This is a genomic window from Acinetobacter sp. WU_MDCI_Abxe161 (assembly GCF_025514355.1).
Lineage (GTDB): Bacteria > Pseudomonadota > Gammaproteobacteria > Pseudomonadales > Moraxellaceae > Acinetobacter > Acinetobacter pittii_E.
Map to the genome: position 1 here is coordinate 346,029 of NZ_JAHPTU010000001.1, position 57,671 is coordinate 403,699.

General features: G+C 38.1%; 44 protein-coding genes, 4 tRNA genes and 1 pseudogene (2 of these 49 cut by a window edge). 19 read left to right on the top strand and 30 right to left on the bottom strand.

Annotated features, from left to right (window positions below):
* On the top strand, window positions 1-825 hold the 3' portion of the coding sequence (locus KTI78_RS01655) for a glycerate kinase (RefSeq protein WP_262444996.1). 333 nt of this gene lie to the left of the window's left edge; only the last 825 of its 1,158 coding nucleotides appear in the window; its start codon lies beyond the left edge, outside the window; the stop codon is at window positions 823-825.
* On the opposite strand, the gene KTI78_RS01660 is transcribed toward KTI78_RS01655, so the two are convergent.
* On the bottom strand, window positions 822-1,388 hold the full coding sequence (locus KTI78_RS01660) for a TetR/AcrR family transcriptional regulator (protein ID WP_262444997.1): 567 nt from the start codon (window positions 1,386-1,388) through the stop codon (window positions 822-824). The two genes, KTI78_RS01655 and KTI78_RS01660, sit on opposite strands and share 4 nt — an antisense overlap.
* A 122-nt stretch (window positions 1,389-1,510) precedes the next feature.
* Between KTI78_RS01660 and KTI78_RS01665 the strand changes: the two genes are divergently transcribed.
* On the top strand, window positions 1,511-2,296 hold the full coding sequence (locus KTI78_RS01665) for an SDR family NAD(P)-dependent oxidoreductase (protein WP_262444998.1): 786 nt from the start codon (window positions 1,511-1,513) through the stop codon (window positions 2,294-2,296).
* 32 nt (window positions 2,297-2,328) lie between these two features.
* Window positions 2,329-2,934, top strand: a complete 606-nt coding sequence (locus KTI78_RS01670) for a nitroreductase family protein (protein WP_262444999.1) — start codon at window positions 2,329-2,331, stop codon at window positions 2,932-2,934.
* A gap of 103 nt (window positions 2,935-3,037) precedes the next feature.
* Here the strand turns inward: KTI78_RS01670 and KTI78_RS01675 are convergent, their stop codons facing one another.
* The 5 genes from KTI78_RS01675 to leuE all read right to left on the bottom strand — a co-directional run bounded on the left by KTI78_RS01675 (window position 3,038) and on the right by leuE (window position 7,152).
* Entirely contained in the window at window positions 3,038-3,727 is a 690-nt protein-coding gene (locus tag KTI78_RS01675; RefSeq protein ID WP_262445000.1) for a hypothetical protein, read from the bottom strand.
* A 138-nt stretch (window positions 3,728-3,865) separates the two neighbouring features.
* Window positions 3,866-4,045 (bottom strand): hypothetical protein, encoded by a 180-nt coding sequence (locus KTI78_RS01680; RefSeq protein WP_025470249.1) that lies wholly within the window; start codon window positions 4,043-4,045, stop codon window positions 3,866-3,868.
* 340 nt (window positions 4,046-4,385) lie between these two features.
* Window positions 4,386-4,610, bottom strand: a complete 225-nt coding sequence (locus tag KTI78_RS01685; RefSeq protein ID WP_262445001.1) for a hypothetical protein — start codon at window positions 4,608-4,610, stop codon at window positions 4,386-4,388.
* 688 nt (window positions 4,611-5,298) lie between these two features.
* A complete protein-coding gene (locus KTI78_RS01690) occupies window positions 5,299-5,859 on the bottom strand; it encodes a TetR/AcrR family transcriptional regulator (RefSeq protein ID WP_016140208.1) in 561 nt (186 codons plus the stop codon).
* A 648-nt stretch (window positions 5,860-6,507) separates the two neighbouring features.
* Window positions 6,508-7,152: a leucine efflux protein LeuE gene (gene leuE / locus KTI78_RS01695; protein WP_262445002.1), complete on the bottom strand. Its 645-nt coding sequence runs from the start codon at window positions 7,150-7,152 to the stop codon at window positions 6,508-6,510.
* A 200-nt stretch (window positions 7,153-7,352) separates the two neighbouring features.
* On the opposite strand from leuE, the gene KTI78_RS17640 reads away from it, so the two are divergent.
* Window positions 7,353-7,655: a hypothetical protein gene (locus tag KTI78_RS17640; RefSeq protein WP_316249977.1), complete on the top strand. Its 303-nt coding sequence runs from the start codon at window positions 7,353-7,355 to the stop codon at window positions 7,653-7,655.
* Window positions 7,656-7,814: 159 nt separating this feature from the next.
* Here the strand turns inward: KTI78_RS17640 and KTI78_RS01700 are convergent, their stop codons facing one another.
* From KTI78_RS01700 to greB, 3 genes are all read right to left on the bottom strand, one after another.
* Window positions 7,815-8,735 (bottom strand): aminoglycoside phosphotransferase family protein, encoded by a 921-nt coding sequence (locus tag KTI78_RS01700; protein WP_262445003.1) that lies wholly within the window; start codon window positions 8,733-8,735, stop codon window positions 7,815-7,817.
* Window positions 8,736-8,837: 102 nt separating this feature from the next.
* Window positions 8,838-8,927: transfer RNA gene (locus KTI78_RS01705), tRNA-Ser, on the bottom strand.
* Window positions 8,928-9,016: 89 nt separating this feature from the next.
* Entirely contained in the window at window positions 9,017-9,511 is a 495-nt protein-coding gene (greB, locus tag KTI78_RS01710) for a transcription elongation factor GreB (RefSeq protein ID WP_081172935.1), read from the bottom strand.
* A gap of 372 nt (window positions 9,512-9,883) precedes the next feature.
* Here greB and KTI78_RS01715 point away from each other — a divergent pair, with 372 nt between their 5' ends.
* The gene (locus KTI78_RS01715; protein ID WP_174756382.1) at window positions 9,884-10,996 is read left to right on the top strand and encodes a transglycosylase SLT domain-containing protein; all 1,113 of its coding nucleotides are present in this window, start codon (window positions 9,884-9,886) and stop codon (window positions 10,994-10,996) included.
* A 91-nt stretch (window positions 10,997-11,087) separates the two neighbouring features.
* On the opposite strand, the gene KTI78_RS01720 is transcribed toward KTI78_RS01715, so the two are convergent.
* Both KTI78_RS01720 and ttcA read right to left on the bottom strand, forming a co-directional pair.
* Complete coding sequence (locus KTI78_RS01720) at window positions 11,088-11,471, bottom strand: SCP2 sterol-binding domain-containing protein (RefSeq protein ID WP_016140203.1); 384 nt, start codon at window positions 11,469-11,471, stop codon at window positions 11,088-11,090.
* A gap of 204 nt (window positions 11,472-11,675) precedes the next feature.
* A complete protein-coding gene (gene ttcA / locus KTI78_RS01725; RefSeq protein ID WP_016146199.1) occupies window positions 11,676-12,581 on the bottom strand; it encodes a tRNA 2-thiocytidine(32) synthetase TtcA in 906 nt (301 codons plus the stop codon).
* A gap of 505 nt (window positions 12,582-13,086) precedes the next feature.
* Between ttcA and KTI78_RS01730 the strand changes: the two genes are divergently transcribed.
* Together KTI78_RS01730 and htpX are read left to right on the top strand one after the other, a co-directional pair.
* The gene (locus KTI78_RS01730) at window positions 13,087-13,947 is read left to right on the top strand and encodes a lytic transglycosylase domain-containing protein (protein WP_262445004.1); all 861 of its coding nucleotides are present in this window, start codon (window positions 13,087-13,089) and stop codon (window positions 13,945-13,947) included.
* A 258-nt stretch (window positions 13,948-14,205) separates the two neighbouring features.
* On the top strand, window positions 14,206-15,111 hold the full coding sequence (gene htpX, locus KTI78_RS01735; RefSeq protein ID WP_002118851.1) for a protease HtpX: 906 nt from the start codon (window positions 14,206-14,208) through the stop codon (window positions 15,109-15,111).
* Between the two features lie 48 nt (window positions 15,112-15,159).
* Here htpX and KTI78_RS01740 read toward each other — a convergent pair whose 3' ends face one another.
* Together KTI78_RS01740 and KTI78_RS01745 are read right to left on the bottom strand one after the other, a co-directional pair.
* Window positions 15,160-15,735, bottom strand: a complete 576-nt coding sequence (locus tag KTI78_RS01740; protein ID WP_262445005.1) for a DUF4112 domain-containing protein — start codon at window positions 15,733-15,735, stop codon at window positions 15,160-15,162.
* A gap of 70 nt (window positions 15,736-15,805) precedes the next feature.
* Window positions 15,806-18,901 (bottom strand): multidrug efflux RND transporter permease subunit, encoded by a 3,096-nt coding sequence (locus KTI78_RS01745; protein WP_262445006.1) that lies wholly within the window; start codon window positions 18,899-18,901, stop codon window positions 15,806-15,808.
* 263 nt (window positions 18,902-19,164) lie between these two features.
* On the opposite strand from KTI78_RS01745, the gene KTI78_RS01750 reads away from it, so the two are divergent.
* Window positions 19,165-20,307: a glycerophosphodiester phosphodiesterase gene (locus KTI78_RS01750; protein WP_262445007.1), complete on the top strand. Its 1,143-nt coding sequence runs from the start codon at window positions 19,165-19,167 to the stop codon at window positions 20,305-20,307.
* Window positions 20,308-20,352: 45 nt separating this feature from the next.
* On the opposite strand, the gene KTI78_RS01755 is transcribed toward KTI78_RS01750, so the two are convergent.
* Window positions 20,353-21,315, bottom strand: a complete 963-nt coding sequence (locus KTI78_RS01755; RefSeq protein WP_262445008.1) for an MBL fold metallo-hydrolase — start codon at window positions 21,313-21,315, stop codon at window positions 20,353-20,355.
* Between the two features lie 106 nt (window positions 21,316-21,421).
* Between KTI78_RS01755 and KTI78_RS01760 the strand changes: the two genes are divergently transcribed.
* Entirely contained in the window at window positions 21,422-21,796 is a 375-nt protein-coding gene (locus KTI78_RS01760) for a diacylglycerol kinase (protein ID WP_002118962.1), read from the top strand.
* Between the two features lie 177 nt (window positions 21,797-21,973).
* On the opposite strand, the gene groL is transcribed toward KTI78_RS01760, so the two are convergent.
* The 5 genes from groL to KTI78_RS01785 all read right to left on the bottom strand — a co-directional run bounded on the left by groL (window position 21,974) and on the right by KTI78_RS01785 (window position 35,704).
* Window positions 21,974-23,608: a chaperonin GroEL gene (gene groL / locus KTI78_RS01765; RefSeq protein WP_016140195.1), complete on the bottom strand. Its 1,635-nt coding sequence runs from the start codon at window positions 23,606-23,608 to the stop codon at window positions 21,974-21,976.
* A 58-nt stretch (window positions 23,609-23,666) separates the two neighbouring features.
* A complete protein-coding gene (groES, locus tag KTI78_RS01770) occupies window positions 23,667-23,957 on the bottom strand; it encodes a co-chaperone GroES (protein ID WP_002120604.1) in 291 nt (96 codons plus the stop codon).
* Between the two features lie 240 nt (window positions 23,958-24,197).
* Window positions 24,198-33,722 (bottom strand): biofilm-associated Ig-like repeat protein Blp1, encoded by a 9,525-nt coding sequence (gene blp1, locus KTI78_RS01775; protein ID WP_262445009.1) that lies wholly within the window; start codon window positions 33,720-33,722, stop codon window positions 24,198-24,200.
* A 304-nt stretch (window positions 33,723-34,026) separates the two neighbouring features.
* Entirely contained in the window at window positions 34,027-34,785 is a 759-nt protein-coding gene (locus tag KTI78_RS01780) for a metallophosphoesterase family protein (RefSeq protein ID WP_262445010.1), read from the bottom strand.
* Entirely contained in the window at window positions 34,766-35,704 is a 939-nt protein-coding gene (locus tag KTI78_RS01785) for a diacylglycerol/lipid kinase family protein (protein WP_224991550.1), read from the bottom strand. The genes KTI78_RS01780 and KTI78_RS01785 overlap by 20 nt, the downstream gene beginning before the upstream one ends.
* Window positions 35,705-36,095: 391 nt before the next feature.
* Here KTI78_RS01785 and KTI78_RS01790 point away from each other — a divergent pair, with 391 nt between their 5' ends.
* The gene (locus KTI78_RS01790) at window positions 36,096-37,928 is read left to right on the top strand and encodes a phosphoenolpyruvate carboxykinase (GTP) (RefSeq protein WP_031949122.1); all 1,833 of its coding nucleotides are present in this window, start codon (window positions 36,096-36,098) and stop codon (window positions 37,926-37,928) included.
* Window positions 37,929-37,969: 41 nt separating this feature from the next.
* On the opposite strand, the gene glpD is transcribed toward KTI78_RS01790, so the two are convergent.
* Both glpD and glpK read right to left on the bottom strand, forming a co-directional pair.
* Window positions 37,970-39,487: a glycerol-3-phosphate dehydrogenase gene (gene glpD / locus KTI78_RS01795; RefSeq protein WP_262445011.1), complete on the bottom strand. Its 1,518-nt coding sequence runs from the start codon at window positions 39,485-39,487 to the stop codon at window positions 37,970-37,972.
* A gap of 154 nt (window positions 39,488-39,641) precedes the next feature.
* Window positions 39,642-41,150, bottom strand: a complete 1,509-nt coding sequence (glpK, locus tag KTI78_RS01800; RefSeq protein ID WP_031949124.1) for a glycerol kinase GlpK — start codon at window positions 41,148-41,150, stop codon at window positions 39,642-39,644.
* Between the two features lie 371 nt (window positions 41,151-41,521).
* On the opposite strand from glpK, the gene KTI78_RS01805 reads away from it, so the two are divergent.
* Together KTI78_RS01805 and KTI78_RS01810 are read left to right on the top strand one after the other, a co-directional pair.
* Window positions 41,522-42,853: an MFS transporter gene (locus KTI78_RS01805; RefSeq protein WP_080649424.1), complete on the top strand. Its 1,332-nt coding sequence runs from the start codon at window positions 41,522-41,524 to the stop codon at window positions 42,851-42,853.
* 116 nt (window positions 42,854-42,969) lie between these two features.
* Window positions 42,970-43,392 carry a hypothetical protein gene (locus KTI78_RS01810; protein ID WP_125697390.1) on the top strand — a complete coding sequence of 141 codons (423 nt, stop codon included), beginning with the start codon at window positions 42,970-42,972 and terminating at the stop codon, window positions 43,390-43,392.
* Between the two features lie 23 nt (window positions 43,393-43,415).
* Here the strand turns inward: KTI78_RS01810 and KTI78_RS01815 are convergent, their stop codons facing one another.
* Both KTI78_RS01815 and folD read right to left on the bottom strand, forming a co-directional pair.
* Entirely contained in the window at window positions 43,416-44,084 is a 669-nt protein-coding gene (locus KTI78_RS01815) for a class I SAM-dependent methyltransferase (protein WP_025470246.1), read from the bottom strand.
* A 256-nt stretch (window positions 44,085-44,340) separates the two neighbouring features.
* Entirely contained in the window at window positions 44,341-45,189 is an 849-nt protein-coding gene (gene folD, locus KTI78_RS01820) for a bifunctional methylenetetrahydrofolate dehydrogenase/methenyltetrahydrofolate cyclohydrolase FolD (protein ID WP_262445012.1), read from the bottom strand.
* A 152-nt stretch (window positions 45,190-45,341) separates the two neighbouring features.
* Between folD and KTI78_RS01825 the strand changes: the two genes are divergently transcribed.
* Window positions 45,342-45,415, top strand: a tRNA-Cys gene (locus KTI78_RS01825).
* 11 nt (window positions 45,416-45,426) lie between these two features.
* Window positions 45,427-45,512: transfer RNA gene (locus KTI78_RS01830), tRNA-Leu, on the top strand.
* A 100-nt stretch (window positions 45,513-45,612) separates the two neighbouring features.
* Here KTI78_RS01830 and KTI78_RS01835 read toward each other — a convergent pair.
* Entirely contained in the window at window positions 45,613-47,376 is a 1,764-nt protein-coding gene (locus KTI78_RS01835) for an alkaline phosphatase D family protein (protein WP_262445013.1), read from the bottom strand.
* Window positions 47,377-47,572: 196 nt separating this feature from the next.
* Here KTI78_RS01835 and KTI78_RS01840 point away from each other — a divergent pair.
* Window positions 47,573-47,658, top strand: a tRNA-Leu gene (locus tag KTI78_RS01840).
* 338 nt (window positions 47,659-47,996) lie between these two features.
* Here KTI78_RS01840 and KTI78_RS01845 read toward each other — a convergent pair.
* From KTI78_RS01845 to rlmE, 4 genes are all read right to left on the bottom strand, one after another.
* Window positions 47,997-48,311, bottom strand: a complete 315-nt coding sequence (locus tag KTI78_RS01845) for a DUF5713 family protein (protein ID WP_016140183.1) — start codon at window positions 48,309-48,311, stop codon at window positions 47,997-47,999.
* Window positions 48,312-48,444: 133 nt separating this feature from the next.
* A complete protein-coding gene (gene folP / locus KTI78_RS01850; RefSeq protein WP_262445014.1) occupies window positions 48,445-49,296 on the bottom strand; it encodes a dihydropteroate synthase in 852 nt (283 codons plus the stop codon).
* Window positions 49,297-49,429: 133 nt separating this feature from the next.
* On the bottom strand, window positions 49,430-51,325 hold the full coding sequence (gene ftsH / locus KTI78_RS01855; protein WP_005803954.1) for an ATP-dependent zinc metalloprotease FtsH: 1,896 nt from the start codon (window positions 51,323-51,325) through the stop codon (window positions 49,430-49,432).
* A 133-nt stretch (window positions 51,326-51,458) separates the two neighbouring features.
* Complete coding sequence (gene rlmE / locus KTI78_RS01860) at window positions 51,459-52,109, bottom strand: 23S rRNA (uridine(2552)-2'-O)-methyltransferase RlmE (RefSeq protein ID WP_000235573.1); 651 nt, start codon at window positions 52,107-52,109, stop codon at window positions 51,459-51,461.
* Window positions 52,110-52,308: 199 nt separating this feature from the next.
* Between rlmE and yhbY the strand changes: the two genes are divergently transcribed.
* Together yhbY and KTI78_RS01870 are read left to right on the top strand one after the other, a co-directional pair.
* Window positions 52,309-52,632 carry a ribosome assembly RNA-binding protein YhbY gene (yhbY, locus tag KTI78_RS01865; RefSeq protein WP_002115576.1) on the top strand — a complete coding sequence of 108 codons (324 nt, stop codon included), beginning with the start codon at window positions 52,309-52,311 and terminating at the stop codon, window positions 52,630-52,632.
* A 16-nt stretch (window positions 52,633-52,648) separates the two neighbouring features.
* A complete protein-coding gene (locus KTI78_RS01870; protein WP_262445015.1) occupies window positions 52,649-53,185 on the top strand; it encodes a DOMON-like domain-containing protein in 537 nt (178 codons plus the stop codon).
* Window positions 53,186-53,243: 58 nt separating this feature from the next.
* Here KTI78_RS01870 and KTI78_RS01875 read toward each other — a convergent pair whose 3' ends face one another.
* Together KTI78_RS01875 and KTI78_RS01880 are read right to left on the bottom strand one after the other, a co-directional pair.
* Entirely contained in the window at window positions 53,244-53,831 is a 588-nt protein-coding gene (locus tag KTI78_RS01875) for a hypothetical protein (RefSeq protein WP_016140180.1), read from the bottom strand.
* 29 nt (window positions 53,832-53,860) lie between these two features.
* A pseudogene (locus KTI78_RS01880) lies at window positions 53,861-54,007 on the bottom strand (hypothetical protein); the annotation flags it as partial.
* A 136-nt stretch (window positions 54,008-54,143) separates the two neighbouring features.
* On the opposite strand from KTI78_RS01880, the gene carA reads away from it, so the two are divergent.
* Window positions 54,144-55,283 (top strand): glutamine-hydrolyzing carbamoyl-phosphate synthase small subunit, encoded by a 1,140-nt coding sequence (gene carA / locus KTI78_RS01885; RefSeq protein WP_016140179.1) that lies wholly within the window; start codon window positions 54,144-54,146, stop codon window positions 55,281-55,283.
* A 14-nt stretch (window positions 55,284-55,297) separates the two neighbouring features.
* On the top strand, window positions 55,298-57,671 hold the 5' portion of the coding sequence (gene carB / locus KTI78_RS01890) for a carbamoyl-phosphate synthase large subunit (RefSeq protein ID WP_016140178.1). It continues 857 nt past the right edge of the window; only the first 2,374 of its 3,231 coding nucleotides appear in the window; the start codon lies at window positions 55,298-55,300; its stop codon lies beyond the right edge, outside the window.

Genomic DNA, 57,671 nt, shown 5'->3' on the forward strand with positions numbered 1-57,671 from the left:
TTTGGAACGGGCCAGCTCATTTTGGATGCTTTAGATGCAGGTGCAAAAGACATCATTCTAACTGTGGGCGGTAGCGCCACCAATGATGGTGGCACAGGATTGCTCAGTGCTTTAGGTGCAGTTTTGCTCGATGCTAACCAAAACGTTTTGCCTGCTGGCGGTCTTGCCCTTAGTCATCTTTCAAAAGTTGATTTAACACATTTCGACTCACGTATTCAGCACACACAGTTTTTACTGGCTGCCGATGTAACTAATCCACTTTGCGGCGCAAACGGCGCATCACATATTTTTGGTCCACAAAAAGGTGCTTCTCCTGCTCAAGTCCATTTACTCGATGAAGCGCTTTCTCATTTTGCCGATGTCTCTGCACACCTTTTGGGTTACGACAAACGAGATGAAGCGGGTTCTGGTGCTGCTGGTGGTCTAGGTTTTGCAGCCAAAAGTTATTTAAATGCGGATTTTAAAGCTGGAGTTGAAGTTGTCGCCGAACTTAACCAACTGGCCCATAAAATTTCAAATGCAGATTGGGTCATTACAGGTGAAGGTAAATTTGACCAACAGACCTTAAGTGGCAAAACAGTGTTTGGGGTGAGTCAAATTGCCAAAGCTCACGGCGTTCCTGTTATTGTCATTGCAGGAACATTAGGTGAAGGCTACCAAGCGCTTTATGAGCACGGCGTTACGGCTGCTTTTTCACTGGCCAATGGTCCAATTACATTAGAACACGCCTGCCAACATGCAGCCGAACTGATATATGAGCGAACAGTAGATATTGCGAGACTAGTTCAATTTAGCCAAACAAGTTTAAAAAATAAAAAAGCTTAATCAGCTAACTTTAACAGGCTCTCTCTGCAACTTTCTAATATTTCATCGCTAAGCGTAGACTGATCGGGGCATGCGCGAGATAAAGCAATTGCTCCTACAGACTGGGCAAGAATATTAATGGCTTGCTTTCTTAACTCTGCCGTTTCTAAAGAAGCTTGTTTTGCTCGTTCATTCATAATGAACTGAATAAGCTGCTCGACGCCCTGTTCAAATTCGACTTTCACTTCATCTGGCTGTCTTGCGGCATCACAAGATAGTGCTGTTAAAGTGCAACCCTGATCTCGATTGTCTCGATGAGTACGAGATACGTACATTTCAATAAATTGAGTTAAGTTTAGACCTTCTATTCTTTTTAAAACCTGCTCAAGACCATATTTGGCGGTAATGGAAACAAGGTCTGTTTTCGAGCTGAAATGTTTATAAAACCCACCGTGGGTAAAGCCTGCGCTAGACATTAACTCGGCAATGCCGACGCCGTCATAGCCTTTGCTACGAAACAGTTGAGTCGCCTTTTCAACAATTTTATCTCGGTTTTCTTTTACCTGAGTTTTACTGACTTTCATGATGGCGCACCCACTTTTATTCACCCTGTTCATTATAATTATACATTGATTATGATTGACATCAAAACCTGTATATTTTAGATTATAATCATCATCTAAAAATTAAAGCGTAGAGATATCACATGTCAGCTCAATCAAAAGTACTTATTACAGGCGCTTCGTCAGGAATTGGTTCTGTTTATGCAGATCGATTTGCTCAACGTGGCTATCACTTAATCTTGGTTGCACGGGACACAAACCGCTTAGATAGGATTTCAAAAGATCTTCAAGAAAAATACGGTGTACAGGTCGAGTTCATTCAAGCCGATTTATCAAAAGATCAAGACATTAGTAAAATTGAAGATGTACTCAAAAACGATGCTGATATTGAAATTTTAATCAACAATGCAGGAATTGCCCTTAGTGGAAACTTTTTAACTCAAGATCGTCATGAGATTGAAAAACTTCTGACTTTAAATATGACTGCAGTTGTTCGGTTATCTCATGCAATTTCCCAGCAACTTATACGCAAAGGTAAAGGCGCTATTATCAATTTAGGTTCTGTGCTTGGACTAGCGCCTGAATTTGGTTCTACCATTTACGGTGCAAGTAAATCTTTCATCCAATATTTTAGCCAAGGTTTATATTTAGAATTAAAAGATTATGGCGTGCATGTGCAAGCCGTATTGCCTTCTGCCACTAAAACCGAAATTTGGGAACGTTCAGGTATAGATTTAAGCCAAATACCGCCATTAATGGAGGTCAATGATTTGGTAGATGCAGCTCTGATTGGTTTTGACCGTAAAGAAACAATTACAATTCCTGTGCTGAAAGACGAAAATCAATGGAATAATTTTGAAAAATTACGTATTACATTACTACCAAACTTTTCTTCGGCTGATGTAGCTCAACGTTATAAAATTAACTAGTATCGCTACCCCCTCTTAAGTAGGAAAATCTTATGAATGTTATTGATGCCATCCGTAACCGTCGCGCAGTTAAACGCTTCGACCCTGCTTTTCAAATCTCTGATGATGACAAGAAGCAATTATTACAAGAAGTTTTAGCAAATGCCCCAAGCGCTTTTAACTTACAACACTGGCGTCCAGTCATCATTGAAGATGCTGAGTTAAGACAAAAAATCCGTACCATTGCTTGGGACCAACCACAAGTTACAGAGTCATCATTACTGATTGCACTATGCGCAAAAGTAAGTACATGGGAAGCTGATGCTAAACGTGTATGGGATGGAGCGACTCCGGAAGTTCAAAATATTATGGTTGGCGCGATTGACCAATATTACCGTGACCGTCCACAAACCCAACGTGATGAAGTTATGCGTAGTGCGGGTATCTTTGCTCAAACCTTAATGCTGCTTGCTCAAGAGCATGGTTTAGATAGCTGCCCTATGGATGGTTTTGACTTTGATGCGATGGCGAAACTGATTAACTTACCTGAAGATCACGTGGTGTGTTTAATGATTGCAGTTGGTAAGTCAGCTTCTCAGCCTTACCCACGTGTGGGCAAACTTCCTTACGATGATGTAATTACTAAAAATACATTCTAAGTTATTAAAGTTTTAGGCTTTCAACTATTTTTAACTTTTAATATACATAGTTGAAAGCTTTGCCATTAACCCACTTAAAATCGTTTATAAATATGCTTCTAAACTATTTTTTAGAAAGTTTCTCTGCACCTAATTGAATCGGTAAAGTAATAATATCCAAGCCGAGTGCTAGTGGAGACAGTAGCTTTTTCTTTAAAGCATTACTTTTATTTTCTTCGGTAGTTAAACGCTGTTCTTGAAGTACAATTGGGATAGAACCCGCTAACGATAACTGGCTCTTCTGTTTTGTGCCTTCATAAATAGAACCTTGTATACCAATATTTCTACTTAAATATATTCCTTTCTCTTGGTTCTTCACCTGTATAGATTCTTCTAGAAAACCCAACGCAAGCAGCTCTTGCTTCTTCGTATTACTCAATTGACTCACAGGCACTGGATGATAAAAATGCATGTGCCCATAAAAAACATTTTCATCATAAATATCTAGCTCAAGCGGTAATTTATTAAGTAGAACACGATCTTGGTTAGGTAACTTTTGCATAATTTTTAATAAGTCAGTTCCACCTTCGGTAAGTAGATAATTAAATTTCTCACCGATAAGTAGAGCACCAGACGATTGTTGGTTTTTAGATTTTGTCTCGCCTACTCCAATAATATTGTCTTCTTGTAATACCTTACTAGTAAATTTCTGCTCGTAGCTTGGATATTTAGACTCCAATGATAACGATGCACAAGCGGTAAGATGAATTGTAGTAATGAGAAAAATTAGTTTTAAGCAATTTGAAATAGACACGCTCTTATCACTTGAGTACAAAGAAAAGGCCAAAAAGTCTACCCTATCTAAGAATGTAAGTAAAAGCCGCTGAAAATTAGCCATTATGAGGACATTGCGTAATAGCTAATATTCTTAACTCGCCTAAGCAAACTCAATTTAACGAGCTTTCGATTTAATACATTTTTCTTTAAGCTCATCTAAAGCTGATGGCACCATTGGGGCAGTCATCATGCTTCTATAATTCATGCATTCACTGGTCTCTTGCGGTGAGTTTTTACCAGTCATTGCGCAACCAGTAAAAAGACCACAAATGAGTAGAAAAGGTAAATATTTCATACTTGTATTACACTTCACAATATTTTGTTTGTACTATAACTATTGGAGCGTATAAGATCATTAGTGATTGTTTAAATTCTGTCATTTCAAATCAAGTATTAAAGCTTTCTATACATAACCATAACTTAATTAAAATATAGTAAATACAATGCACTATGTTAAAAGCATAAAAATAAAAAAAGCTCATTTCCTATTTAGAAATGAACTTTGTGAAATTCACAAAACCTGAAATTCTAAGCATTTGGGTGCCTAGCAATATCAACCTACATTAATCTTGATTGAAATACAATTTATAAGACTGTAGAGTTTTTTATCATTGGTTGTAAGTCAAAAACTATTTTTAACATTCGCCTATCAGGTAATAATCTCTTTTGGCAATAATGACCTTCATTACTGAAGCATAACAATCACGCTCAAATAATTGTTTATCGAGTGGGTTATAAACAAAATTACCGTGCTCATCACTATAGTATTTAGTCGCTTTCCCTCTCTCGTTAAACCGATACTCGATTAATTTAATTTTTTGACCAGTATTGGGGTCATACGCAATAAATTTCATTTTCATTACAAGTTCTCGATATAAGTGTATAGAGTTATTTTTTAATTTCTAATAAAGCACTTAATAGAGAATTAGGGATTTCTAGCTTTAGAGTTAATACATGCTTCTTGTAATGCATAAAGTGCGGCAGGTTCTAACAAATCTACCATCATGCTTCTAAAACGTAGACATTCATTTGTCTCATGATTTTTTTGTGATTTCAATGTGGTACAACTCGTTGAAAAAACACAAAATATAAAAATTAAAGGAAGAAATTTCATAAATACCCCGAGTTAAAATAAAAACATAAAAAGCCCGTCAATAGTGATTATTGGACGGGCTTGATTTAATGCAATAAGTGCAGCTCTTTCACAAAATTTAACTTATTTTGCGCTATTGAAACCTACTAAACCACCCACTAATAAACCAATGATTGCAGACAAAATAATGTGCTTTTTATTCATAAATAAGTTCCCAAAAAAATCAAAAAATCAATACATAAATTTAAGTTTTTTAATATATAACTTTTAAGAATGATTAAAAATTTTAGTTTTGTTCCCCTTTTTTATGAATCTTTGTCACTTTAAGTAATTATCTATTGTCCTTATTGAGTAGTTGCCGTTATAAGCGGCCAATCAATAATTACGGTCAGTTTTAGAATAAAAAAGCCCATCTTTTGATAAGCTTTAAAAAAACCAATCTAGAAATATCTTCTCTACATCGACATAGTCTGCTTTAAAAAATAATCTAACAACCGCTCTCGATCATCGACTTTATTTTCACTTAAAAGCTGAACCATAGCCCCATCAATCACAAACAAAAACATGTGAGCATCTTCAAGTGTAGCCGTAAGTTTTACCGTTAAAAGCAATTTATAAATTTCATTAATAAACCAATTTCGATAGTCAATTACGACTTTATAGGCTGCAGGATAAAGCTTTTCAATTTCAAAAATTGCCTTAAATGGCAAATGATAAAGACCTTCTAAATTGGCATGCAGAAAGTAAATTTTTTTGAGTTTATCAAACACCATAAGTTCACGATATGAATAGATAATTGAAAGCACTTCTTGTTTAAGGCCATCTTTTTGAAAGGTTAAACTCATTTCAATAAGTCGTGCTTTTGAGTGAAAGTAATTATAAAAAGTCGCTTTAGGCACTTTTGCTGATTCGATAATTCGATCTACCCCGACCTTATGGAAGCCATATTTATTAAAAAGATATCGGGAAGTATGAAGCACGCTTAAAGCACGAAATGGGAGATCTACATATGGCATAGTTTTACCGTTATAAAATAAATTTTTGTTGTATATAAAAGAGATATAAAAACCTTTGCTTTTTTTGGGAGAAAAAAGGCATAGCAAAGCCTATAAAGACTGTGCTTGGCACATCTCAAGTTTTATTGTTGCTAAGTTTTAATCGTGACGATTTAAAGCCTGAAAAGCCAATTGGCAATCAAACCGCTTTAACGTTTAAGTTGTGTCGATATAGACTCTGGCAAAGGCTGCCAAGAAATAATGGATGTGCAAAGCCAACTCCTTTTTATTTTGGGAGTTCCGCCAGACATTTATAGAATTATGGTGGCAGAACGAGAAAGGGTTCGCAGACTAGTAATAACTCAAACTAGCACACCCGAAGGTGTCCCTCTCCCGTCCTACCGCTACGGGAAAGGGACGAGTAGCTACCACACAAGACTATTCCTCAGAAGGAATGACTCTGATGCGGGAGTTATTATGCGGTCTGCGACGACCGACTGGCAATGTAGGCCAGCAGGCAAAGGATAGTGCTCTGCCCTTTAGCAGTCAAGCACACAAAATGACATTTGTTTTAAATTAGATCATTAAAAAGTAAGGATAAATAATGAGTTGGTTATTGTTAAATTGGGGTTTATAAAGGGAAAATAAATACAGCCGTGTTCTTTGTGATTATGATGTGGTATTTGCAAGTCGAGCTGCAAACCCAATGAAAAATATACCTACCAACGTATTTCCGATAGCGGATAATCTGCGGTTACCTTTAAGACGACTAATCAAATATGCACCACAGAAAACTAGAAATCCAAAATATAAGAGAGTAATTACGAACATCACAGCAGCAAGAAAAATGAACGCTACCCAAGAATGCTCAGCGTGGACGTTAATGAACTGTGCAAAGAAGGAAATATAGAATAACAATGTTTTGGGGTTCAATAGAGTGACCAACATACCTCGCCCTATAATACCCCGACCATCAGCTTCAATCTGTCTTTCTTTGCTCACTTCAACCTTAGGCTTAAAAATGGCACGTATTGTCTGTATACCCAAGTAAAAAAGATATGCGGCACCTGCATATTTGATAGCGTTGAACAAGGCTGGCGTTGAACTTATTACCGCAGCAATTCCGCACCATGCTAATAGAACCAGAATCATGTCACTCAAGAGAATGGAAAATATTGCAGCAAAGCCCCGTTTAATACCACCACTAATACTTGTTTTAATAACAAACATTGTTTCTGGACCAGGTATCAAAACAATCAGTGTCGTACCAAGTAGGTACGTCCAAAAATTTACTACCCCAAACTCAGCAAACATATACTCTCCTACTTGTAAGTATTAACATAATCATTCTAACGGAATCTTTTTTTATGAAAACACATCGGGGGAAAGTTATTATTCTTTTCTTTCTTTTTAGATCAAAACAATTCAGATTATGGTTAATTATAATTTCCCATATTTCATGTTTTTTTCAGAAAACACCCAAATCAAATTATTCTTTAAATTAGGGTTTTTAAATGTTAAATACACTTTTAGTTAGTATTATATTGGGAATATTCACTTGTCTAGTCTCAATTTTTCTTACAGAAAAAATAACAAATTTATTTTTTAATAAAAAAGAATTTTCTAAAAACTACATCATGTTTTCAAAAGTCTTCTATATTTTTTTGTTTATGAGTTTTTCAATTCTATTCTCCATTATCATAGGAAAAGGTTACCCTCTTTATTTTGAAGAAAGCTTAAGACATGTTTTTATAAAAGGGTATTTCTCGGCCTATTTTATAACTTTTTACATGTTTGCTTTTCGGAAAGGTACTTAATATGTATAAATTTTTCAGATAAATAGAATATACATTAGGGGCTGTAGAGAGTTATTTGGTAATTTTCTTCTAAAATCAAAATAATATGCATTCTAAAAAAATAAAAATATTTATCAAGAATCAGCAATATTTATGAATAAAACTAAAAATTTACTAAAACTACATCTGCAACTCTTCTAAGACTATTTTTAATGCTTTAATTGCTGACGCTCTAAAGACAGTATTACCTTCAATATGCGCATTTTTATCTGTCCATGCTATTGCTGCAAGGCATTGAATCCCGACATAAGTTAGAAACTCCCTTTGAGGTACTACTTCCCCATAAGTCATTTCCCAACCTTGTAGAAAAGCATGTCTTAACTCTAAATCAGAGAAATCCATATCCAACCAAACGATCTTTGCTAAATCATAAACAGCATCACCAATACGAGCCGCTTCATAATCTAAAATACCAGAGATTTTATTACAGCTAGTTGCAAGAAGGTTTCGACCAATATAATCACAATGCAAAAGACTAAATTGGGTTGGTTCCCGCAAGTCTTTGCAATATAAAAGCAACTCACTCAACTCATAACTAAATTCTTGATAGTCAGCTTTAGTGGGATCAATACGTGACATCCATTTTGTTGTCATTAATTTTAGATGTTCATTCCATAAAGTTGGATCTTTTGAAGAGTCATCTCGTCCTTTCCAGAATTTCATCTCAAATAAACGCGAAGAACTAATCGCTCGATGAAAACTTCCTAGAGATGCGCCTGCCTCTTTTAGTAAGGATAATTTTTCTGTTCTCGAACAATTTTTTAAAATGTTATTTACTGGCTGCCCTTCTAAAGCACTCATTACAACAACAAAATAATTTTCCCATTCAAATTGATTTAATAGTTTTGGGGCCAATGAAAACGCTCTAAGCCCATCCAATATTTCACAATATCTTTCATGATCTACTTTACGTGTATAGATTTTTACAAAAACATATCCTTGAGTAGTTTGTGCTTTGTATACAGTAGCTCCATCTCTATGGGTAACTAAACTCAATGTCTTTGCTTGAATTCTGCTGAGTAAACCATCTAAATTTTTCATAAGTTTTTATTAAATATAAAAGTCATAATTCATATTTATTATGCGCTAAAGAATATAGATAAAAAAAAGCCCTCGTCATTAACAAGGGCTTTTTAAGAATTTTGGCGGAAGCGGTGAGATTCGAACTCACGGAGGACTCACACCCTCGTCGGTTTTCAAGACCGGTGCATTAAACCGCTCTGCCACGCTTCCAACGAGCGCTATAATATAAACAAAAACACAAGTTGGCAAATCTTTTATTTAATTTTTAATTCAACCGCTCAAAATAAAAACAAATCTGTTTAATTTTCTGGGTTTTCTGTCTTTTCATAGCGAATTGTATTGATATACCACAACTTTTTCCCAGATGGCGTGTGCACTTCGATCTCATCATCGACTTCTTTACCGAGTAATGCGCGCGCCATTGGCGATTCAATTGAGATATGTTGCGGATGATGATCATAAATTTCATCGATTCCTACAATACGTAAAGTTTTTTGCTCGCCTTCTTCATTTTCAATCTGTACCCAAGCGCCAAAGTAAACCTTGCCGTCTTGCTCTGGTGAGTAATCAACAATTTTTAATTCTTCTAAGCGTTTTCCTAAATAGCGTACACGTCGATCAATTTTTCTAAGGAGCTGCTTATTGTATTGATAATCCGCATTTTCACTGCGGTCACCCAAGCTTGCAGCCCAGTTTACTTTTTTGGTGATTTCAGGTCGTTCTTCATGCCAAAGTTGTTTTAATTCAGCAACTAATTTGTCATGCCCTGACCGTGTGATTAAGTTAGATTTCATGATTAAAAACCACTGTTCAACAACATATCGCTTACAAGATGTAGCATTTTATACCCTATTTTCTCACATCAGAAGTGTATAAATTTTCTTCCTTAAGAAATTCATGTGTTTATGATGTTATATCGAAGATTTAATTGTACAAAATTTGACATTACTTTTTTTCAATATTATGATGCGCGCAGATTAAATGTTGAGCATTTTTTAACCCACTCGAAAACTATGTAGATTTTCTACACAGTTTGTTTTTTTCATTTCATGTCATTTTGAATGACGTCATGACTGCCCACCCCTTATTGAATTTATCAACTTTTAGAAGTTATGGCAGCTTATTGTCTGGCTTTTAGGGCATAAATTATCTGTAGCGGAGACAACATGCACAGTAATTCAAGTTCTGGGTCGAGGCTTTGCCTTAACTCTTTATTTTCTTCTCTCCCGTTAAAAGCGCTTGCACTCAGTACTATACTACTCCCATTTCATAGTCTTAATGCAGGTAAAACCCTACAGTACAATACTGTAGTTAACACAAACACTTTAACTGTTGTTGCGGTAGAAAGCCCGACGACCGTTTTTAAAGAAGATCAGTTTTTACATGGTTTTGGTTATGACCTAGCACGTAACTATGCACAGAACCTAAATGTAAAGCTGGACTTTAAAATCGTGGCAGACAATGCCACCGCACTTAGATGGGTCCAGCAAGGTAAAGCAAACTTTGCAATGACTACAGCAGGTTTAAGCACAATCGAAAACAAAGGTTTGATGTCGTTTTCCGCAAGTTGTGGTGATATAGCAAATTTGCAAAAAAATGGCTTAAACCCAGAGTTAAGTTGGGTATTTAAACAGGCTGATGACCCACTCACCCAGACTGCCAGTGGCTTTGTATGCCAGAGTAAGCAAAATGGTGTGACCCAGCAGCTTGCTTCTTTTTATAATCGCAATGTGGTGAAACCAGAAGCATGGTCAACCATTCAACGTGACTTAAGCACACGTTTACCGATTTACAAAGCGAGCTTTAAGCAAAGTGCAGCGAAGTATGATCTAGATTGGCATTTACTTGCCGCAATTGGTTATCAAGAATCGTATTTAAAGCCTGAATCTGTTTCTCCCACAGGTGTGCGTGGCTTAATGATGCTAACCAATAGCACTGCTCGAGCAATGGGTGTAAACAATCGTAGTGATCCAACTCAGAGCATTCAAGGTGGAGCGAAGTATTACGATTTAATGTTAAGTGAATTTGATAATATTCCATTCCCTGATCGGAACTGGTACGCGCTTGTGGCCTACAACATGGGACCGGGTGCGGTAAGTCAGATTCAGAAGCGTTTGCAAGCACAAGGGAAAGACCCTAATCAGTGGGTTAATCTCTACGATTATTTGCAAAGTAACAAAATGCGAAATGGTCGATATAAGCAAGCGGTTCAATATGTCACTCGTATTCGTGCTTATCTTGAACATATTAAAACGGCGCAAACACGAATCAATATCTAATTTTTATTATTTAAAAGTTGATAAATTCATTGTTTGTATAAATAAAAAGCTTACCTCTTTGGGTAAGCTTTTTATATGAATTCTTTTAAGTTTAAGCAGTATGTTCTAATACTTTCTTAAACAAATCTTTTTGTTCTTGGCTTGGCTTAGCTGTTTGTAGAGCCATCAATTGAGACATATCGCCTTGAACTTTAATTTTACCAGTCATGAATGCCTGCATAGCAGCAGCCATATCAAACTCTAGGAATACTTTACGTAAAGTTTCAGCATCCATATTTAAAGTTGTTTTGGCATTTGAAGACAAACCTTTTTGGATTTTACCCCCATCTAAAGCTAATTCGGTATTTCCAGCAGCATCTGTAACTACTAAATTAATTGCCAAATTCGCAAGAGCGGGTGGCAAATTAAGATCACCTGCTTCAGCAGTTAATTTTTCGACAGTCGCAAACCAATCTTCAGTTAAAAATGCAGGCATGATTCTTCCTCAAATTTATTTGTTCAATTTCTCTAGTTGCCTATCCAGACAACATCATGTGAAGCAATTCTGCTTGTGGGTTGTTATAGCATGTAATTTAAATTTTGGGCTATGACTTTTTGTACGGAACATTCATTTTTTAGTATTTTGATACATTAAAGGCACTTGATTATAAAGTGCCTTTAACATTCTTTATGCTAGCGTTTATTCAGCAGCAAAGCTTAAGTTCACTACATCTAAACGTTTCTTAAGCTCTTCTGGATCTTTAATATCCAACTCACGCTGAGAGTCTAGAGCTTCAAAATCGAACAGCTCACGATCCGCTAACTGAGATGGAGATACGTTCTGTAACGCACCGAAAATGCTGTGTAAGCGCTTCGGATATTGTTTATCCCATTCACGTAGCATTTCATTAAGCATGGCACGCTGTAGGTTTTCCTGCGAACCACAAAGGTTACATGGAATGATTGGGAACTGACGTAACTCGGCATATTTAATAATGTCTTTTTCTTCAACATAGGCCAAAGGACGAATCAAAATGTTCTTTTTATCTGACGATAAAAGCTTTGGAGGCATCGCCTTTAAGCTACCGCCATGAAATAGGTTTAAGAAGAACGTCGCGATGATATCGTCACGGTGATGACCTAAAGCCACTTTAGTTGCACCAATTTCTTGTGCAAAGCCATATAAAGAACCACGGCGTAAACGTGAACATACTGCGCAGTAGGTTTTACCTTCCGGCGTTAAACGTTTAGTAATGGTATAGGTGTCTTTTTCTAAAATGTAATATGGAATGTTGTTCTCTTCCATATAACGAGGCAAAACATCTTCAGGAAAGCCTGGTTGTTTTTGGTCAAGGTTAACCGCAACCACATCAAAATTAATCGGTGCGATACGCTTAAACTGCAACAAAATATCGAGCAAGGTATAACTGTCTTTACCACCAGACACACACACCATGACCTTATCGCCATCTTCAATCATATTGAAGTCACGAATAGCATGCCCAACTTGACGGCGAAGCTTCTTGAGCAAACGGTAATAGGCCGAGCTTGTTGGAAGTTCAGGCTTAAAATTAAATCCCTGATTGGACTCAACTGGCGCGTACATAGACGAGGTATACCCATAAATAAAAATACCGCGCAATTTTATATGATTCAGAAGAGAATCGCATCAAAAGAATAGTTTCAATTCTTGAAGTCGTCACATTGCTCATGCATGATGCAAAACACATGCTTTATTTTTGACTCAAGCGTTCAAATTTTGTGCAAAATGCTTACTTTTTGGACTTTTCCACAGTTTTCCACAAAACCTGTGGATAAAATTGTGGATTTCTTCGTACTTGACAAACTGTTTTGACCTTCTGTTAAGGGTTTTATTTAAATTGATCATTTTTTAACCAATGTTTTTTACCTTTAATAATCAACATGTTATTCAAGTCAATAGAATCATTTTAAAAAAATTTTTTAATTTTTTTTGATGAGCATTCGAACAAATAAGCTTGATTTTTTGAAAGAGTCGAAATAAAAAAAATTACACAAATCTTCTTTAAGTTGTATTTTTTGATAAACTCTTTTGCAAGTTTTGAGTACCTTAAAATTGTGAATAACATAAAATGAAAAAATCGGTTCAATTTCTTATTTCTTGTTCGCTGGGGATGACCACTTTGATGGTCGGCATAACTTCAAGTTCAGCAGGTCAAATGTATATTTACCAAGATAAAAACGGTAGTACATTGCTCACCAACCGAAAAAGCTATGATCACTCTCTAAAAAAAGTAAAAGTAACCTATTATCCAGATAGTAATATTCACAGTTATACAAACTGGGGAGCATCCGAAGCTTCTGTTTTGCCAAGCTACAATAAGAATAAAAATGCTTTCGACCACATTATTAGACAAGCTGCACAACAACATGGTGTTTCAGAAGGTCTAATTAAAGCCGTTATGCACACCGAGTCAGGATTTAACGTAAGAGCTCGTTCGCCAGTAGGTGCTCAAGGCTTAATGCAGCTCATGCCTGCGACTGCACGTCGTTTTAATGTCTCTAACGCCTATGACCCGCAACAAAATATTTTTGCAGGCGCTAAATATTTAAGCTGGTTACTCAAGCGTTTTAATGGAAACACGCAAATGGCACTTGCGGCTTACAATGCCGGTGAAGGTAATGTCGATAAATATGGCGGTATTCCCCCTTTCCGTGAAACACAAGATTATGTGCGCCGTGTAACAAGTCGATACCAAAACCTATATGCATCGGGTTCAGGTTTTTCATCTTTTACTAATGCTTCAGTACAAACCGTTTCACATCCTTCTAATTTGGCAGAAAACACAACAGCTCAAATCACGACTCAATCACCTAAATATTCATCTTCTCGTCAAATCGTGACTTTACCTGACGGTACCTATACCGATGCACCAACGGGCACTTATGTCACCAATAATGCCACAGCAATTGCCCATATACGAATTGAATAAACAGTAAAGAAGAACGGCGGCTCGCAGTTCTATTTAGATAAGTTCAGATATTTTAAATTGTAATGATCTATTACCTGATCTTTACCATTTTGACGAATTTAGCCAATTATTCTTTAAATTTAGGTACATTCTGCTACATGAAAGAATGTATCAATTCCTTATTTTTTTCTTGAATTTTTCCCCCAAGCCCCGCATATTAGCTTCATGATTTCAAATTTGTAAATCAGATAACATTTTATTTATAAGAGGATTTTCTCAATGATGCGGATTGGTTTGTTTTTGCTTACCAACCTCGCGGTACTGGTTGTAGCTGGCATTATTTTGTCACTCTTCGGTGTCGGTAGTTACCATGGCGCGGGTGGCTTGAATCTAGGCAACCTTTTAGTGATCTGTTTTGTGTTTGGTATGGTGGGATCTTTAATCTCGTTATTCATGTCAAAATGGATGGCTAAGAAAACGACCGGTACAGAACTGATCGACCCGAATGCTCCTCGTAACCAAGCTGAAAGCTGGTTATTGCAAACAGTCGCTGAACTTTCTCAACGCGCTGGTATTAACATGCCAGAGGTTGGTATTTTTCCATCATATCAATCCAATGCCTTTGCAACAGGCTGGAACAAAAATGATGCCTTAGTTGCCGTTTCATCTGGTCTACTTGAACGTATGAACAAAGATGAGCTACGTGCAGTGCTTGCGCACGAGATTGGTCACGTTGCGAATGGTGACATGGTTACCCTAGCGCTCATCCAAGGTGTTGTAAACGCCTTTGTTATGTTCTTTGCTCGTGTAGTTGGTGACTTTATCGACCGTAATGTCTTTGGTCGTCAAGACGATGAAGCCCCTGGTATGGGTTACTTCATTATTACCATGGTATTGGATATCGTCTTTGGTATTCTCGCTTCTGCCATTGTGATGTGGTTCTCTCGTTATCGTGAATACCGTGCTGATGAAGCAGGTGCACGTTTAGCAGGTAAACAAGCAATGATTTCTGCATTATTGCGTCTACAAGCTGAGACTGAAATGCCAGATCAAATGCCAAAAGAAATGAAAGCTTTCGCAATTGCGGAAGGTAAAGAACAAGGTTTCAGCTTAGCTGCTTTGTTCCAAACCCACCCAACAATTGAACAACGTGTGGCAGCTTTACATCAATTAGATTGCCCATAAAACGTTTAATGTAAAAATAAAGCCTCCAACTGGAGGCTTTATTTTTTATTACATGGCTTGATAGAGATCCCACAGGTAACTTACGCCCCACCAAATAGCCAAGCCAAGTAAAAGCAGTACAAACGCACCTAATAAATCGGGTATATGTAACCATAACCAACTCACCATAGAATTACGCCAGAAAGCCGAATGCTGCTGCTTCTTTTCGAGTTTTTCATGTAAATATGGATGAACGACATGAATATCACTTTGGATCTTATATTCTTCGCGTATATGCGTATGAACCACATCTAATGCTTTTCGACTCGGGCGTATAAAAATATCGAAAATAGTTCCAGCCACAGGAACAAAGCCTACTACAGCATCAACAACAGCGAGTTTGATGACTGGCGTTAGCTTATGTTGAGGTACACCAATTTGTTTAGCTTTATAAATCGCATAACAGGTCAATACGAAACCAGCAACATCACCGGCAATCGGAATAGTACTCAGTGCAGCATCGGCACCAATGCCCTGCTTTGTAAAAGGAATACGAACCGCGCTGTCCATCATAGTCGCGAACTTGGCCAGATCTCGTTCTAGTGCGATAACCTGTTGCTCTGTTAATTTTTTTTCTTGAGGCATCTAAATCAAATATATGAAGAGAAGTTAATCTTAATATACTTGATTTAATACCTCTTTTTAAATTATTTACTTAACGAGCAGCTTTCGATCTAAACAATGAACGCAATAACACGTACATGACTGGTATAAAAAACAGAACCAGTACGGTACCGAACATAACGCCACCTAAAATACTAATACCGATTTCTTGACGGCTTACAGCCCCTGCCCCTTGTGCAAAGACCAAAGGAATTACACCTGCACCAAAAGCCAAAGAAGTCATTAAAATCGGTCTTAAACGTAAGCTTGCGCCTTCTAGAGCTGCTTGAATTGCAGTCTTACCTTTTTCCTGAGCCAAAGCTGCAAACTCGACAATTAAAATTGCGTTTTTACAAGACAAGCCAATCGTGGTTAATAGTGCAATCTGGAAATACACATCATTGGGTAGACCAAAAATATAAGAGAAGATGACACTTCCCCCTACACCAAGCGGAATAGAGGTCATCACGGCGGCAGGAATGCTTAAGCTTTCATAGAGTGCGGCTAAGCATAAGAAGATAAAGCCTGCCGAAATTAAATATAACCAGACGGCCTGATTTGTCGACTTCTGTTCTTCAAAAGATAAACCTGTCCATGCCAAGCCAACGTCTTTTTGCTGATTTACGAGTTGTTCAACATCTTTCATTGCCTGACCCGAACTGCTCCCACTCGCCACATCGGCTTGTAACTGCAAAGCGCTATAACCCATATAACGTTTTACAATTTCAGGAGCGCCGCCCCAACTGAAGTTAGCAAATGAGCTAAAAGGTACCATTTCATTTTGGTTATTACGTACAGACCAATTATATAAATCTTCCGGTTTTGATCTGAACTGGGCATCACCTTGAATCATGACACGCTTGATACGACCACGGTCAATAAAGTCATTTACATATGTTCCACCCCATGCACTCGACAAAGTGCTGTTAATTGCGGGTAGCTCTAATCCATTTGCTAATGCTTGTTTCTGATCAATCTTAATATTAAGGTTTGCTTTACTGTTAGTAGACTGCTTATCAAAGTTTTCAAAACTTGAATAGCTTTTACTCTGGGTTTGCAACTGACGGAAGGTATTATCTAGAAAATCTTGCCCTTGCCCATTCAAATCTTGAATCCATAAATCCAGACCATCGGTTTGGCCTAAACCATTGACTGAAGCAGGTAATGTCACATTAATTTGTGCATTATTGAATTGACTAAAATATTTCATCGCACGCTTTTGTATAGCTTCAGCCGAATTTTCTTTACCTGTACGTACATCCCAAGGTTTTAAAGCGATAAATCCTTGTGCCAAGTTCTGCCCTGTACCAGAATAATTTCGACCATAGCGGATCAAAACCAAATCCACATTCTTATCTTCTTGGGTTAAGAAGTATTGACGGACTTGTTCTCCAATTTTCTGACTTTGCGAAATTGGTGCACTATCAACAAGCTTAATTTGAACACTTAAAATGCCTTGATCTTCTTTAGGAATAAATCCACTTTTTAAACCGCTATAAAACAGCATAAACACAGCAATCAAAGCCACAAAAATGACCACAACCGATTTACTGTAGCGAATGCTTGTTTGAACGATTTTTATATATTGATTTTTAAGTTGATCAATTTTTTTGTTAAACCAAACCGCCCAACGCATAGGCTCTGGATTAGGCTTTAAAATTAAAGCGCATAACGCAGGTGTAAGCACTAAGGCAACGACGAGCGATAACGCCATAGCGGCAACTAAAGTAATAGAAAACTGGCGATAAATTACCCCAATTGAGCCACCTAAAAACGACATTGGAATAAAAACGGCAGTTAAAACCAATGTAATCCCAATTAAAGCTCCACTAATTTCTCCCATCGACTCAATGGCTGCTTCTTTCGGTGTTAAATGCTGTTCATGCATAAGTCGCTCAACGTTTTCGACCACCACAATCGCATCATCGACTAACAAACCAATAGCGAGTACCAATGCAAATAACGTTAAAGTGTTAATACTAAAACCGAGCACATATAAAACAGCAAAAGTTCCTAAAATAACAACAGGAACGGTAATACTCGGAATGAGTGTAGCGCGCCAGCTTTGCAAGAACAGGAACATCACCAAAATAACTAAAATAATGGCTTCAATAAGCGTCTTTACGACTTCCTTAATTGACTCTTGAACAAACGGCGTATTATCTCGTGGATAAACAATTTTATAGCCAGCAGGTAATTTAGTTGTCAGCTGATCTAGAGTTTGATGGATGAGTTTAGAGGTCTGAATCGCATTTGCGCCCGAAGATAGCGAAATACCTAAACCAGCGGCTGGATAGCCATTAATGGTGTTAAAAGATTGATAATTTTCTGCACCCAACTCGACTCTAGCAATATCCTTTAAATAGACATAGCTGGCTGTTTGATTGGCTTTCACTACAATATTTTTAAAATCTTCGACTGTTTTTAGTCGAGAACCTGCAGTGACTTTAGTATTTAAATATTGTCCATCAATAACAGGTAAATCACCGATTGCACCTGCGGCAACTTGTGTATTTTGAGCGGTGATTGCACTGGCAACATCACTTGGCATTAAATTATATTGTTTTAATTTCTCTGGATTTAGCCAGATTCGCATTGCATATTGCGAACCAAAAACATCAGATTCACCCACCCCTTCAATACGGTTTAGGTTATCGACCACATGTGTAGTTAAATAGTCCGATAGCTCGATATTTCCCGATTTACCAGACGAGTCATATAAACCTATCACCATAAAAGTATCACCGAGTGACTTACTCACCGTCACCCCTTGGCGTTGTACTTCATCTGGTAAACGTCTTATGACACCACTAATACTATTTTGGACTTGGACCTGTGCTGTATCTGGATTGGTTCCATTATCAAAACTAATGGTAATTCGACTACGTCCCGATGAATCACTGGTAGAGCTGAAATAAAGTAAGTGATCAATACCTTGTATTTGCTGCTCTAAAATCTGAGTAACACTTTGCTCAACCGTTTGTGCATCTGCCCCACTATAACTTGCCGATACCGTAATTTTAGGAGGGGCAATATCAGGATAGCGCTCTACGGGTAAATTCAGCACCGAGAAAACACCAAATGCCATAACAATAATTGCTAGAACACTGGCAAAAATAGGGCGCTGAATAAAAAATTTAGATAGCATGGCTGCTCAGAATTAAGTCGTCAATTAACAGGTGGCAATGCCAAATTTGGCCTCTTGATCATCAACGAGCGATATAAAAAAGACAAGTAGAATTAACACAATAAATGCAATTAGAACAAAAACAAAGCAAGAACTGGAATTTCCTACAAACCCATAAACAAGGTTTTAACAAGTGTCACTGAAAATTCATGAATTCTTCATGATCACGTCAAGTTCAATCATCAGACTAAATACGTTTCGACTAAAACAATATGAGTAGAATTATGTTTAAAAAAGCACTTTTATGCTTAAGTTTAATTAGCTTGGTGGGTTGTAATGACGACGATAAAACTGAAAATTCACCGACCACACCTGAATATCAACTTCCTAAAATCTTGGTGGTAGGCCACCGTGGCGCGAGCGCTTTACGTCCTGAGCACACATTAGCTTCATATCAAAAGGCTATTGATGATGGTGCAGATTTTATTGAGCCTGACCTTGTTTCCACACAGGACGGCGTATTGGTTACTCGCCATGAAAATGAGATTGGCGGGACAACTAATGTAAGCATTTTAAGTCAGTTTGCAGACCGTAAAACAACAAAAAATATTGATGGTAAAGACTTAACGGGTTGGTTTACAGAAGACTTCACTTTAAGTGAATTACAGCAACTTAAAGCGCGTGAACGTATTCCAGAGTTCCGACCTGCAAACACAGCCTATAACGACCTTTATCCTGTCCCGACTCTAGAACAAGTGATTGAGCTGGCTGAAGCAAATTATAAGAAAACGGGCAAAATTATTGGCTTATATATTGAAACTAAACATCCGACTTACTTTAAAAACCAGAAACTGGCAATGGAGGATACCCTTCTTAAAACCTTAGCCAAATATGAATATACACGTGATATTGCACCTGTTTATTTACAGTCTTTTGAAGTGAGTAATTTAAAATATTTAAAAGATCAGCTCGACCTTCATAAAACGATTAAGCATGCACAAATCATTCAATTATATGATGCTAAAACCTCTCAACCAGCCGACTTCGTTGAAGCTGGCGACACTAAAACTTATGCTGATTTAGCCACAGCACAAGGATTAAAGGAAGTTGCTAAATATGCAAACGGTGTAGGGCCAAGTAAAGGCTATATCCTTAACTTTAATGACAATGGTTCAGTTCAGACGACTTCATTTATTTCTGATGCACATACGGCTGGCTTAAAAGTACATCCTTATACTTTCCGTCCAGAAAACAACTTTTTACCAAAGCCTTTAAAATGCAGTCAAGATAAACCAGCTGAGCGCTGCCCATCTGGTGCTTTAAAAGAGTTTGAAGCCTATTTCAAAGCGGGTGTTGATGGAGTCTTTACAGATGACCCAGCACTTGGTCGTGAAGCTGTTATTAATTATGAAAAAGCCGCAAAATAATTAACGTTTTTATAAAAAAACAGGGCAATAAATACCCTGTTTTTTTTATTTCTCTACGACATTATCAAAATAAAGTGGGATCCACTGATACTGCTCAGCATTTACTTTGTAAACATGACCAATACCCGGAAACGGTAAATGAGGCGCTGCAACCCATTGTTGCTTATTTGAAATTTCAGCAAACATTTTTAAACGTGTATTAATCGCCTGCTCAGAATTCACATCGAAATCCACTCCTGTTTTTGGAGCATCAAACTGTAAAGAATGTGAGTGTACGATGTCTCCAACAAAAATGATTTGCTGCTCATTACTTTTTAAGCGGAAGCTATGGTGACCTGGTGTATGACCACGCGTATCAATCACCTCAAAACCTTGAATAACATCGCCGTCTTTAAATGTCTTAAATGCTTTTTTTGCTTGATATGGAGCAAGAGCAGTTTTTACATTTTTAACCGTGCTCAAATAATTTTCTTTTTTGTCTGCTGATACTGTTTTTTCAGAAGCAGGATTTAACCAGTAATCAGCTTCACGCTCATGGGCATATACAGTTGCGTTAGGAAATACGGCTTTTCCATTTTGAGCAATACCGCACACATGGTCTGGGTGTAAATGAGTAAGTAAAACAGTTTTTACATTAGCAAGTTTATAACCTGCCAATTCAATATTTTTTGCAATCGAACCCAATTGCGGTCCAAAACAACTTGCTGCCCCACTGTCTACAAGTGTTAAGCTTTTGCCGTCATCAACTAAAAATGCATTTACCGAAGTCTGAATCCCTTTCTCATTAACAGCAGCATATTTAGTTAAAATTTTAGTTTTTTGTGCCTGATTTAAATTTTTAAATAATTCAGGATTTAAGTAAATCGTACCATCAAGCAAAGAAGTTACACGGTAGTTGCCAAATTGATGGTGATAATATCCCGGTACTTGTGTGGTTGTACTTGGCTCAGCATAACTTGCATGTATGCTTCCAATTGCAAGACCCAAAGCGACACATAATTTTTTCATCTCTTCTTCTCTATCAAGTTATAAAGTCGAAATCTTTAAAAAAGATTTAATAATTTTTTAAGACCCAAATTATATAATGCATGAAAAGTGTCAGAAATATAAGTAAATGAATAGCTATTCTCCTTATAAGGGTAAAAGTGGTCTGAAACGCATACTCAATGCTACGGGCTACTCCATTTCGGGATTTAAAGCAGCCTATAAAAATGAGGCTGCTTTTCGCCAAATTGTTTTGATAAATATTATTTTGATTCCAGTTAGTTTTTTTCTTGATGTGAGCCGTAGCGAACATGTATTACTGATTATTGTATGTCTTTTTGCAATGATCGTGGAACTATTCAACTCGGCTATTGAGGCAGTGGTTGATCGTGTTTCTCTTGAGAAACATCAACTTTCTAAAAATGCAAAAGATATGGGAAGTGCCGCTCAGTTTGTTGCACTCTCTATCATCGCTATTACTTGGTTAATTATTTTATTAGGCTAAAAAAAACCATGCCTACAAGTAAATAAGCATGGTTGTAACAAAAGAGGAACTTCTAGCTGCTGTTCCTGTTTTTTTAATATAAGCAAGTGAACTTAATTATTTCTTAAAATTATGTGAAAAATAAAAAAATCCCTGCATAAGCAGGGATTTTTTTTTGGTTAAAGCGTTGATGCGATATTACATCATTCCGCCCATACCGCCCATGCCACCCATATCTGGAACAGCTGGTTTATCTTCAGGAATGTCAGTAATCATACATTCTGTAGTTAACATTAAGCCAGCAACAGAAGCAGCATGCTCAAGTGCAGAACGAGTTACTTTAGCTGGGTCAAGAATACCCATTTCTAACATATCGCCATATTCACCAGTTGCAGCGTTGTAACCAAAGTTACCTTCACCATTCTTAACAGCATTGATGACTACAGATGGCTCGTCACCAGCGTTTGCAACGATTTGACGAAGTGGAGCTTCGATCGCACGGCGTAAAATATTGATACCCGCTGTTTGATCTTCGTTAGCGCCTTTTAAGTTGTCTAATGCATTTACCGCACGTACTAGAGCAACACCACCACCAGCAACAACACCTTCTTCAACCGCAGCACGAGTTGCATGAAGCGCGTCGTCTACACGGTCTTTCTTCTCTTTCATTTCAACTTCAGTCGCTGCACCGATTTTAATTACAGCAACACCGCCTGCTAATTTAGCAACACGTTCTTGTAGTTTTTCACGGTCATATTCTGAAGTAGACTCTTCGATTTGAGCACGGATTTGTTGAACACGTTCAGCAATACCAGCAGCATCACCAGCACCATCAACGATAACTGTGTTTTCTTTAGAAACAGTGATTTTGTGCGCAGTACCTAAATCTTGAAGAGTCGCTTGCTCTAAAGACATACCAACTTCTTCAGAAATAACAGTTGCGCCAGTCAAGATTGCAATATCTTGAAGCATTGCTTTACGGCGGTCACCGAAACCAGGAGCTTTAACAGCACACACTTTAATAATACCGCGCATGTTGTTTACAACAAGCGTAGCAAGTGCTTCACCTTCAACATCTTCAGCGATGATAAGAAGTGGTTTACCAGTTTTTGCAACTGCTTCTAAAACAGAAATCAATTCACGGATGTTGCTGATTTTCTTGTCAACAAGAAGGATGAATGGGTTTTCAAGTTCTGCAGTTAAAGTATCTTGCTTGTTTGCGAAGTAAGGAGAGATATAACCACGGTCAAACTGCATACCTTCTACGACGTCTAATGCATCTTCAAAGCCAGAACCTTCTTCTACAGTAATTACGCCTTCTTTACCTACTTTTTCCATCGCTTGAGCGATAAGTTTACCAACAGTAGTGTCAGAGTTTGCAGAGATAGAACCTACTTGTTCGATCGCTTTGAAATCATCCGCTGGTTTTGCATTTGAACGGATATTTTCAACTACAGTTCTTACTGCGATATCGATACCACGTTTTAAATCCATTGGGTTCATACCTGCAGTTACAGATTTGATCCCTTCATTCAAAATTGCTTGAGCAAGTACGGTTGCAGTTGTCGTACCGTCACCAGCGATGTCGTTAGTTTTGCTAGAAACTTCACGAACAAGTTGAGCACCCATGTTTTCAAACTTGTCTTTTAATGAAATTTCTTTAGCAACAGTTACACCGTCTTTAGTGATGTGCGGAGCACCGAAAGAACGATCGATAACAACGTTACGACCTTTAGGGCCTAAAGTCACTTTAACCGCATCTGCAAGTACGTTTACACCTGCAATCATTTTTGAGCGAGCTGAATCACCAAATTTTACGTCTTTAGCTGACATATTAAACTCCGAATCTTTTTAAATACTGAATCTGATAATGAATTGAGTTATGGATTGATTAGCCTTCCAACACAGCTAAAATGTCTGACTCTTTCATGATTAAGAGTTCTTCACCACTTACTTTCACTGTTGTACCTGCATAAGTACCAAACAATACTTTGTCACCAACTTTAACATCCAAAGCACGTACGCCATTCTCAGTGATTTGACCATTACCTACTGCAATTACTTCACCTTGAGATGGTTTTTCAGCAGCAGAACCTGGAAGTAAAATACCGCCAGCAGTTTTGGTTTCTTCTTCTACGCGACGAATTACAACGCGATCATGTAATGGACGAATGTTGCTCATAATTAACTCCATCAGACTAAGTCTTTTTGATTAATCGTTATTGCTTTAATCCAGAGCAATAACAAAATATTTAGATGTCACTTTTGTGGGGATGAAAAAAAAGGCTTCAAGGGGAAAATGAAAAAAAACTTATCTTTTTTGGTCATTTTTTAACAGGTTGTGAAGAGTTTTTATTAAATTTAAAGCACAAAATAAAAGAGGCCATTTTCATAGCCTCTTTTATAAAGATAAATTTTATTTTTAAACAAAGAGTTGCTGATTATTTAACAATTCATCTAATGTTGTATTTATCTGATTTAAGGTTATCAATGACGCGCTATTGAACATTGTACCTTCACCATCTCGGTCAAGACTAATAGTCGTGTTTCCAGCATCTTGCTCAACAGTAATAAATTTCGCTAATGTGCTCACATCTTTAGAATAGTCAATCAATAGTTCACTTAAATCGATTTTGTCAGCTTGAGGGTCAGTTCGTACATCACCTAAAGTAAAATCTAACACCGTGTCATGTCCATTCCCGCCTGTCGCATCTTGGCTATTTAGCAATTGGAACAGAATGGTATCAGCACCTCCATTAGTCATATAAGTATCGTTACCTTCACGCCCATTCAAAACGTTATTACCAGAGTTACCTGTTAAAAGATTATCTAAAGCATTGCCTGTTGCATTTAGATGAGCAGAACCAACCAACTCTAAGTCTTCTACATAACGCCCGCTTTCTAGACCTGTCGACCAATCAGAATATCCAACCAGACTATAACTCACAGAGCTAACTATTTTATCGTGTCCACCAAAATCGACATCTCGGTAGCCTGATTCGACAAGCTGGTTCTCCCAATAGCCACTTTCTACCCAAACATCTTCATAGTGGCTAGTATCTACCCAAACATCTTCATAATGACTTGTATCAATATAAACGTCTTCATTATGACTTGTATCAACCCAACCTTCTTCAGAACGTATATAAGTCAATTCGTAGCCTTCTTGCCATTGTCCATTCACGAAATCATAATGTTGTTGTTCATATCGACTATAATCGCTATCTGCCGTGCCATTATCAATATAAGTTATACCATTTTGATCTTGATAAATATTTTGTACAGTTGAATAACCACTTGTGACCCATTGGGAATCATAATATCCATCAACAAACCATATCTGTTCATAATGACCTTCATTAACCCATTCTGGATACATATAGCTATTATCAATCCAGACATCTTTATATGTTGCATACGGCTCAACAGTATATTCTTCAACAAAATCACTTATATGATCAACTACATATGTATTATCCGTAGCATCACCTTTAAATTGATCAACAGTGATGGTAGGTAAATCACTAATTATTTGGCTAATGGTTTCACTACGGTTTCCAGCACGATCAATAACAGTAAGGTCAAATGATGTTGCAGTCCCATCCACATAAGTAGAGAAAGTTCCATCTGCCATGACCGTCGTACTTGTTACAGAAGGTTCTTGATCAGCAAAATGATATGTAACTTCAACAGTAGCCTTACTTTCTGCATGTCCCGTGAGCTCTCCCCATCCATTTATGGCAAGCTGTGTTGCTACATTCGGTGCTGTTGTATCATTTATAGCAACAACCGTTGTACCTATACTCACATTTTGATTGGCATCAACTATTTTTACCGTCAATGTTTCACCATGCCAATATTGTGACCATAATTGCGCCAAGAAAGTACCACTACTTCCAACCGTAGTCTGACCAACTAAATTATTATTAACATCAAAAATATTAACCGTTGAATATGCTTCCGCTTGTCCTGAAAGTATATTTCCATCTGCTAAAACAAGCTGAGTTGCTGCATTTGGCGCGACGATGTCTATGGGTGCCTTAATTTCGGTGTAAGCGCTTTGATAGCCATTTTGCTCCACAACAATGCGTAAAGTTTGCCCATTCGCCTGAGGTGAGTATAACTGGATATTAAAATGCCCAGTTTCATCTACAGAACCACCACCAATATAATTACTATACACATCAAAAATACGCACCTCACTATTTAGTGAAGCAGTTCCCTCAATAAATAAACCATTTTCAGATACAACGACCTGATCTGCTGTTGGTGGTGCATTAGTATCTGGATTAAAAGTAATATTAAGTGGGGTACTTATATTTTTGGCTAAATCTGTTGCCGTGATAAATAACTGCTCTCCACGTAATAATGGTGGATAAATACTAGCATTGAAATATCCAGCTTCATCCGATTGAAATTCTGCTCGTAAATCGCCATCCGCATCCATTACTTTAATGATTACTTTCGGATCAGCTTGTCCCGTAATACCATAACCGTCATTACTAATCACCACATCATTAATTACTGGAGCAATATTGTCTAAAGGCGCAATAATTTCAGAGATTAGGCTATATTGATTGATATTCTGGTCATAAACTCGAACTTGTAATGTCTGTCCCTGTAGATAGTAATCAATTAACTGAATAGCGAAACTACCATCATCATTCACAACATTATTCCACCCTCCATTAATGATCTGACCATCAATAGATGTAACAACAATCGACATTCCTGCTGTTGCCTTTCCTGTCAGAATATGACCATCTACATCCAGTTTTAGCTCTGTTGCAGTAATTGGTGAATTCGAAAATACAGGTACTAACTGATGAGCAACTTCGCTTCGGTTACCAGCAATATCTTTAACAACAATACTCAAATTTTGTGTCTGGTATTGACTCAGATTAATCCATTGATTAAATGTGCCATCGTACCAAACATAAGTTGTTGTGATAACTGCACCATATTGATCAATAATTTCAATCGTTGCATTTGGCTCAGCCTCACCAAAAAGCAATCCGTCGGAGGTTAATGTAATATTTGAAGCAGCTGGTGGTGCAACATCATCAATTAAAGCATTTTGTTTAACCTCAACACTTCGGTTACTTGCTTGATCAATTACAACAAAAGTAAGCTCTTCTCCATGTAAATAGACTTGATTAAAATAACCTGACACATTACTAGCACCATCTACATAACCAAAACCTACAACCTCACCCACAGCATTTTTGACTTCAATTCGAGTATTTACTTCTGCTTGCGCCGTAAAGTTTTGGCCGTTTGAGTCGAACACAATATTTTCAATCGGATTTGGTGCGATATCATCAATCAAAGCATTCTGCTTGATCTCTGTACTGCGGTTACCCGCTCGATCAACTACAACAAAAGTGAGCTCTTCGCCATGTAAATAGACTTGATTAAAAGAACCTGACACGTTACCAGCGCCATCTACATAACCATAACCAACAAACTCACCCGCAGTATTTTTAACTTCGATTCGACTATCTGCTTCCGCTTGAGCTGTAAAGTTCTGACCATTGATATCTAATACAATATTTTCAATCGGATTTGGTGCAATATCATCAGTTAAAGCATTTTGCTTAAATTCAATACTTTGATTACCTGCTCTATCTATAACAATAAAAGTGAGTTCCTCACCTTTTAAATAAACCTGATTGAAGTAGCCTGTCACATTACCAGTGCTATCGACATAACCATAACCAACAAACTCACCCGCAGCATTTTTGACACTAATAAAACTATTTGCTTCTGCTTGTGCCGTAAAATTTTGCCCATTTTCATTAAAGATAATATTTTCAATCGGATTTGGTGCAATGGTATCCATCAAAGCATTTAACTTCACTTCATCACTACGGTTACCTACTCGGTCTATGACAACGAAAGTGAGTTCTTCTCCATGTAAATAGACTTGATATAAATAACCCGTCACATTACCAGTGCTATCGGTAGAGCCCCAACCTATCTGATTACCAAATGAGTCAAAAACTTCAATCTGACTATTTGCTTCCGCTTGTGCTGTAAAGTTTTGACCGTTCGCATCAAGTACAATATTTTTAATCGGATTTGGCGCAATATCATCAAATGGAGCCTTAACTGAAACAGCTTCACTCACATTTCCAGCTCGGTCTTTAATAGTGACTGTGAACTCTTCACCATGTAAATTGTAAGTACCGAAAGAAATAGTGAATGTACCATCAGCATTTACACTCTGATTCCACGTATTCATCTGTTGACCATTTTGATCAAAAATCTGAATGAAGGTATTTGGCTCAGCTACACCAGAAAGGGATGAACCATCTTCACTAAACGTGAGATTACTTGCAGCCACAGGAGCAACATCATCAATCGGTGCTTTTACAGTAACCCCACCACTCAAATTACCAGCCCGATCTACTACAACTACTTTAAACTCTTCACCATGCAAATAATTAGTATCTAAAGAGATGCTAAATGTTCCATCCCAATTAACATTATTATTCCAAAGATTTAATAATTGCCCATTCTGATCAAATATTTGAATCGTCGCATTGGGTTCAGCCATACCAGTTAGATATGAACCATCTTCGCTAAATACTAAATTAGTCGCATTTTCCGGCGCAGTATTATCAAGAAAGGCTGTTTGTTTTACTTCAACGCTACGATTACCAGCTTGATCAATCACAACAAAAGTGAGTTCCTCACCTTTTAAATAAACTTGATTCAAGTAACCTGAGACATTACCAGCACTATCTACATAACCAGAACCTACAACCTCACCCACAGCATTTTTAACTTCAACTTGAGTATTTGCTTCTGCTTGCGCTGTAAAGTTTTGACCGTTTTCATTGAAGATAATGTTTTCAATCGGATTTGGTGCAATGTCATCAGTTAAAGCGTTTTGCTTGATCTCTGCACTACGGTTACCTGCTCGGTCAACGACAACAAAAGTGAGTTCTTCTCCATGTAAATAGACTTGATATAAGTAACCTGAAACATTACCCATACTATCAGTTGAACCAGACCCTATCACTTCACCAGCAGCATTTTTGACTTCAATTTGAGTGTTTGCTTCTGCTTGAGCTATAAAGTTCTGTCCGTTCGCATCAAGTACAATATTTTCAATCGGATTTGGTGCAATATCATCAATCAAGGCATTCTGCTTAACTTCTGCACTACGGTTACCTGCTCGGTCAACGACAACAAAAGTGAGTTCTTCTCCATGTAAATAGACTTGATATAAATAACCTGACACATTACCAGCGCCATCTACGTAACCTGAACCGATGACCTCGCCCGCAGCATTTTTAACTTCAACTTGAGTATTTGCTTCTGCTTGCGCCGTGAAGTTTTGACCGTTTGAGTCGAGTAAAATATTTTCAATTGCATTTGGTGCAATATCATCAATCAAGGTATTCTGCTTAACTTCTGTACTACGGTTACCCGCTCGGTCAACGACAACAAACGTGAGCTCTTCGCCATGTAAATGTACTTGATAAAAAGATCCTGAAACATTGCCTGTACTATCTGCTGATCCATATCCGATGACATCACCATTGGCATTTTTAATTTCAATTTGGCTATTTGCTTCTGCCTGAGCTGTAAAGTTCTGCCCATTGATATCTAATACAATATTTTCAATTGGATTTGGTGCGATATCGTCATTCAAAACACTCTGCTTAACCTCCGCACTGCGGTTACCCGCTCGATCTACTACAACAAAAGTAAGTTCCTCACCGTGTAAGTAAACTTGCGGGAAATAACCAAATACATTACCTAAGCTATCGGTATAACTAGTAGTAATCTTATTTCCATCCTGATCGAATACATCAATAGAGCTTCCAGCTTCTGCCTGAGCTGTAAAGCTTTGAACATCTTCGTTGAAGATAATATTTTCAATCGCATGGGGTGCAATGGTATCAATTAAAGCATTTTGCTTAAATTCAACACTGCGGTTACCTACTCGATCTATAACAACAAAAGTAAGTTCCTCACCATGTAAATAGATTTGACTGAAAAAACCTGAGACATTACCAGCACTATCTGTAGAGCCCCAACCCGTCTGATTACCCAATGAATCAAAAACTTCGATCTGACTATTTGCTTCTGCTTGTGCTGTAAAGTTTTGACCGTTAGCATCAAGTAAAATATTTTTAATTGGATCCGGTGCAATATCATCAAGTGGAGCATTTATTGAAACAGCTTCACTCACATTTCCGGCCTGGTCCTTAACGGTGACCGTGAATGCCTCTCCATGTAAATTATTGCTACCTAAGAAAATAGTAAATGTACCGTCCGAGTTGACGGTATTATTCCATATATTCACTAGCTGACCATTATGATCAAAAACCTGAATCGTAGTATTCAGTTCTACTACACCCGTAAGATATGAACCATCTTCTGAGAAAACTAAATTGCTGGCTGGTGTAGGAGCAACCGTATCAGCGGTAATTACAGTATCAGCACTTACTTGCCCACGGGCATCCTTAATTGATAAGAACAATTGCTCACCATCAATAAGAGGGCGGTCAAGCTGGAGTTTAAAGTAACTTGATCCATTCCAACCGTTATCTTCACCGACTTTAATTTCGGCTACGATTTCCCCTTTGGCATCTTTAACAATGAGAGTACTATTATTTTCAGCTTGCCCACTGATCACTCCGTCCGAAGTAAAGCTATCTACATATGGGGCAAAAGCATAGTTAGGCGCCTGTATCTGAGCTGCTAAACTTACATTTCCATTTACATCTGTAGCCGTGACATAAACTGTCTCGGCATTGGTTAAAAACATACCTAGTTCTATCGAGAAACTTCCACTTTCATCGGTCCAGTTATTCCAGAACCATTTATTAAGAATGTTTCCTTGTCCATCTTTAACTAAAATTTCAGAGAAAGGTTCTGCATGACCATAAACTAGATCACCAGCATCATTGAAATTTAAATCTGTTGGAATAGGTGGAGGAGTCAGATCTACAATGATATTCTGCTCAGGACTCATCAAACCTTTATTATCAATAATTTGAACGGAAATTTGCTCTCCATCAATTAAAGGTCGGTTTACACTCAAGCTAAAATGACTAAATTCATTCCAACTATTATCATCACCTAATGTAACCTTTCCTAATTCATTTCCTTCAGCATCACGCACGATTACCGTACTATTATCTTCAGCAACTCCAGAAATTAAGCCTTCTTGTGTAATACGTTCGACATGTGGAATATAAGCAAAGTTTGGAACTTCAATTAGGGTTTCACTAACATTCTGATTTTTATCCACTACCTGTACGGTAACCGATTCGCCTTCTTTTAAAAATTGGAAAACAACTAAACTTGCAAAGCCTTGTTCATCGGTAAAACCTGTAGCAATTAAATTGCCTTCTCCAGAAAATGCACGAATAAAGCTGTTCGGCTCATTAACATGTACTGATAAAGTTTCACCACTAACATCAAACTGTGGAGTTTCTATAAATACCGCGGGCGTATAGTCTGCGGTAATATATTGTGGATGACCTGAAACATTATCTTTATCTGTAGAGATAATAATTTGAGTCCCTTCCTCCAAAGGCTGATCGAGGGACAAAGTAAATGGTCTAACTTCACCTAATGCCATTACACTAAAAGGCGTAACACCAGAGCCCTCAAATGCAATGGAGTTAAACTCTTGTAGAATATTTCCATTCTGATCTTTTACAATAAAATGACTACCTTCAGTCGCATAACCAGTGATCAAACCTTCTGGACTAATTCTTGTAATACTAATAGCTGGAACTTCAGTAACTAGTCTAATTGATGAATTTTCACTGCTATAACCATTATAAGTAGCGACTGCGTAAACTTCTTGATTTGAGTTAATTGAAAGATCTTGTAAAGTATATTTACCTTCTTCATTCGTTATTGTACTTGCAAGCCAATCACCATTTTTATTGTAGATATCGACCTTACTTCCTTTATATGCACTACCTGAAATGATAGCTCCATCTATATTATTGAAAGTCAGTGAATCTAGGGTTGGTGAATTCGGAGTATGATCCACATTATAATTTTGGGTATGTTTGATAATGGCTGTATTGCCAGCTTGATCAGTAAGACTAATATCAATTGATATATTGGTTTGCGATTCTTCTGACCACAAGAACTCTGCTGGAATTTCAGTAACCCACTCTTGGGTGACCTCATCAAAATGAAAGTTATAAACAACATCGTTTAAAGTCGTATTTACTGAAGTCAGAGAATTATTTAAATCTGTTGGTAGGTTACCTACTTCCAGTCTTATAGAAATAATTTGATCTTTTTCAACTAGACTTATTGTATTGTCTTCGGTAATCGGCTTTACAGTTACTGTAGTTGATTCAACATTTAAGGAATGATCTACAACTACTTTTTGTATAGCAGATACTGAGGTATTCCCTGCAACGTCTGTTACTACAGCTTTATATTGATAAACACCGTCAGCTAAATCTTTTTGATCAGCTGTTGTTTCTTGCCAAGTTTTTCCATCATCTTTTGAAACTTCATAGTGGTCTAATAAAGCAGCTTGCTCTCCGATCACAATCGGTTGAGCTAGCTTCAAAGTAAAATTATTATCTTGCATAATCTGGTCTGTTGCCGAAACACCCGTATCAGTCAAATCAGTTAAAGTCAGTTCACCTGCTTTTGGCGCCGTAGTATCTACAACAACTTTTTGTATAGCGCTTTCAGATACATTGCCTGCAATGTCTGTCACTACGGCTTTGTAGAGATAAATACCATCAGCCAAATCTTTTTGAGCAACTGTTGTTTCCTGCCAAGTTTTTCCATCATCAGTAGAGACTAAATACGTTACTCGACTACCATTTTCCTGTCCTTCAAGCTTTAAATTGAAGTTCTTATCTTGCGTAATCTGGTCTGTTGCTAAAACGCCTGTATCGTTCAAATCGGATAAAGTTAGTTCACCAACTTTAGGCGCTGTTGTATCTACAACAACTTTTTGTATAGCAGTTTCTGACGTATTCCCTGCAATGTCTGTTACTACGGCTTTGTAGAGATAAATACCATCAGCCAAATCTTTTTGAGCAACTGTTGTTTCCTGCCAAGTTTTTCCATCATCAGTAGAGACTAAATACGTTACTCGGCTACCATTTTCCTGTCCTTCAAGCTTTAAATTGAAGTTCTTATCTTGCGTAATCTGGTCTGTTGCCGAAACACCCGTATCAGTCAAATCAGCTAAAGTCAGTTCACCTGCTTTTGGCGCCGTAGTATCTACAACAACTTTTTGTATAGCAGTTTCCGAAGCATTTCCCGCTCGGTCCGTTACTACGGCTTTATAAAGATATACACCATCAGTTAAATCTTTTTGAACAACCGTTGTTTCCTGCCAAGTTTTTCCATCATCACTAGAGACTAAATACGCTACTCGGCTACCATTTTCCTGTGCTTCAACTTTTAAATTAAAGTTTTTGTCTTGAGTGATCTGGTCGTTTGTTGAAACTCCAGAATCTAAAAAATTTTTGAGATTCAAAGTACCTGGCTCAGGGGGCGTCGTATCTTTAGAATCTTTTCGAGACAATAAAGCAACTGTTCCTGCCCCTGCTAAAGCACTAACTACCCACGACCAGATAGGTACAGAAGATGAAGAATCTATAAACTTTGGTGTATCTTTTAATTCTAAATAATTAACAGTGGTCTGTCCGCTAACATCTTCTCCCAGATTAGCAGCCCAATAACTCTGCCCTTCATTTAAAAGAATTTGCGGATTTTCGCTAATAAAATAGTTTTCTAAAATAATTTCAGTTCCATCTTTTAGATGAACAATTGCACTGTTTCCTTCTCTTGTTATTGAAGAAATATTTTCTGGATTTATATCGATTTTTGCGACTTCTTTAGGATTTACTACAATATTTTTTGTCTGGCCTACATTAATATCAACTGTATTATTTTTTGAAGCATTATTTGCCATTAATGATACTTGTACCATTTTTCCACCATGAAATTTTAAATATTATTAAGTTATTCTAAAATATTAAGTCAAATAGATACTCATTTTAATCAAATATTATTAACTATCATAAAACACTAAACCCTTATTGTAGCTACTTTAAATCGCGGCTTTTTATATAGTTAAAAATTTTTTATGTATCCATTAATATTATTTTTAAAATGATAAAACATTTAGAATGTTTTCCTATTCCCCATATATAGAATTTAAAGCTTAGGCATTGTAATGGATAAAATTTTATCAATCTACTCTTAAGTTAAATGTCTTATAGAATTTTTATAAATTAAATTAATTGAAAAATCTTTAAATCATAATTAAACCAATAATGATTAATTTTTCCTTCATTTGAAATGACATTAAAACTATTTGGAACATGATAATGCAAACGGCTAGAAGTTGCTGTTCCTGCATGAATATCATAAATAGGATGATCTATCTTTAACTGATAAATTTGCGTTAAATCATATACAGCAGTTTTATGTAAGTGCCCATGCAACATTCCAAATAGCCCTGTTGTACTCCATTTTTCAAGTGCCATTTTTCCTAATACAGGGCAATCCTTAATACCATGCTCATCATCAGGTGGAGTATAAAAAGGTTGATGGAAAACAACTAATTTGATTTTATCCACTGGCCCTTGCTGTAATCGCTCATATGTAGTTTGAATTTGCTCAATCGAAATATGTCCACGAGTATGATAACGACGGCGAATACTATTCACCCCAACAATATAAAAATGTTCAGTTTCTAAAGTTGGTTCAAGCTGGCCAAAAAAATATTGGTAGCGAGTAAAGGGTGAGAAAAAACGGTTCCAGACATGGTACAACGGAATATCGTGATTACCAGGCACAACAAGATAAGGAATATTAAGACTATCTAAAAACTGACGGCATTTATAAAACTGTTGATATCGGGCTCGTTGAGTAATATCTCCACTTACAACAATGACTTCAGGTCTATGTTGAATGCAAAAAAGTCGGATTGCATCTAAACATGCCTCAATTTCTGTTCCAAAATGCAGATCAGACAGATGTAGCAACATTTGGCACCATAATATTTAAAGCATTTTTTTCTACAGTGAAATTTAAAGGGGGTTTCATCTCTATTATTTCACCATCTAAAGCAACTGTGAGTTTCGATTTTTTTGCACATTCAACCACAACGTGATCTGCACAAAAACTATAAACATCTTGTGCTTCTTCTACTTTGCCTTGAATCCACTGCCACAACATGTTTAATAAACTAAGCCTATCACTTTTTGTAATGACCACTCCAGCGACCCGTCCTTGTGCAGCACAATCGGCAATCCTTAATTTCATATCACACAATTGTAATTGGTTATTACCAAAGAAAATTAAAGGTGTTTTAACTGGATATTTCTTCCCATCAACTGTGACAGATAGTTTCATGGATTTATTTTCTCTTAATAAGACATCCAGAGCTGAGGTATAGGCATGTAAAGGTAAACGTCCTAAGTACTTATTATAAAGCTCACGTTTTTTTATAAATAATGGATACAACCCTAGGCTCGCATTATTCAAATAAACATGGTCATTAATAGTCGCAATATGTACAGAACGAGATGTACCTGTAGCGATAACTTCAGCAGCTTCTAACAAATCTAACGGTATATCTAAAACTTTAGCGACATAATTAAAGGTCCCCAAAGGTAAAATTCCCATAGGAATATGAGTATGTCTAAGCTTTGACGCTACTGCATTTAAGGTTCCATCCCCACCCGCTGCAACGACAACGCCTAAATTTGTGTTTTGACTATGCCGATGGATCACTTGACTCATCAAATCATCAAAGGAAACATCTTCTGCCAATTCAAAAACTTGTATTTCGAAACCAAATTCGGTGAATAAAGTCATTAACTGCTCATACATATCTTCATGTTTTGACGCATGAAAACCCGATTTTTGGTTATAGATGATAGAGAGAGGTTTTAAAGTCCGCATTTTTATTATCTTAGAGGGATTCATCACAAATATTGTATATAAAAACGTCTAATAAAAGTCCCTTTATGTAAATTTCGAATGAACATCATCTATATAATCAATAATAATTCTCAAGAAAAAAATTTAATTCAAACTATTGATTTTTAAATAAATAAATATGATAAATAACATACATACAACATAAAAATATGACCAATAAGATATTGTAAAAAACTATAAGTTAATGATTTAAATAATAAAAATTTAAAAAATCAAAATATCTATTTCTTAGTCTTTAGTCTTATTTTTTTTATGATTTTGTGCTTTAATACAGCCACTTTTTTATTTGATCTTTCATTGTACCTCTCAATGAATGACTTGTACGTTGTACATATTTTGAATAGGCCTCACCATGACCACAGTGAACGCACCAGAATTCGTTCGTCATCCTAAGCTTATCGCATGGGTTGAAGAAATTGCAAACTTAACCAAACCAGCAAAAATCGAATGGTGTGACGGAAGCGAAGAAGAGTATCAACGTCTAATCGACTTGATGATCGCTAACGGCACCATGCAGAAATTAAACCAAGAAAAACATCCTGGTTCTTATCTTGCAAATTCTGACCCATCTGACGTTGCACGTGTTGAAGACCGTACTTACATCTGCTCTCAAAATAAAGAAGATGCTGGTGCGACAAACAACTGGGAAAACCCAGCTGTTATGCGTGAAAAATTAAATGGTTTATTTGAAGGCTCAATGGAAGGCCGTACAATGTACGTTGTTCCTTTCTCTATGGGTCCTTTAGGTAGCCATATTGCTCATATCGGTATTGAGTTAACTGACTCTCCTTACGTTGCTGTTAGCATGCGTAAAATGGCTCGTATGGGTAAAGCAGTTTATGACGTATTAGGTACAGACGGTGAGTTTGTTCCTTGTGTACATACAGTAGGTGCTCCACTTGCTGAAGGTCAACAAGATGTTGCTTGGCCATGTAACCCTGAAAAATACATCGTTCATTATCCAGAAACTCGTGAAATCTGGTCTTTCGGTTCTGGTTACGGCGGTAACGCATTACTGGGCAAAAAATGTTTAGCTCTTCGTATCGCTTCTGTCATGGGACGCGAACAAGGTTGGTTAGCTGAACACATGCTTATTCTTGGTGTAACTAACCCTCAAGGTGAAAAACACTACATCGCTGCTGCATTCCCGTCTGCATGTGGTAAAACGAACTTTGCAATGTTAATTCCGCCAGCAGGCTATGAAGGTTGGAAAATCGAAACTGTAGGTGACGATATTGCATGGATCAAACCAGGTGAAGATGGTCGTTTATATGCGATTAACCCTGAAGCTGGTTTCTTCGGTGTAGCTCCTGGTACAAATACCAAGACTAACCCTAACTGTATGGCAACTCTTCACAAAGATGTTATCTATACAAACGTAGCGGTTACTGAAGATGGTCAAGTATGGTGGGAAGGTCTTTCTAAAGAAGTTCCAACAAACTTAACAAACTGGAAAGGTCAACCTCACGTAAATGGTGAAAAAGCAGCGCATCCAAATGCTCGCTTCACTGTTGCAGCTGGTCAATGTCCTTCTATCGATGCTGACTGGGAAAATCCAGCAGGTGTTCCAATTTCTGCATTTATCTTTGGCGGTCGCCGTGCAGATACGGTTCCTTTAGTTTCTGAAGCTTTCGACTGGGTTGACGGTGTATATAAAGCTGCAACTATGGGTTCTGAAACTACTGCTGCTGCTGTTGGTCAACAAGGTATCGTTCGTCGTGACCCATTCGCGATGCTTCCATTTGCTGGCTACAATATGGCTGACTACTTCGATCACTGGTTAAATATTGGTCAAGAAGTAAGTACAAAAGCTGAAGCTGCCGGTAATAAATTACCAAAAATCTTCAACGTAAACTGGTTCCGTCGTGATGCTGAAGGCAACTTCGTATGGCCTGGTTTCGGTCAAAACATGCGTGTTCTTGAGTGGATCATTGACCGTTGTGAAGGTCGTGCAAACGCTGTTGAAACACCAATTGGTCTTGTTCCAACATATGACGACTTGAACTGGCAAGGTACTGAATTCTCTAAAGAAGAGTTTGACCTCATCACAGCTCAAAATAAAGATCAGTGGATTACTGAAATTGAAAGCCACACTGATTTATTTAATAAATTAGGTGATCGCTTACCTAAAGCATTAAAAGAACGTCAAGCAGCTTTACTTGAAGCTGTAAAAACTGGCTTCTAATTGCTAAATATAAAAAAGGTCGCTATGTGCGGCCTTTTTTATTATGCGGCATCATCTTTTTGTCGACGCTCAGATAAATAAGCTTCTAATACTTTTACTTGTTTTTCATCAAATGCTAGACCGAGTTTAGTTCTACGCCACAATATATCCTCAGCAGTATTCGCCCATTCATATTCACATAAATATTTAATTTCACATTCAAATAAATCATGTCCAAAATTTTGGCCTAATTGCTCTAATGCATTTCGCTCTTGAAGCATATTCCACACTCTTGTGCCATATGCATGCGCCCAACGGTTGGCAAGTGACTCAGAAACTCCGCTTATACGTGACTGAATCTGATGCGTTAAATCATCTACGGTTGTCCAATTTTCGGCTCCCGGTAATGGCTCGTTTGCAGTCCACTCCTCTGCCATATTATTAAAAAACGGGGATAGATCTTCTAAAGCAGTCTCTGCCAGTTTCCGGTAAGTCGTGATCTTGCCGCCAAATACAGATAACAAAGGTATTTTTTCATGTTCACTCTGCAACGCCAGAGTATAGTCACGGGTAATTGCAGATGGATTATCTGACTCATCATCACATAATGCACGTACACCCGAATACTGACTTACAATATCAGCCCTAGTTAACTGCTTTTTAAAATGTGAATTGGTCACGGTTAAGAGGTAATCTATTTCTACATCGGTAATATCTACCTTTTGTGGATCACCTGTATATTCCTGATCTGTCGTACCAATCAACGTATATTTTTCTAAATATGGAATTGCAAAAACGATGCGTCGGTCTTCATTTTGCATAATAAAGGCTTTATGACAATCATATAGTTTTGGTACAACAATATGACTTCCTTGGATCAATCGGATTTGATAAGGCGATCTTAAATTTAGATTTTCACTAATAACTTTCTCGACCCAAGGTCCTGCCGCATTCACTAAAGCTCTTGCACGGATCTGATAAAACTCAGCCCCACTTTGTAATTCTAAATGCCACAGTTCTTGTTCTTTATAAGCCTTAACACATCGTGTTCGTGTCACGACTTTAGCACCCTGCTCTTTGGCCTGTAGTGCATTTAACACTACAAGACGTGCATCATCTACAGTACAGTCAGAATATTCAAAACCACGCGTGATAGCTGGTTTTAAGGGGCTATCTTCTTTGAAGTAAATAAGATTCGAACCTAATAATTTTTCTCTTTTTCCCAAGTGATCATAAAAAAACAGTCCTGCACGAATTAACCATGCAGGGCGTAAATGTGGTCGATGAGGCATAATAAAACGCATGGGTTTAATAATATGTGGAGCTTTAGCCATTAGCACTTCACGCTCTGCTAGAGCTTCTCTAACCAATCTAAATTCTTTATGTTCTAAATAGCGCAGACCACCATGGATTAATTTGCTACTAGCAGATGAGGTGTGGCTAGCTAAATCATCTTTTTCACATAAAAATACGGACAGTCCACGGCCTGCTGCATCATTAGCAATACCGACGCCATTAATACCGCCACCAATTACGGCAAGATCATATATTTTTGAATAATCATTAGGCTGTACTGTCATTTCTCATCTTCTTTTTATTGTTGATCTTATAAAAATTAAACCATCAAATTGATGAAACAACAATCAAAAAAGTAGAATAATCAATTTTAAATAACCAAGTATTTAATCGTTAATTGATTACCCCACTATTGAATTCAACCAGCTAAAGAATAGATCAATCCTCAGCCCAACTTTGACTACGCTTCACTGCCTTGAGCCATCCTTTATAAATCAGCTCGGATTGCTCAGAAGACATTTTCGGTTCAAATACCTTTTCTATGGCAGATTTATTCCTTAACTCGTGAAGGTCTTGCCAGAAACCCGTCGCCAATCCAGCTAGGAAAGCCGCCCCCAAAGCAGTGGTTTCTTTCATTATGGGACGTTCTACTGGTGTCGCTAAAATATCGGCCTGAAATTGCATCAAGAAATTATTTTCAGTTACTCCACCATCAACTCGAAGTGTACGAAGCTCTTCTTCTGCATCTTGCTGCATAGCATCTAAAACATCCCGAGTTTGAAAAGCAATCGACTCGAGAGTTGCACGAATAATATGTTCAATACTGGCACCACGTGTCAGACCAAAAATTGCTCCACGCGCAGTTGGGTCCCAATACGGTGCACCTAATCCTGTAAACGCAGGAACGACATATACACCATTGCTGTCTTTTACACGTGTTGCATAAAGCTCAGAGTCTTTAGCGTTCTTAATGACCTTTAACTCATCGCGTAACCACTGTACGCAAGAACCACCATTAAATACGGCGCCTTCTAAAGCATAGTTCACTTCACCACTGGCACCACATGCAATAGTAGTCAGTAACCCATGCTCTGAACGGACAATCTTCTTACCCGTGTTCATTAATAAAAAACAGCCCGTACCGTAGGTATTTTTTGCTTGGCCCGACTCAACACACATTTGACCAAAAAGTGCGGCCTGTTGATCGCCTGCAATTCCTGCAATTGGAATACCTACTTCTTGCCCACTGATGGTATGTGTATATCCATAAACCTCAGATGAGCTACGAACTTCGGGTAACATTGCTCTAGGAATATCTAAAGCTTGTAAAAGTTTTTCATCCCATTCAAGCTTTTCGATATCAAAAAGCATGGTTCGTGAAGCATTGGTAAAATCAGTAACATGAACTGCACCATTGGTGAGTTTCCAAATTAACCAAGTGTCCACTGTACCGAACAACAGCTCTCCTCGCTCAGCGCGTTCACGACTTCCTTCAACATGATCTAAAATCCACTTAATTTTTGTGGCTGAAAAATACGGATCAATCACTAAACCTGTGGTTTTTCGGATGTATTCTTGCCATCCTGCTTTATGCAATTGATTGCATATTTCAGTCGTCTGTCTGCTTTGCCAAACAATCGCATTGTAAATAGGCTTGCCTGTTTTTTTATCCCAAACAATTGTGGTTTCCCGCTGATTTGTAATGCCAATTGCTGCAACTTGTTCACTCTTAATACCTGCTTGAGCTAGAGCTTCTACCCAAACAGCACTTTGCGTTGCCCAAATTTCCATAGGATCATGCTCGACCCAACCTGGCTGCGGATAAATCTGAGTAAATTCTCTTTGAGCAATACTTACAACGTTAGCATCATGATCTAAAACGATTGCTCTTGAGCTTGTAGTTCCCTGATCGAAAGCCACAATATATTTTTTCGGGCAACTTGACATCTAAATGTCCCTTTCATTATCCACACACATCTAGTTCACAATGCCAAAACATTATGTCTAACTGTATTTATTAAAAATTTTCTTTGGAATATATCATTATTTTTAAGGTATACAGGAATTCTTCGCCTAAACATCACTCATTCTTTATCAGTTTTTTACTACTTGGGAAAAATAATATGCGAAATATGAGAATTAGATGATGAAAATATATTGATCGGCTAATTTGAAATCACATAAATATTCAACTTATTCCTTTGCTTAAATAATAAACATTGTTTTACAGACATAAAAAAAATAAAGTGAAATACTCCTCTAGAAAATATGTAGAAACGGAATAAATCTTTTCTTTTAGCATTCAACCCAAGCGAAACATGGAGCGACTCATGGTTGATCAACCTTCTACCGCAACAACTCCACAACCTCATTTAGATACAAAAACACGCCTAAAATCAATTTTGGGTGGTTCTGCGGGTAACCTTGTCGAATGGTACGACTGGTATGTATATGCCGCATTCACGCTCTATTTTGCTCATGCATTTTTCCCAAAAGGTAGCCAAACTGCTCAGCTCCTTCAAGCAGCCGCAATTTTTGCGGTAGGATTTCTCATGCGCCCGATCGGTGCATGGATTATGGGAATCTATTCAGACCGTAAAGGGCGTAAAGCAGGCCTTACACTATCCGTCACATTAATGTGTGTAGGTTCGCTGCTTATTGCTGTGACACCAAGTTATGAAAGTATTGGTGTATTTGCCCCTCTTCTTTTAGTAGTCGCTCGTTTAATTCAAGGCTTAAGTGTAGGCGGCGAATATGGGGCTAGTGCTACCTATTTAAGTGAAATGGCGGAAAGAAACCGCCGAGGTTTTTTCTCTAGCTTCCAATATGTAACATTGATTGCCGGTCAGCTCACAGCTCTATGTGTTCTATTAATCTTACAAATGGTACTAACCGAAGAACAACTTCATGATTGGGGATGGCGTATTCCATTCTTTATCGGGGCTTTACTTGCTATTGTAGTTTTCCGTATTCGACGCGGCCTATTAGAAACCCAATCTTTTAAAAATGCTCAAACTGAAACAGACCAGCCCAAATCAGGCATGTTTGCTTTATTTAAACATTATCCGAAAGAAGCGTTCACAGTATTGTTTTTAACAGCTGGTGGGACATTAGCTTTCTATACTTATACAACTTATCTGCAAAAATATTTAGTGAATACTTCTGGATTTACTAAACCTGAAGCTACCCAAATTACAACTTTAGCGCTATTTATTTTTATGTGTCTACAGCCGGTAGCGGGAGCTTTATCTGATCGTATTGGTCGTAAGCCACTCATGATCGCTTTTGGTGTAACTGGGGTTCTATTTACTTATATTCTATTTAATACCCTTGCAACGACAGACAACTATTGGACTGCTTTCTGGTTATGTTTAGCAGGTTTGGTCATGGTAACTGGCTATACATCAATTAATGCCGTAGTTAAAGCTGAACTCTTCCCCGCTCATATCCGAGCTTTAGGGGTAGCTTTACCTTATGCAATTGCTAATACGTTATTCGGCGGTACAGCAGAGTTCTTTGCTTTAAGTTTTAAAGAAGCTGGACATGAATCTTGGTACTTTATTTATGTCAGTATCATGATCTTCATTTCTCTCATTATTTATATTTTCATGAAAGACACCAAGCATCATTCAAAAATTAAAGAACATTAATAATTTTCTCATAAGGGCTAATATCGTTCGCCGATGTTAGCTCAAACATGCGATTAAGCCCCAACAACCTCTGTATTTTATGAGATACTAGCTATAAGAAAATAAGGACGATACTGATGAATAGAAGTATTTTATGCTTGGCATTAAGTAGTATGTTTGTTTTAACTGCTTGTCAGACTACCCCTCGACAATATAATGGTTCAACTGGATACCAGATTGAAAACAAAACAGAAACTTCAGCGACTTTAGCTTACACTTTAGCTAGTCGTAATAACCAGCAGATCGATGAACGTAAATTACAACGCGCTTGTCAAAATGTGCTAGGCGCTCAGAAAGTTTATAAATTATCAGTTTTGAGTATTAACGAAATTCCTAATCCAGCAAAAGATGAGCATTATGGAATTCAACTCGGTGAGACTCGTGCTTCTTTTGGTTTATCGAATACACCTAGTTTAAATAATGGTGAAGACTATGCAACTCGCCAAGCGCTTGAAGCACGCCCAAGCACACTAAAAGTTGTTCGTTATACTTGTTCATAAAATAAAAAAAGACGCTGTTCTTTTTACAGCGTCTTATAAAAACTCACATTTCTAAATTCTTTAGCTTCATCCAGATCAGGCCATGTAGAAGCACTTCTTTCATCAATCTTCTGATATTTCGGGTGACTAAAGTTTTTAACACGGCTATCAGCCACCCAGACTTCTGGCGCAAACTTTAAAAATTCATCTAAGAAGAACCGATTACATTGGTCATATAAAACATCAGCTGCCAATAAAACATCGACTTGCTCAGCCTTATATAAATCATCTAAATATTCTAGCTCAACATCATTCAACAAAGCGTTTTCACGACAAGCATTTAAACTAACCTGATCAATATCACAGCATATTACTCGTTTTGCTCCTGCCATTTTTGCAGCAATTGCGACTACACCGGAACCAGCTCCAAAATCCAAAACGACTTTATCTTTAACATGATGTGGCTCTGCAAGTAACCACTGAGCCATCGCCAAACCTGAAGCCCAACAGAAGATCCAATATGGCGTATCATTCCAAATACGGCGAATAACTTCATCATCTAAGCGATCAGTTGGAAAAACAGGTGGAATCAACCATAAAGAAATAGGTGTTTCTGGTAACTGTTGTACCATCAATTCACAATTGGGAATAACTTCATTGAGTGCTTGAAGTAAATGTTCAGGGGCTTTGGTCAATTGAAAGGTGCAGCTCATCAGATTTCTTTTAATTCATTTTTATAACAAGCATAACAGAGTCATTCCATTATGATTTGAATTTTTACCTTAACCTTCGGTTGGACCTACTTTTCTTTCGGGAAAAGTAGGCAAAACCATTGTCATCCGCAAAACTCGGCAGATACTCTCTAGAATCGAAAGCATCGCAGAAACATTAAATTTTTAACGTATTTCTGCCTCAAACAATTGCGGATGACGGTTACGCATATCAAATAACAGCCTAGCGTTAATTAAATTAACCTAAAGCTTTTTCAGCAGCTTCTACAGTTTGATGAATCAAAGTAGTAATTGTCATTGGACCAACACCACCTGGTACTGGTGTGTAAGCAGAAGCAATTTCTTCAATACCTTGTAGTTGGATATCACCAACACCACCACCATCACGCGGATGGAAACCAGCATCGACAACCACTGCACCTTGTTTAATCCAATCTTTTTGGATCAATTCAGCTTTACCAACTGCACCCACAATAATGTCAGCTTGTTTTACCAGCTCAGGTAAATTTTGTGTACGTGAATGGCAAATCGTTACTGTTGCATTTGCTTGCAATAACATCATTGCCATTGGTTTACCTAAAATTGCAGAACGCCCAACCACAACCGCATGTTTACCAGCAATTTCGATATTATTTTCTTTTAAAATGGTCATGATGCCGGCAGGAGTCGCTGAACCATATGCAGCTTCACCCATAGCCATACGGCCAAAGCCAAGACACGTTACGCCATCAACATCTTTAGCTAATGAGATTGCATCAAAACATGCGCGCTCATCAATTTGTGCAGGAACTGGATGTTGTAAAAGAATACCGTGTACATCTGGATTAGCATTAAGTTTTTCAATTTCTGCTAATAATTGTTCTGTTGTCGTTTCTTGTGGTAATTCAATTTTTAAAGAATCCATGCCAACTCGACGGCAAGCATTTCCTTTCATGCGTACATAAGTTGCAGATGCGCCATCATCCCCAACCAAAATAGTCGCCAAAATTGGGGTACGACCTGTTTTAGCTTTTAAAGCTTCAACACGTACTGACAAATTTTCTTCAATTTGCTTTGCTAATGCACGACCGTCTAAAACCAATGCCACAGCACATCTCCAAGGTAGACATGAATTTAATGTGCCAATAATACATGATTATTTGGGCAAATTTATTCTAGATGTTGCTTTTATGTTCATCTTATCTCAAAACAGTATTGTTTTTTTTCTAAAGGTTGCTAATATGTGCATCACCAAATGTAGGCGGGGTGGCAGAGTGGTCATGCAGCGGACTGCAACTCCGTGGACGCCGGTTCGATTCCGACCTCCGCCTCCAAATTTGGTAAAGCCCGGGTGGTGAAATAGGTAGACACAGGGGATTTAAAATCCCCCGCCCACAAAGCGTGCCGGTTCGAGTCCGGCCCCGGGCACCACTTTCTAGTACAGAAATTGGTGCAATAAAGAATCCAGCGTAAGCTGGTTTTTTTATGCCTAAAAAAAGGGATATTTATTACTATCCCTTCCCCCATATATCTAAGCAGTTTTTTTCTGGTCTTTTTCAGGTGTTAAATTCGCATCCAACACTAATTGATAGTGTCGGCTTGAATCTACTTTATATTCTGCATTTTTAATTGAATCTACAAAAATCCAATCCGATTGCACCTGTTTATCATCAAGCGTGACTACCAGATAGCCCCGCTGATTTAAATTACAATAGGCCAACTCATCGATAAGCGTAGTAAAAGCAAATTCAAACTGTTGCAACTGAGCTAGGGGAATACTTAAATATTTTTCAAGACCTGGTGAAGAAACCGAGCTTGTTGCCAGTTCAACACCAACATATTCCCCTTTTTGGCTATACAAGTAAGAGGTCCATGCATTATGGGTATCGCCAGCCAAAACAATAATTTTCTTATTAAACTCTACCAACTTATCATACATAAACTCTCGCTCAGCATAGTACCCATCCCAAGCATCGAGATTATATGGAACTAAAGTTGTGACCCGCGATTTTTCTTGAACAGTTAAAGTTGGATCACCCTGCTCTAGTCGTAACTTTAATGTGACTAATTCTGTAATTTGTGCATTCATTTTAGCTAGCGTATCAGGCGAAACTCCCCCTGAAGTAATTTGCCCTAGAGAAGCCAACAATTCAGCAGGAATCCACATTTTACTCATTAAAACTTGCTGACCAATCACATTCCATGTTGCCGTCGATTGCTTTAATTTATCAACTAACCAGCCTCTTTGTGTGTGTCCCATTAAAGTACGCTTTGAATCTGTTAAATCAGTCTGAAATTTTTGAGCATCTAAACCAGAAGCGGTCATGTAATCTTTATATTCAAGCTGTTTATCTCGCGCAATAATACGTGTATCCAGCATTGTCAGCTCAACCAATGAGCCAAAATTAAATTGACGATAAATATTCAAATGATCGGCACTAGAAACTGGGCGAATTGGCATCCATTCAAAATAAGCTTGTAGAGCAGCTAATTTACGTTCCAAGAAAGGACCTTCACTACTTTGATGATTTTCTGCACCTTCGCGCCAAGTATCATTCGCTAGCTCATGATCATCCCAAATCACAATAAAAGGATGACGCTGATGCGCTGCCTGTAAGTCTTTATCTTGACGATACAGCGCATAACGTTTGCGATAATCATCTAATTTAATAATTTCTTTATTATTATCTGATTGCAAAGTACGGCCCAGCTTTGCAGCATCTTCTGTCGCATAGCCATCAGCCCCATATTCATAAATATAATCGCCCAAATGAATGACTACATCCACATTCTGTTTTGCCATTTCACGATAAACGTAAAAATAACCCGCAGGATAATTAGAACAAGAACATACTGCGAAACTGACCTTATTGGTAGTTACAGGTAATGTTTTTGTTTGCCCTACTGGCGAGATTTTGCTACCAAATCGAAAGCGATAATAATAAGTCGTACCCGCCTGTAGACCTGTTGCATCCACCTTCACGGTAAAATCGTCAGTTTTAGTCGTTTGAACCGTACCAGTCTTTAAATTTTGAGTAAATTGATTATCGGTGGCAATTTCCCAAGTTACTTTCAGGCGCACCCCAAAATCTGTCGGCGTCGCACGTGTCCACAAAATGACTCTGTCTTGTAATGGATCCCCACTTGCTACCCCATGAAGGAAATCTGCTTGCGCTTCTGAACTTTCATCATCGGAACCATCGTTACAACCCGTAAAAGCGACAGGCAAAGATAGCGCCCCAAAACCGAATAGACTTTTTTGAATTAATTCTCGGCGTGAAATTTTCTCTGACATAAAATTACCTAAGTTTCAAGCAATGAGTGTCTTAAATTTAGGTAAATAAGATGAACAACTGATCTCCGTTTAATGAACAAATCATGACATAAAATGGTTAATTTATATAAATACTGACAAGAACTGATTGAAAATAAAGCAAACTATCTGATTTTCTCTTGCCAATCGTGCACTTGTCCTCTATTATTGCGCACATGCCCGGGTGGTGAAATAGGTAGACACAGGGGATTTAAAATCCCCCGCCCACAAAGCGTGCCGGTTCGAGTCCGGCCCCGGGCACCATTTTCAACTATTGAATTTGGTGCACAAAGAATCCAGCGTAAGCTGGTTTTTTTATGTCTGATGAAAATGATAGCCATAATAAGAATATTAATATCTATATCCGCTCTATTTTTGATACCCCTTGCAAATGCCAAAAATATTTTTAGTGGTATGATCTTGTTTAAAAATAATGATTAGCACTTTGCAGGCTCCTCTATTACTCAAGATAACTATCTAATAGCTAGTTCAATTTAAAGAACTATAGCAGCAAGAAAAAACTATTGGATCAGCGTATTGGCAGAAGAGGATGAACAGCAGAATGGAAATTTAATTTTAAAAATTGAGAAAATCGAGAGTAATCACCACTCTCGATTCATCACCAGTTCTTCCATTTCAAGGTCTAAATATCCTGCATCCTGTGCCACCATCATCATTGCCTCAGCAATATAGTCAGCAGCACTATCATCCAAGGAAGAATCTAGATCCTCAAACTGAGGTTTCATTTCATTAATTTCAATAACAGTTTGATGAGCATATCGATAGATATCCTGTTCAGCTAAAGCAGGTTTCTGAACTTTTTTAGCAAATTGTTCAATCAACTGCTTGAGTTCAGCGACTAAAATATCTGGATAATATTCATCATCAAACATTGGGAGAAGTAAGTCTTCGAACATACAAAAGTTTACACAACAGCAAAAACTTGCCGCTTATAACATATTTTCCAAAGAATAACGATCATTTTCCCTGACTCAGCCATCTAGCCCAATCAATTAATGGTCACCCTTTGATTCTATACAGCCTATTTCATTAAGCTTGTATCATCGCTTTCCAAACCCGTATTGCATCAGACATTGCTTTCACGTCATGTGCTCTAACAATGGATGCACCTTGCTGAATACTCAGCAAATGCCCCGTAACGCTTCCTACAGCGCGCTGATCTGCGGCTGCACCTTGCAAGGCTTCACCAATAAAACGTTTACGAGAAAGACCAGATAAAATTGGATAACCCATTTCATTAAGCTTCCAAAATTCATTGAGGAGTCTTAAATTTTGCTGCGCATTTTTTGCAAAACCAAACCCGGGATCAATAATAATATTTTGTTTTTTTACGCCTGCCTTTAAAGCCTCATTCACGCGCTGCTGGAGCTCCGCTATAACATCCAATGTTACGTCCGTATATTGGTCTAGCTGATTCATCGTAGTGGGTTCACCACGCATGTGCATAATTACTACAGGTATATCTAGCTCTACTGCCGTTTTTAAAGCATTTGGTCGAGTAAGCGCACGTACATCATTCCAAATATGTGCTCCTGCCTCTTTTGCTGCACGAATAACATCTGGCTGACTTGTATCAATTGATAGAATCACATCATGTTTGGCCAAAGCTTCAACTACAGGTACAACTCTTCTAATTTCCTCTTCTACACTTACCTCAGACGCCCCCGGCCGAGTAGATTCTCCACCAATATCAATAATGGTAGCACCCTGTTCTATCATGACTAGCGCATGAGCAATAGCTTGATCTATTTGATTATGTTTTCCACCATCACTAAAAGAATCGGGTGTGACATTTAAAATACCCATAACGTGAGGGTATGATAGATCCAACTGAAGCTGTCCACACTCTAAAATTTGCTGAGGTAAAGGCATTAACTGCATAAAAAGCTCCGGTTTAAAATCTGATAAGCATTTTAGCAATTATCAGCTATCTATAGTGTTGATTTGTTTTCAGCTTTTATTAAATTCATCCCATAAAAAAAGCCACATGACTGTGGCTTTTTTTATTAACTAATTAGTTCATTGCTGGCAATGGTGGCGGTGTAGATGGACCATCTTTTGGTGGTTCAAATGCAGCCACTGGGTTTTCAGCAACATATACTTTAGGTGGTTGTGGCTCACGACCTTCCATAATGTCACGGATTTGATCACGATCAATAGTTTCCCATTCCATCAAAGCTTTTACCATTGCATGTGCAATATCTTTATTACCTTCCAAGATATTACGTGCAACTTTGTATTGCTCATCAAGAATACGACGTACTTCTTCATCAACTAACTGTTGAGTTGCTTCAGAAATCGTACGGCTTCCTACATTTCCAAAGAAGCCATTTTGGTTTTCATCTTCGTAAACCATGACACCCATTTTGTCAGACATACCGTACTTCGTAACCATCGCACGTGCCATTTTAGTAGCTCGCTCAAAGTCATTTGAAGCACCAGTAGATTGCTGTTGAATAAATACTTCTTCAGCAATACGTCCACCAAACAAAATTGCAATTTCGTTTAGCATTTTGTCTTTATAATGGCTAATTTGGTCTTGTTCAGGTAACTGCCAAGTTACACCCAAAGCCCAACCACGCGGCATAATCGTTACTTTATGAACAGGGTCTGTACCTGGCAAAATTTCAGCAACAATCGCATGACCTGCCTCATGATAAGCAGTTGCACGACGCTCTTCTTCACGTAGAACCATCGACTTACGTTCTGGGCCCATGTAGATTTTGTCTTTTGCATCTTCAAAGTCATGCATGTCGACAGTATTCTTATTACGACGTGCAGCAAATAATGCAGCTTCGTTCACAAGGTTTGCCAACTGTGCACCAGAGAAACCTGGAGTACCACGAGATAGAACTTTAACATCCACACCCGTAACCGAAGGTAATTTTTTCAAATGTACATTCAGAATTTGCTCACGACCACGAATGTCAGGTAAACCGACCATTACTTGACGGTCAAAACGACCTGGACGTAATAATGCTTTATCCAACACATCAACACGGTTTGTCGCAGCAATTACGATTACACCTTCATTACCCTCAAAACCATCCATCTCTACGAGCATTTGGTTTAAGGTTTGCTCACGCTCATCATGACCACCACCTGTACCTGAACCACGGTGACGACCTACTGCATCAATCTCATCAATAAAGATAATACAAGGCGCATGACGCTTCGCTTGCTCGAACATATCACGGACACGAGACGCACCCACACCCACGAACATTTCTACAAAGTCAGAACCTGAAATGCTGAAGAAAGGAACTTTAGCTTCACCAGCAATTGCTTTGGCTAATAACGTTTTACCAGTACCAGGAGGTCCAACCATAAGTACGCCACGAGGAATCGTAGCGCCCAAACGTTTGAATTTTGCTGGGTCTTTTAAGAAATCTACAATTTCAACAACTTCTTGTTTTGCTTCATCACAGCCGGCGACGTCAGAAAAATTGACTTTGATTTGGTCTTCAGAAAGCATTTTTGCCTTCGATTTACCAAAACTCATCGGTCCATTTTTTCCGCCTGCACCACCACCCATGTTACGCATAAAGAACATGAATAACAAAATGATTAACAGTACAGGGAAACTAGCAATGAGAAGTTGCATCAAAATGCCTTGACGTTGAGGAGCCGTTCCCTCTACAACAACATTTTGCTTATTTAAGCTCGGCATAAGCTCAGTGTCTTCAACTTGCGGACGAACAGTTTCAAACTGTGATCCGTTAGTTTTTTCACCATTAATATTTAAACCGTCAATTGTGACTTGCTTAATTTGGCCAGCATTCACCGCTGCAACGAAATCTGAATATTTCATCGCAGTAGGCTTATTGCGGTCACTGATATTACTGAAAATTAAAATCAGAACACCAAGTATTATTAGCCACAATACGGCATTCTTGAAGTAATCGCTCAAAGCTTTATTCCCATATCGATCTAATTTGATCATGCCCAATCTTGGCCGATCGTCATAAAAACAGCAACTGTATTGCTTGCGGATAACCTAAAAGTACAAAATGCACAATTTTTAGGAGCTTGGCAAGTAAACTTTATTGCAATGCTTTCTTACGCCCTTGTCCAACCAAAAAAACTTCTTTAGAGCGCGCCCGAGAAGCTGCCGGTTTTGCTGTCTTTAACACATCAAAACTATCAACCACTTGTTTACGAAACTCATCAAATCCTGCGCCTTGGAACACTTTAACCACAAACTGTCCATTAGGCCCAAGAACCTTTTGAGCAAAATCTAAAGCCAGTTCACATAAGTAAATCTGTCTAGGTTGATCAACAGCCCTATTACCTGATGTATTGGGGGCCATATCAGAAATTACAATGTCTACTTGTCGCCCATTTAAAATATTTAACAATTTTTCAAATACAGCTTCTTCTCTAAAGTCGCCTTGTAAGAAAGTGACATCAGGCAAAGCATCCATAGGCAAAATATCGGAAGCAATTACTAATCCCTTGCTACCCACAAGTTTTCCAGCAATTTGAGACCAACTACCAGGAGCTGCACCCAAATCTACCACCGTCATGCCTGGCTTGATCAACTTATATTTTTCTTGAATTTCAAGAAGTTTATATGCTGCTCGCGCACGATACCCTTCCTTTTGTGCTTTTTTTACAAAAGGATCGTCTAGATGCTCCCTCATCCACGCACGACTACTTTTCGACAATTTCTGGTTTGTAATGCGTGTTGCCATAACTCACTAAATATCAAAAAAACTTCTGATCGTTCATTGTACGTGAAAATTACTCTCATTACAGTACGGATGTAGCGTAATCTCACCAAGTTTTACAGTTTTTTTTCAATAATGTTAATCGATTATTTATACAGTTTTTCGTACATTTGAATTTAAGTTTTTTGCTATACTAAGTCGTTTTTAAAATCAGGTATTTTTAATGGCCGCTTTATCTATCCATGAACGTAAACGTTTACGTCAAATTGGTCATGTGCTTAACCCGGTTGTCATGATTGGTGGACAAGGCTTAACAGATGCTGTAATCGAAGAAACTCTTCGTGCTTTAAATGACCATGAACTTATCAAAGTTAAGGTTGCCGGTGAAGATCGTGAAGCACGTACTGCTGTAATTGATGCAATTGTAGAAGCGACTGGTGCAGAAGCTGTTCAAAAGATTGGTAAAATTGTTTTACTTTACAAAAAAGCAGCTAAACAAAACCAGCATTTGTCTAATCTTGTTCGCCACGCTCACCTAGCAAACTAATTTGATTTGACAAACTATGGCAAGTTACGAACTTTCAGCTTTTGATCGTTTTCATGCTGTTTCTGTTGTTGGCGCAATTGAACAGCAGGCATCGCACACCTTAAATGTCGGTTTTTGGATTCGTGATCCAAATCAACTCATTATCTGGCCCCAAGAAGTCGCGGCTCATCCTCGTCAGGATTTTTTGTGGGAAGAAACTTGTTTCGAAATTTTTGTTGGCGTGCATGATGAAGATTATTATCGGGAAATTAACCTTTCCCCTTCTCAAGCATGGCAGTCTTATCAGTTTGAAGAATATCGCTATCCAGAAAGTATACCTCCCCTTGCTGCTTACGATATTGAACTGAACCATCTCAAGCGTACTCATTATGGCTTAAATGTTAGTCTTGATTTGGGACAATTTATGCAACAGCATCGCTTAAAATGGGCAAACCTTTATTTAGGTTTAACTGCAGTTTTAAAAACCAAAGAAGGTGTTCAATACTATGCAATGCAGCATAGTGGAAAAAGTGCAGATTTCCATAATAAGCGTGACTGGTTACATCAGTTTTAAAAGTAAAAAAGCGAGAAATTAATTCTCGCTTTTTTATAGCTTAGAAAAACTGGAACTATTAATTATCTCGCGCTTTATTCCAAGCTTCGACTGCATTATTTTTAGTACGTTTAATGCTTTCGCTTAAAGAATCTTTGTGCTTTAAAGAAATTTGGCTAATATCACCTTTAAGCTCTTTACTGACTTTGGTCAAATCTTCAATAAGTGCATTAATTTCTGCTTTCAAAGCATTTTTAAGTTCAGACAATCCTTCTTGTGAAGTACTAAACTGAGCTTTAATCACATCTAAACGTTGCAAAATATCTTGTTTAATTTGGATAAATTGATTCTGAATATTCTTGTTTAACTCATGAGTTTCAGCTTCAATTTTTTCTTGAGCCTCACTTATGACTTCTTTGACCTGTTCTTGAGTTTCAGCGACAGCCTCTTTTACCTGAGTTTTCGCTTCTGTAGCAACTTCTTTAATCTGCTCGGTTTTTTCAGCAACACTTTCTTTTACTTGTGCAGTTTTAGCAGTGACTGCTCTTTTAGCTTTAGTCGTGGTAGCAGCTACGGTTTCTTTCACCTCACTCACCTCGGCTTTTGCTGAATCAACTACTGCTTGAGCTTTTTCGCTCACATCTTTTGAAACTTGATCATTACTCATGCTATTTCCTCGTATTGGTTATTTTTTAACTAACAATACAATAAATCTAGTTCTAAAAATCGACCTTGCAAATTGTTAGACAATTTATCAAAAGTACTTGATTCGGATGAGTGGATAATTTTTTTATAAAAAGCAAGCAATGAATTATATTTTTTAGCAGAAAATAAATAGACTTTTTAAGGTTCCATGCGTATAATGCGCTGTTAAGTTACAAGCGAGCAGACCGATAGGGAGGGGCATGTTTTATCACAACATCGCCTATCTTTTTTGGGTCTACTCGCTTTTTTACAGCCGAAATTCAGGAGCTTTGGTTTGAGCACCCCCGCCATTTTAGCCCTCGCAGATGGAACGATCTTTAAAGGAACGTCAATCGGCGCAACGGGAAGTACGACTGGAGAAGTCGTTTTTAACACAGCCATGACAGGCTATCAAGAAATTTTGACTGACCCAAGTTATGCACAACAAATTGTGACATTAACTTACCCTCATATTGGTAACACTGGTTGCAACGCGGAAGACGTTGAATCTGGTCGTATCCATAAAGTATGGGCGAATGGTTTAATTATTCGTGACCTTCCACTACTACACAGCAACTTCCGTGCTGAGCAGTCTTTAAGTGAATATTTACAAGCGCACAATGTTGTTGCGATTGCTGATATTGATACACGTAAATTAACGCGTATTTTACGTGACAAAGGTGCACAAAATGGTTGCATCCTTGCTGGCGAAAATATTACTGAAGAAGAAGCAATTGCCAAAGCTCGTGCTTTTGGTGGTTTAAATGGTTTAGATCTTGCAAAAGAATGCTGTGATCCAACAGGCTTTGAGTGGTCTGAAGGTTCGTGGGTATTAGGTAAAGGCTTTACTCAACCCGAATTAAAATATCACGTGGTTGCATACGATTACGGTGTCAAAACCAACATCTTGCGTATGCTTGCAGACCGCGGTTGTAAACTCACTGTTGTACCTGCTGAAACTCCGGCTGAGAAAGTTTTGGCACTTAATCCAGATGGCGTATTCCTTTCAAACGGCCCAGGCGATCCAGCTGCTTGTGATTACGCAATCGAAGCTGTAAAAACTATTGTTGAAACCACAACATTACCTGTATTTGGTATTTGCTTAGGCCACCAAATCTTGGCACTCGCTTCTGGTGCAAAAACTGTAAAAATGAACCATGGTCACCACGGTGCTAACCATCCTGTACAAAATCTTGAAGATGGTACAGTGATGATTACTTCACAGAACCATGGTTTCGCTGTAGATGCAGAAACTTTACCGGCTAACTTAAAAGCAACGCATAAATCATTGTTCGATGGCACCTTACAAGGGATCCACCGTACAGACAAACCAGCTTTCAGCTTCCAAGGTCACCCTGAAGCAAGTCCAGGTCCACATGATTGTGCCCCATTGTTCGATCACTTCATCGAACTTATTGAAGCATCTAAACAGTAATTACGGAGCGAATAATGCCTAAACGTACGGATATTAAAAGCATCTTAATTATTGGTGCTGGCCCGATTGTGATTGGTCAGGCATGTGAGTTTGACTACTCAGGTGCTCAAGCGTGTAAAGCTCTTCGTGAAGAAGGTTACCGTGTTATTTTGGTTAACTCTAACCCAGCAACCATTATGACAGACCCATCAATGGCTGATGCAACGTATATTGAGCCGATTACTTGGCAAACAGTTGCTCAAATCATTGAAAAAGAACGTCCAGATGCAGTATTGCCAACTATGGGTGGCCAAACTGCATTGAACTGTGCTCTTGCACTTGATGAGCACGGCGTTCTTGAAAAATATAATGTTGAATTAATTGGTGCAACTAAAGACGCAATTGAGAAAGCCGAAGACCGTAAACTCTTCGATATCGCTATGCGTAAAATTGGCTTGGAATGTCCAAAAGCTGCCATTGCTGAAACAATGGAAGAAGCTTTAGAAATCCAGTCACGCTTTGGTTTCCCAGTAATTATCCGTCCATCATTCACGATGGGTGGTTCGGGCGGCGGTATTGCATATAACCGTGAAGAATTCCTTGAGATCTGTGAACGTGGTTTCGACCTCTCTCCTACTCACCAGTTATTGATTGATGAATCATTAATTGGCTGGAAAGAATACGAAATGGAAGTTGTTCGTGACAAAAACGACAACTGTATTATCGTATGTGCGATCGAAAACTTCGACCCAATGGGCGTACACACTGGCGACTCTATTACTGTAGCACCAGCTCAAACATTAACTGACAAAGAATATCAATTGATGCGTAATGCTTCAGTTGCAGTTCTTCGTGAAATTGGTGTTGAGACAGGTGGCTCTAACGTTCAGTTCGGTATTAACCCGAAAGACGGACGTATGGTTGTGATCGAGATGAACCCTCGTGTATCTCGTTCATCTGCGCTTGCTTCTAAAGCAACAGGTTTCCCAATTGCTAAAATCGCAGCAAAACTTGCTGTTGGTTATACCCTTGATGAATTGAAAAATGACATCACTGGCGGCATCACTCCTGCAAGCTTCGAACCATCAATTGACTATGTTGTAACGAAGATTCCTCGTTTTAACTTCGAGAAATTCCCACAAGCAGAACCAGTTCTTACCACTCAGATGAAATCTGTTGGTGAAGTCATGGCAATTGGCCGTAACTTCCAAGAATCTGTACAAAAAGCATTACGTGGTCTTGAAGTTGGTGTAAGCGGTTTTGATGAAAAAATCGAAGCTGGTGCAACAAATGCCAAAGAAACTATTTTAAAAGAGCTTAAAGTTCCGGGTCCTGAGCGTATTTGGTACGTAGCGGATGCATTCCGTCATGGTTTCTCTTTAGATGAAGTTTTCGAAGCAACTAAAATTGATCGTTGGTTCCTCATCCAGATTCAAGACATCGTTAAAACTGAAGCTCAAGTGAAAACTTTAGGTTTTGGCGACTTAAACGCTGACAACATCCGTTCGTTCAAGCGTAAAGGTTTATCTGACCTTCGTATTGCTCACCTCATGGGCATTTCACAAAAGCAATTCCGTAAACAACGTTGGAACTTGGGTGTTTATCCAGTTTACAAACGTGTTGATACATGTGCAGCAGAGTTTGAGTCTGGTACTGCATACATGTATTCAACTTACGATGAAGAATGTGAAGCAAATCCATCAAACCGTGACAAAATCATGGTGATTGGTGGTGGTCCAAACCGTATTGGTCAAGGTATCGAATTTGACTACTGCTGTGTACACGCTGCATTAGCGATGCGTGAAGACGGTTATGAAACAATCATGGTGAACTGTAACCCTGAAACTGTTTCTACCGACTATGACACATCTGACCGTCTATACTTCGAGCCTGTAACACTTGAAGATGTACTTGAGATCGTACGTACCGAGAAGCCTAAAGGCGTAATCGTACAGTATGGTGGTCAAACTCCACTTAAATTGGCACGTGCTTTAGAAGAAGCAGGTACTCCAATTATCGGTACATCACCAGATGCGATTGACCGTGCTGAAGACCGTGAACGCTTCCAGCAAATGATCCAACGTTTACAGCTTCGTCAACCAAATAACAGCATTGTAAAATCTGCTGAAGAAGGTATCTCTGAAGCTGCAAAAGTAGGTTATCCGCTTGTTGTTCGCCCATCTTATGTATTAGGTGGTCGTGCAATGGAAATCGTATATAACGAAGAAGAACTTAAACGTTACCTTCGTGAAGCAGTTCAGGCATCTAATGAAGCCCCTGTTCTTCTTGACCGTTTCTTAGATGATGCAACTGAAGTTGATGTTGACTGTGTATCTGACGGTAAAGACGTTGTGATCGGCGGCATCATGCAGCATATCGAACAAGCGGGTATTCACTCAGGTGATTCTG

What these genes read in the sequence shown, in the direction of transcription:
- KTI78_RS01870 (WP_262445015.1), top strand. Translation starts at nt 52,649, where the DNA reads ATGGCAAGTTACGAACTTTCAGCTTTTGATCGTTTTCATGCTGTTTCT.
- glpK (WP_031949124.1), bottom strand. Translation starts at nt 41,150, where the DNA reads ATGTCAAGTTGCCCGAAAAAATATATTGTGGCTTTCGATCAGGGAACT.
- leuE (WP_262445002.1), bottom strand. Translation starts at nt 7,152, where the DNA reads ATGTTTGCTGAGTTTGGGGTAGTAAATTTTTGGACGTACCTACTTGGT.
- KTI78_RS01845 (WP_016140183.1), bottom strand. Translation starts at nt 48,311, where the DNA reads ATGTTCGAAGACTTACTTCTCCCAATGTTTGATGATGAATATTATCCA.
- KTI78_RS01670 (WP_262444999.1), top strand. Translation starts at nt 2,329, where the DNA reads ATGAATGTTATTGATGCCATCCGTAACCGTCGCGCAGTTAAACGCTTC.
- rlmE (WP_000235573.1), bottom strand. Translation starts at nt 52,109, where the DNA reads ATGGCAACACGCATTACAAACCAGAAATTGTCGAAAAGTAGTCGTGCG.
- KTI78_RS01755 (WP_262445008.1), bottom strand. Translation starts at nt 21,315, where the DNA reads ATGAAAAAATTATGTGTCGCTTTGGGTCTTGCAATTGGAAGCATACAT.
- htpX (WP_002118851.1), top strand. Translation starts at nt 14,206, where the DNA reads ATGATGCGGATTGGTTTGTTTTTGCTTACCAACCTCGCGGTACTGGTT.
- KTI78_RS17640 (WP_316249977.1), top strand. Translation starts at nt 7,353, where the DNA reads ATGTTAAATACACTTTTAGTTAGTATTATATTGGGAATATTCACTTGT.
- KTI78_RS01660 (WP_262444997.1), bottom strand. Translation starts at nt 1,388, where the DNA reads ATGAAAGTCAGTAAAACTCAGGTAAAAGAAAACCGAGATAAAATTGTT.
- KTI78_RS01720 (WP_016140203.1), bottom strand. Translation starts at nt 11,471, where the DNA reads ATGCCTGCATTTTTAACTGAAGATTGGTTTGCGACTGTCGAAAAATTA.
- KTI78_RS01815 (WP_025470246.1), bottom strand. Translation starts at nt 44,084, where the DNA reads ATGAGCTGCACCTTTCAATTGACCAAAGCCCCTGAACATTTACTTCAA.
- KTI78_RS01780 (WP_262445010.1), bottom strand. Translation starts at nt 34,785, where the DNA reads ATGTTGCTACATCTGTCTGATCTGCATTTTGGAACAGAAATTGAGGCA.
- KTI78_RS01715 (WP_174756382.1), top strand. Translation starts at nt 9,884, where the DNA reads ATGCACAGTAATTCAAGTTCTGGGTCGAGGCTTTGCCTTAACTCTTTA.
- KTI78_RS01835 (WP_262445013.1), bottom strand. Translation starts at nt 47,376, where the DNA reads ATGTCAGAGAAAATTTCACGCCGAGAATTAATTCAAAAAAGTCTATTC.
- KTI78_RS01805 (WP_080649424.1), top strand. Translation starts at nt 41,522, where the DNA reads ATGGAGCGACTCATGGTTGATCAACCTTCTACCGCAACAACTCCACAA.
- KTI78_RS01685 (WP_262445001.1), bottom strand. Translation starts at nt 4,610, where the DNA reads ATGAAAATGAAATTTATTGCGTATGACCCCAATACTGGTCAAAAAATT.
- KTI78_RS01875 (WP_016140180.1), bottom strand. Translation starts at nt 53,831, where the DNA reads ATGAGTAATGATCAAGTTTCAAAAGATGTGAGCGAAAAAGCTCAAGCA.
- ttcA (WP_016146199.1), bottom strand. Translation starts at nt 12,581, where the DNA reads ATGTACGCGCCAGTTGAGTCCAATCAGGGATTTAATTTTAAGCCTGAA.
- KTI78_RS01810 (WP_125697390.1), top strand. Translation starts at nt 42,970, where the DNA reads ATGAATAGAAGTATTTTATGCTTGGCATTAAGTAGTATGTTTGTTTTA.
- groL (WP_016140195.1), bottom strand. Translation starts at nt 23,608, where the DNA reads ATGTCAGCTAAAGACGTAAAATTTGGTGATTCAGCTCGCTCAAAAATG.
- blp1 (WP_262445009.1), bottom strand. Translation starts at nt 33,722, where the DNA reads ATGGTACAAGTATCATTAATGGCAAATAATGCTTCAAAAAATAATACA.
- KTI78_RS01790 (WP_031949122.1), top strand. Translation starts at nt 36,096, where the DNA reads ATGACCACAGTGAACGCACCAGAATTCGTTCGTCATCCTAAGCTTATC.
- KTI78_RS01785 (WP_224991550.1), bottom strand. Translation starts at nt 35,704, where the DNA reads ATGCGGACTTTAAAACCTCTCTCTATCATCTATAACCAAAAATCGGGT.
- KTI78_RS01730 (WP_262445004.1), top strand. Translation starts at nt 13,087, where the DNA reads ATGAAAAAATCGGTTCAATTTCTTATTTCTTGTTCGCTGGGGATGACC.
- folP (WP_262445014.1), bottom strand. Translation starts at nt 49,296, where the DNA reads ATGCAGTTAATGCCTTTACCTCAGCAAATTTTAGAGTGTGGACAGCTT.
- KTI78_RS01700 (WP_262445003.1), bottom strand. Translation starts at nt 8,735, where the DNA reads ATGAAAAATTTAGATGGTTTACTCAGCAGAATTCAAGCAAAGACATTG.
- KTI78_RS01750 (WP_262445007.1), top strand. Translation starts at nt 19,165, where the DNA reads ATGTTTAAAAAAGCACTTTTATGCTTAAGTTTAATTAGCTTGGTGGGT.
- KTI78_RS01690 (WP_016140208.1), bottom strand. Translation starts at nt 5,859, where the DNA reads ATGCCATATGTAGATCTCCCATTTCGTGCTTTAAGCGTGCTTCATACT.
- yhbY (WP_002115576.1), top strand. Translation starts at nt 52,309, where the DNA reads ATGGCCGCTTTATCTATCCATGAACGTAAACGTTTACGTCAAATTGGT.
- KTI78_RS01680 (WP_025470249.1), bottom strand. Translation starts at nt 4,045, where the DNA reads ATGAAATATTTACCTTTTCTACTCATTTGTGGTCTTTTTACTGGTTGC.
- groES (WP_002120604.1), bottom strand. Translation starts at nt 23,957, where the DNA reads ATGAGCAACATTCGTCCATTACATGATCGCGTTGTAATTCGTCGCGTA.
- KTI78_RS01760 (WP_002118962.1), top strand. Translation starts at nt 21,422, where the DNA reads ATGAATAGCTATTCTCCTTATAAGGGTAAAAGTGGTCTGAAACGCATA.
- glpD (WP_262445011.1), bottom strand. Translation starts at nt 39,487, where the DNA reads ATGACAGTACAGCCTAATGATTATTCAAAAATATATGATCTTGCCGTA.
- KTI78_RS01745 (WP_262445006.1), bottom strand. Translation starts at nt 18,901, where the DNA reads ATGCTATCTAAATTTTTTATTCAGCGCCCTATTTTTGCCAGTGTTCTA.
- greB (WP_081172935.1), bottom strand. Translation starts at nt 9,511, where the DNA reads ATGAAATCTAACTTAATCACACGGTCAGGGCATGACAAATTAGTTGCT.
- KTI78_RS01740 (WP_262445005.1), bottom strand. Translation starts at nt 15,735, where the DNA reads ATGCCTCAAGAAAAAAAATTAACAGAGCAACAGGTTATCGCACTAGAA.
- KTI78_RS01665 (WP_262444998.1), top strand. Translation starts at nt 1,511, where the DNA reads ATGTCAGCTCAATCAAAAGTACTTATTACAGGCGCTTCGTCAGGAATT.